General features: G+C 45.1%; 62 protein-coding genes, 2 tRNA genes and 2 pseudogenes (1 of these 66 running past the window's edge). 13 read left to right on the forward strand and 53 right to left on the reverse strand.

Annotated elements, in window-relative coordinates; genetic code table 11:
- Positions 1-385 precede the first annotated feature (385 nt).
- Positions 386-461, reverse strand: a tRNA-Trp gene (locus DEH07_08705).
- A 342-nt stretch (positions 462-803) separates the two neighbouring features.
- Between DEH07_08705 and DEH07_08710 the strand changes: the two genes are divergently transcribed.
- The 4 genes from DEH07_08710 (at position 804) to DEH07_08725 (ending at position 6,487) form a co-directional block, all read left to right on the forward strand.
- Positions 804-3,548, forward strand: coding sequence for a UPF0182 family protein (locus tag DEH07_08710; protein ID HBY04581.1), 2,745 nt, complete (start codon positions 804-806; stop codon positions 3,546-3,548).
- 46 nt (positions 3,549-3,594) lie between these two features.
- Positions 3,595-4,686 (forward strand): 6-phosphofructokinase, encoded by a 1,092-nt coding sequence (locus DEH07_08715; GenBank protein HBY04582.1) that lies wholly within the window; start codon positions 3,595-3,597, stop codon positions 4,684-4,686.
- A 101-nt stretch (positions 4,687-4,787) separates the two neighbouring features.
- Positions 4,788-5,315, forward strand: coding sequence for a hypothetical protein (locus DEH07_08720; GenBank protein ID HBY04583.1), 528 nt, complete (start codon positions 4,788-4,790; stop codon positions 5,313-5,315).
- Positions 5,312-6,487, forward strand: coding sequence for a glycosyltransferase family 4 protein (locus tag DEH07_08725; protein ID HBY04584.1), 1,176 nt, complete (start codon positions 5,312-5,314; stop codon positions 6,485-6,487). The genes DEH07_08720 and DEH07_08725 overlap by 4 nt, the downstream gene beginning before the upstream one ends.
- A 79-nt stretch (positions 6,488-6,566) precedes the next feature.
- On the opposite strand, the gene DEH07_08730 is transcribed toward DEH07_08725, so the two are convergent.
- The 7 genes and pseudogenes from DEH07_08730 to DEH07_08760 all read right to left on the reverse strand — a co-directional run bounded on the left by DEH07_08730 (position 6,567) and on the right by DEH07_08760 (position 12,073).
- On the reverse strand, positions 6,567-6,767 hold the full coding sequence (locus tag DEH07_08730) for a hypothetical protein (GenBank protein ID HBY04585.1): 201 nt from the start codon (positions 6,765-6,767) through the stop codon (positions 6,567-6,569).
- A 131-nt stretch (positions 6,768-6,898) separates the two neighbouring features.
- Positions 6,899-7,747: a phosphate ABC transporter permease PtsA gene (gene pstA, locus DEH07_08735; protein HBY04586.1), complete on the reverse strand. Its 849-nt coding sequence runs from the start codon at positions 7,745-7,747 to the stop codon at positions 6,899-6,901.
- Complete coding sequence (pstC, locus tag DEH07_08740) at positions 7,744-8,601, reverse strand: phosphate ABC transporter permease subunit PstC (GenBank protein HBY04587.1); 858 nt, start codon at positions 8,599-8,601, stop codon at positions 7,744-7,746. The genes pstA and pstC overlap by 4 nt, the downstream gene beginning before the upstream one ends.
- 166 nt (positions 8,602-8,767) lie before the next feature.
- A pseudogene (locus DEH07_08745) lies at positions 8,768-9,800 on the reverse strand (oxaloacetate decarboxylase subunit alpha).
- Positions 9,801-9,909: 109 nt separating this feature from the next.
- The gene (locus DEH07_08750; GenBank protein HBY04588.1) at positions 9,910-10,293 is read right to left on the reverse strand and encodes an acetyl-CoA carboxylase biotin carboxyl carrier protein subunit; all 384 of its coding nucleotides are present in this window, start codon (positions 10,291-10,293) and stop codon (positions 9,910-9,912) included.
- A gap of 29 nt (positions 10,294-10,322) precedes the next feature.
- On the reverse strand, positions 10,323-10,529 hold the full coding sequence (locus tag DEH07_08755; GenBank protein HBY04589.1) for a hypothetical protein: 207 nt from the start codon (positions 10,527-10,529) through the stop codon (positions 10,323-10,325).
- A 14-nt stretch (positions 10,530-10,543) separates the two neighbouring features.
- Entirely contained in the window at positions 10,544-12,073 is a 1,530-nt protein-coding gene (locus tag DEH07_08760) for a methylmalonyl-CoA carboxyltransferase (GenBank protein HBY04590.1), read from the reverse strand.
- Between the two features lie 226 nt (positions 12,074-12,299).
- On the opposite strand from DEH07_08760, the gene DEH07_08765 reads away from it, so the two are divergent.
- On the forward strand, positions 12,300-12,911 hold the full coding sequence (locus DEH07_08765) for a repressor LexA (protein ID HBY04591.1): 612 nt from the start codon (positions 12,300-12,302) through the stop codon (positions 12,909-12,911).
- Between the two features lie 21 nt (positions 12,912-12,932).
- Here DEH07_08765 and DEH07_08770 read toward each other — a convergent pair whose 3' ends face one another.
- The 20 genes from DEH07_08770 to DEH07_08865 all read right to left on the reverse strand — a co-directional run bounded on the left by DEH07_08770 (position 12,933) and on the right by DEH07_08865 (position 29,166).
- The gene (locus DEH07_08770; GenBank protein ID HBY04592.1) at positions 12,933-14,180 is read right to left on the reverse strand and encodes a hypothetical protein; all 1,248 of its coding nucleotides are present in this window, start codon (positions 14,178-14,180) and stop codon (positions 12,933-12,935) included.
- Between the two features lie 58 nt (positions 14,181-14,238).
- A complete protein-coding gene (locus tag DEH07_08775; GenBank protein ID HBY04593.1) occupies positions 14,239-15,033 on the reverse strand; it encodes an S-methyl-5'-thioadenosine phosphorylase in 795 nt (264 codons plus the stop codon).
- 137 nt (positions 15,034-15,170) lie between these two features.
- Entirely contained in the window at positions 15,171-15,713 is a 543-nt protein-coding gene (locus DEH07_08780) for an adenine phosphoribosyltransferase (protein HBY04594.1), read from the reverse strand.
- Between the two features lie 24 nt (positions 15,714-15,737).
- A complete protein-coding gene (locus tag DEH07_08785; GenBank protein ID HBY04595.1) occupies positions 15,738-16,985 on the reverse strand; it encodes an adenosylhomocysteinase in 1,248 nt (415 codons plus the stop codon).
- Positions 16,982-17,545 carry a fuculose phosphate aldolase gene (locus DEH07_08790; GenBank protein ID HBY04596.1) on the reverse strand — a complete coding sequence of 188 codons (564 nt, stop codon included), beginning with the start codon at positions 17,543-17,545 and terminating at the stop codon, positions 16,982-16,984. Before DEH07_08790 ends, DEH07_08785 begins: the two co-directional genes overlap by 4 nt.
- Positions 17,546-17,626: 81 nt before the next feature.
- Entirely contained in the window at positions 17,627-18,664 is a 1,038-nt protein-coding gene (gene mtnA, locus DEH07_08795) for an S-methyl-5-thioribose-1-phosphate isomerase (protein ID HBY04597.1), read from the reverse strand.
- Positions 18,664-19,449 (reverse strand): S-methyl-5'-thioadenosine phosphorylase, encoded by a 786-nt coding sequence (locus tag DEH07_08800; GenBank protein ID HBY04598.1) that lies wholly within the window; start codon positions 19,447-19,449, stop codon positions 18,664-18,666. The genes mtnA and DEH07_08800 overlap by 1 nt, the downstream gene beginning before the upstream one ends.
- Before the next feature lie 24 nt (positions 19,450-19,473).
- Positions 19,474-20,382, reverse strand: coding sequence for a signal recognition particle-docking protein FtsY (locus tag DEH07_08805; protein ID HBY04599.1), 909 nt, complete (start codon positions 20,380-20,382; stop codon positions 19,474-19,476).
- An 8-nt stretch (positions 20,383-20,390) separates the two neighbouring features.
- Entirely contained in the window at positions 20,391-21,107 is a 717-nt protein-coding gene (locus DEH07_08810; GenBank protein ID HBY04600.1) for a ribonuclease III, read from the reverse strand.
- 4 nt (positions 21,108-21,111) lie between these two features.
- Positions 21,112-22,353 carry a beta-ketoacyl-[acyl-carrier-protein] synthase II gene (fabF, locus tag DEH07_08815; GenBank protein ID HBY04601.1) on the reverse strand — a complete coding sequence of 414 codons (1,242 nt, stop codon included), beginning with the start codon at positions 22,351-22,353 and terminating at the stop codon, positions 21,112-21,114.
- Between the two features lie 62 nt (positions 22,354-22,415).
- Entirely contained in the window at positions 22,416-22,658 is a 243-nt protein-coding gene (locus DEH07_08820; protein HBY04602.1) for an acyl carrier protein, read from the reverse strand.
- Positions 22,659-22,694: 36 nt separating this feature from the next.
- Positions 22,695-23,438 carry a 3-oxoacyl-[acyl-carrier-protein] reductase gene (gene fabG / locus DEH07_08825; GenBank protein HBY04603.1) on the reverse strand — a complete coding sequence of 248 codons (744 nt, stop codon included), beginning with the start codon at positions 23,436-23,438 and terminating at the stop codon, positions 22,695-22,697.
- 1 nt (position 23,439) lies between these two features.
- Positions 23,440-24,378 carry a [acyl-carrier-protein] S-malonyltransferase gene (fabD, locus tag DEH07_08830; GenBank protein ID HBY04604.1) on the reverse strand — a complete coding sequence of 313 codons (939 nt, stop codon included), beginning with the start codon at positions 24,376-24,378 and terminating at the stop codon, positions 23,440-23,442.
- Positions 24,375-25,370, reverse strand: coding sequence for an enoyl-[acyl-carrier-protein] reductase FabK (gene fabK, locus DEH07_08835; protein HBY04605.1), 996 nt, complete (start codon positions 25,368-25,370; stop codon positions 24,375-24,377). The genes fabD and fabK overlap by 4 nt, the downstream gene beginning before the upstream one ends.
- Positions 25,342-26,358 carry a 3-oxoacyl-ACP synthase gene (locus tag DEH07_08840; protein HBY04606.1) on the reverse strand — a complete coding sequence of 339 codons (1,017 nt, stop codon included), beginning with the start codon at positions 26,356-26,358 and terminating at the stop codon, positions 25,342-25,344. Before DEH07_08840 ends, fabK begins: the two co-directional genes overlap by 29 nt.
- Entirely contained in the window at positions 26,348-27,361 is a 1,014-nt protein-coding gene (locus tag DEH07_08845; GenBank protein HBY04607.1) for a phosphate acyltransferase PlsX, read from the reverse strand. Before DEH07_08845 ends, DEH07_08840 begins: the two co-directional genes overlap by 11 nt.
- A gap of 14 nt (positions 27,362-27,375) precedes the next feature.
- Positions 27,376-27,930, reverse strand: coding sequence for a transcription factor FapR (locus tag DEH07_08850; protein HBY04608.1), 555 nt, complete (start codon positions 27,928-27,930; stop codon positions 27,376-27,378).
- A 200-nt stretch (positions 27,931-28,130) separates the two neighbouring features.
- Positions 28,131-28,304, reverse strand: coding sequence for a 50S ribosomal protein L32 (locus DEH07_08855; protein HBY04609.1), 174 nt, complete (start codon positions 28,302-28,304; stop codon positions 28,131-28,133).
- A gap of 49 nt (positions 28,305-28,353) precedes the next feature.
- Positions 28,354-28,875: a hypothetical protein gene (locus tag DEH07_08860; GenBank protein HBY04610.1), complete on the reverse strand. Its 522-nt coding sequence runs from the start codon at positions 28,873-28,875 to the stop codon at positions 28,354-28,356.
- Between the two features lie 105 nt (positions 28,876-28,980).
- On the reverse strand, positions 28,981-29,166 hold the full coding sequence (locus DEH07_08865) for a small, acid-soluble spore protein, alpha/beta type (GenBank protein HBY04611.1): 186 nt from the start codon (positions 29,164-29,166) through the stop codon (positions 28,981-28,983).
- 224 nt (positions 29,167-29,390) lie between these two features.
- Here DEH07_08865 and DEH07_08870 point away from each other — a divergent pair.
- Together DEH07_08870 and DEH07_08875 are read left to right on the forward strand one after the other, a co-directional pair.
- Positions 29,391-29,468 (forward strand) — tRNA-Pro (locus tag DEH07_08870).
- A 432-nt stretch (positions 29,469-29,900) separates the two neighbouring features.
- Positions 29,901-30,986, forward strand: a complete 1,086-nt coding sequence (locus DEH07_08875) for a hypothetical protein (protein HBY04612.1) — start codon at positions 29,901-29,903, stop codon at positions 30,984-30,986.
- On the opposite strand, the gene DEH07_08880 is transcribed toward DEH07_08875, so the two are convergent.
- Complete coding sequence (locus DEH07_08880) at positions 30,912-32,222, reverse strand: hypothetical protein (protein HBY04613.1); 1,311 nt, start codon at positions 32,220-32,222, stop codon at positions 30,912-30,914. The two genes, DEH07_08875 and DEH07_08880, sit on opposite strands and share 75 nt — an antisense overlap.
- A 167-nt stretch (positions 32,223-32,389) precedes the next feature.
- Here DEH07_08880 and DEH07_08885 point away from each other — a divergent pair, with 167 nt between their 5' ends.
- The 5 genes and pseudogenes from DEH07_08885 (at position 32,390) to DEH07_08905 (ending at position 37,658) form a co-directional block, all read left to right on the forward strand.
- Complete coding sequence (locus DEH07_08885; protein HBY04614.1) at positions 32,390-34,039, forward strand: long-chain fatty acid--CoA ligase; 1,650 nt, start codon at positions 32,390-32,392, stop codon at positions 34,037-34,039.
- A 154-nt stretch (positions 34,040-34,193) separates the two neighbouring features.
- Positions 34,194-35,323, forward strand: a pseudogene (locus tag DEH07_08890) (hypothetical protein).
- 488 nt (positions 35,324-35,811) lie between these two features.
- Positions 35,812-37,023 (forward strand): acetyl-CoA C-acetyltransferase, encoded by a 1,212-nt coding sequence (locus DEH07_08895; protein ID HBY04615.1) that lies wholly within the window; start codon positions 35,812-35,814, stop codon positions 37,021-37,023.
- A gap of 30 nt (positions 37,024-37,053) precedes the next feature.
- Positions 37,054-37,479: a hypothetical protein gene (locus DEH07_08900; GenBank protein ID HBY04616.1), complete on the forward strand. Its 426-nt coding sequence runs from the start codon at positions 37,054-37,056 to the stop codon at positions 37,477-37,479.
- Complete coding sequence (locus DEH07_08905; protein ID HBY04617.1) at positions 37,476-37,658, forward strand: hypothetical protein; 183 nt, start codon at positions 37,476-37,478, stop codon at positions 37,656-37,658. The genes DEH07_08900 and DEH07_08905 overlap by 4 nt, the downstream gene beginning before the upstream one ends.
- A gap of 86 nt (positions 37,659-37,744) precedes the next feature.
- Here the strand turns inward: DEH07_08905 and DEH07_08910 are convergent, their stop codons facing one another.
- The 23 genes from DEH07_08910 to DEH07_09020 all read right to left on the reverse strand — a co-directional run bounded on the left by DEH07_08910 (position 37,745) and on the right by DEH07_09020 (position 56,853).
- The gene (locus DEH07_08910; GenBank protein ID HBY04618.1) at positions 37,745-38,998 is read right to left on the reverse strand and encodes an Mn transporter; all 1,254 of its coding nucleotides are present in this window, start codon (positions 38,996-38,998) and stop codon (positions 37,745-37,747) included.
- 4 nt (positions 38,999-39,002) lie between these two features.
- Positions 39,003-40,292: a magnesium transporter MgtE gene (locus DEH07_08915; GenBank protein HBY04619.1), complete on the reverse strand. Its 1,290-nt coding sequence runs from the start codon at positions 40,290-40,292 to the stop codon at positions 39,003-39,005.
- A 397-nt stretch (positions 40,293-40,689) separates the two neighbouring features.
- The gene (locus DEH07_08920; GenBank protein ID HBY04620.1) at positions 40,690-41,583 is read right to left on the reverse strand and encodes a bifunctional 5,10-methylene-tetrahydrofolate dehydrogenase/5,10-methylene-tetrahydrofolate cyclohydrolase; all 894 of its coding nucleotides are present in this window, start codon (positions 41,581-41,583) and stop codon (positions 40,690-40,692) included.
- Between the two features lie 585 nt (positions 41,584-42,168).
- A complete protein-coding gene (locus tag DEH07_08925) occupies positions 42,169-43,374 on the reverse strand; it encodes an exodeoxyribonuclease VII large subunit (GenBank protein HBY04621.1) in 1,206 nt (401 codons plus the stop codon).
- Between the two features lie 25 nt (positions 43,375-43,399).
- Entirely contained in the window at positions 43,400-44,827 is a 1,428-nt protein-coding gene (gltA, locus tag DEH07_08930; protein ID HBY04622.1) for a glutamate synthase (NADPH), homotetrameric, read from the reverse strand.
- On the reverse strand, positions 44,827-45,678 hold the full coding sequence (locus DEH07_08935; protein HBY04623.1) for a sulfide/dihydroorotate dehydrogenase-like FAD/NAD-binding protein: 852 nt from the start codon (positions 45,676-45,678) through the stop codon (positions 44,827-44,829). Before DEH07_08935 ends, gltA begins: the two co-directional genes overlap by 1 nt.
- A 54-nt stretch (positions 45,679-45,732) precedes the next feature.
- Positions 45,733-46,152, reverse strand: coding sequence for a transcription antitermination factor NusB (locus DEH07_08940; GenBank protein HBY04624.1), 420 nt, complete (start codon positions 46,150-46,152; stop codon positions 45,733-45,735).
- A 15-nt stretch (positions 46,153-46,167) separates the two neighbouring features.
- Positions 46,168-46,386: a hypothetical protein gene (locus DEH07_08945; GenBank protein HBY04625.1), complete on the reverse strand. Its 219-nt coding sequence runs from the start codon at positions 46,384-46,386 to the stop codon at positions 46,168-46,170.
- A 31-nt stretch (positions 46,387-46,417) separates the two neighbouring features.
- Entirely contained in the window at positions 46,418-46,966 is a 549-nt protein-coding gene (gene amaP, locus DEH07_08950; protein ID HBY04626.1) for an alkaline shock response membrane anchor protein AmaP, read from the reverse strand.
- A complete protein-coding gene (locus DEH07_08955) occupies positions 46,963-47,358 on the reverse strand; it encodes an Asp23/Gls24 family envelope stress response protein (protein HBY04627.1) in 396 nt (131 codons plus the stop codon). The genes amaP and DEH07_08955 overlap by 4 nt, the downstream gene beginning before the upstream one ends.
- A 101-nt stretch (positions 47,359-47,459) precedes the next feature.
- Complete coding sequence (locus DEH07_08960; GenBank protein HBY04628.1) at positions 47,460-48,041, reverse strand: hypothetical protein; 582 nt, start codon at positions 48,039-48,041, stop codon at positions 47,460-47,462.
- 17 nt (positions 48,042-48,058) lie between these two features.
- Positions 48,059-48,679 carry a hypothetical protein gene (locus DEH07_08965; protein HBY04629.1) on the reverse strand — a complete coding sequence of 207 codons (621 nt, stop codon included), beginning with the start codon at positions 48,677-48,679 and terminating at the stop codon, positions 48,059-48,061.
- A gap of 84 nt (positions 48,680-48,763) precedes the next feature.
- Positions 48,764-49,414 (reverse strand): stage III sporulation protein AF, encoded by a 651-nt coding sequence (gene spoIIIAF, locus DEH07_08970; GenBank protein HBY04630.1) that lies wholly within the window; start codon positions 49,412-49,414, stop codon positions 48,764-48,766.
- Between the two features lie 28 nt (positions 49,415-49,442).
- Positions 49,443-50,612 carry a stage III sporulation protein AE gene (spoIIIAE, locus tag DEH07_08975; GenBank protein HBY04631.1) on the reverse strand — a complete coding sequence of 390 codons (1,170 nt, stop codon included), beginning with the start codon at positions 50,610-50,612 and terminating at the stop codon, positions 49,443-49,445.
- A 63-nt stretch (positions 50,613-50,675) separates the two neighbouring features.
- Positions 50,676-51,062 carry a stage III sporulation protein AD gene (gene spoIIIAD, locus DEH07_08980; protein HBY04632.1) on the reverse strand — a complete coding sequence of 129 codons (387 nt, stop codon included), beginning with the start codon at positions 51,060-51,062 and terminating at the stop codon, positions 50,676-50,678.
- Between the two features lie 19 nt (positions 51,063-51,081).
- Entirely contained in the window at positions 51,082-51,288 is a 207-nt protein-coding gene (gene spoIIIAC, locus DEH07_08985) for a stage III sporulation protein AC (GenBank protein ID HBY04633.1), read from the reverse strand.
- A gap of 12 nt (positions 51,289-51,300) precedes the next feature.
- A complete protein-coding gene (locus tag DEH07_08990; protein HBY04634.1) occupies positions 51,301-51,819 on the reverse strand; it encodes a stage III sporulation protein AB in 519 nt (172 codons plus the stop codon).
- A complete protein-coding gene (gene spoIIIAA, locus DEH07_08995; protein ID HBY04635.1) occupies positions 51,792-52,745 on the reverse strand; it encodes a stage III sporulation protein AA in 954 nt (317 codons plus the stop codon). The genes DEH07_08990 and spoIIIAA overlap by 28 nt, the downstream gene beginning before the upstream one ends.
- A gap of 279 nt (positions 52,746-53,024) precedes the next feature.
- Positions 53,025-53,582, reverse strand: coding sequence for an elongation factor P (gene efp / locus DEH07_09000; protein ID HBY04636.1), 558 nt, complete (start codon positions 53,580-53,582; stop codon positions 53,025-53,027).
- A 64-nt stretch (positions 53,583-53,646) separates the two neighbouring features.
- Positions 53,647-54,717, reverse strand: a complete 1,071-nt coding sequence (locus DEH07_09005) for a Xaa-Pro dipeptidase (protein ID HBY04637.1) — start codon at positions 54,715-54,717, stop codon at positions 53,647-53,649.
- A complete protein-coding gene (gene aroQ / locus DEH07_09010) occupies positions 54,714-55,157 on the reverse strand; it encodes a type II 3-dehydroquinate dehydratase (protein HBY04638.1) in 444 nt (147 codons plus the stop codon). The genes DEH07_09005 and aroQ overlap by 4 nt, the downstream gene beginning before the upstream one ends.
- Before the next feature lie 26 nt (positions 55,158-55,183).
- Positions 55,184-56,530, reverse strand: a complete 1,347-nt coding sequence (locus DEH07_09015) for a TldD/PmbA family protein (protein ID HBY04639.1) — start codon at positions 56,528-56,530, stop codon at positions 55,184-55,186.
- Positions 56,531-56,640: 110 nt separating this feature from the next.
- Positions 56,641-56,853, reverse strand: a complete 213-nt coding sequence (locus DEH07_09020) for a hypothetical protein (GenBank protein HBY04640.1) — start codon at positions 56,851-56,853, stop codon at positions 56,641-56,643.
- 209 nt (positions 56,854-57,062) lie between these two features.
- On the opposite strand from DEH07_09020, the gene DEH07_09025 reads away from it, so the two are divergent.
- The gene (locus DEH07_09025) at positions 57,063-57,329 is read left to right on the forward strand and encodes a DUF3243 domain-containing protein (GenBank protein HBY04641.1); all 267 of its coding nucleotides are present in this window, start codon (positions 57,063-57,065) and stop codon (positions 57,327-57,329) included.
- A gap of 57 nt (positions 57,330-57,386) precedes the next feature.
- Here DEH07_09025 and DEH07_09030 read toward each other — a convergent pair whose 3' ends face one another.
- A protein-coding gene (locus DEH07_09030; protein HBY04642.1) for a peptidase C69 crosses the window boundary here: on the reverse strand, positions 57,387-57,671 show its 3' portion. The gene runs 1,134 nt beyond the window's last position; 285 of the gene's 1,419 nt are visible here — the last part of the coding sequence; its start codon lies off the right edge, out of view — the gene reads right to left on this strand; the stop codon is at positions 57,387-57,389.

The following is a 57,671-nucleotide window of genomic DNA, read 5'->3' on the forward strand; positions in this document are numbered from 1 at the left end:
GGAAAAGATGTGTCTGAGCTATACTATTCTGACCGGGAAACGCGCACTGAAGTAGATTTCAGCTTAGAACCCTTGTTTTTAGAAGAAGGACAAGCCTCTTAATGATCACCTGGCTTTACAGGGTGCCTATATTTGGCACTAGATTAAAGCGGCAAGCATGAATGCCTTACCAGTGAAATAGACCCTGTAAATATCGCAATTGTGAAGGTATTTTATAAGCAATGAGGGCGCTCCGGAAAGGGGCGCTTTTTTGTATTCAATGATCCCGCTGGGGAGTGCTTTATTATTGTGTTCCACTTATGTTCCACAAAAACGAAATGTTCCAAATTTGTTCCACTTTTTTATTTCAAATAAAATTCCCAAGAGCTAAAACCCTTGGGAAATCTGGCAGGGGAGACAGGGATCGAACCCGCAACCTACGGTTTTGGAGACCGTTGCTCTACCAATTGAGCTACTCCCCTATTGTTTTGCTATTTAATTATAGGATAAATTTTATGAGCGTGTCAAGTAGACTGCCCGCCTATGAAAAATAAGAAAAGTGCAGGAATTCGGCCTCCTTATGAAGAATATATACGTTAAAATGCATTATCATTTCAGGGGGTAATTTTTTGGATAAGCGGTGTATGTTATGCGGACGTCTTTTTGTAGTTGAGGAAGCGGCGCCTGATCCATATGATGACGAGGAAGATATCCCAAAGAAATCTGTAAGCGTTTGCCTGCTCTGTCAGGCCAAGCTGCGTCATGAGGCGGATGAGTCGCAGAAATCACCCAAACCCATGTAACAAATTATATATAAGGAGGCAATTTCATTGCGTTCATTTCGACCGCTGGCAATAGGGATCTTGGTAGCCCTTTTTTTGTTTTTTTTGCTTGCCAAATGGGGCGGGCATCTGTATGTGGATTGGCTGTGGTTTAAAAGCTTAAATTATCAATTTGTCTTTACCACTCGTTATCTTTCTGAAATACTCCTTCGCACGGCTGTATTTATTTTAACTTTTTTATTGCTGTTTTTAAGCCTTATGCTGACACGCAGGACAATTACTTCGGCGGCACAATCGTCCAGGGAGATTGAAGAGGGGGGCGTAGTAACATTACAGCGTTCTCCTGTGCTTAAGTTTATAAACAATAAAACGGTTACTACCGTGTTTGTTGTGGTGAGCATTTTAATGGGTTTGATGGTAAGTTCGTCAGTAACAGGGGACTGGGTAATCTTGCAAAAATTTCTTCACCCCAGCACATTTGGTTTAAAGGAACCAATTTTCAATAAGGATATCAGTTTTTATGTTTTTCAAGTGCCATTTTATCAGTTTCTCTATAAATTGTCAGTCTCTCTAATAATTCTTATTGCTGTCTGGACTGTGCTGGCTTATTTTCTGGCCAGCGTTGCAAGCGGGAACCTCAGCGTGAGAAAATTCTTTGATATTACAGCAGCCCGCTATCATCTTTCTATTTTACTGGCTATTTATTTCCTTTTGATGGCATGGGGATACAAACTGCAGCAGTATACCCTTCTGCATTCCGCAAAAGGTGTTGTCTTCGGCCCGGGGTATACAGATGTTCACGCAAACCTACTGGCTTATAAAGTCATGTTTTTTCTTGCCGCAATTACAGGTATTATAGTTTTGGTTAATATTTTCATGCGGCGCTTCCGTTTTATTGTATATGCAATAGGATTCATGATTGTTGCCTCAATTATTTTAAACGGGATTTATCCCGCATTAGTCCAAAAACTTGTTGTTCTGCCTAGCGAAATGGACAAGGAAAAACCCTATATTGAAAACAGCATTAAATACACGCGTATTGCTTATAACCTTGATACTATCGACAAGAAACTGTTCCCTGCAGGAAAGACATTAGATGTTGCTGATGTCAAGGGAAATCAGGATACGATAAAAAACATTCGTTTATGGGATTACAGGCCTTTGCAGCAGACGTACAGTCAACTTCAGGAAATGCGCACCTATTATGAATTTAAGGACATCGATATTGATCGTTATAATATCGACGGCCAATACCGTCAGGTGATGCTGGCGGCCAGGGAATTAAATCAGGAACTTCTTCCCGATCAGGCCAAAACATGGGTTAATCAGCATTTGAAATACACACACGGATATGGAATTGCCATGAGTCCGGTAACTGAAATCACAGGTGAAGGACTCCCGAACCTGCTTATAAAAGACATTCCACCAACAACAAGTACGAATTTAAAAGTGAACAGGCCTGAGATTTACTTTGGCGAACTGACCAATAATTATGTCATAGTTAATACTCGCAGCCAGGAGTTTAATTATCCTATGGGTGATGATAACGCCTGGTCGACATATCAAGGCAAAGATGGTGTTAAAATTGGTTCTATAGTCCGTCGTTTGATTCTTACCCTTACTTTTAATGATTATAAACTTTTACTTTCGGGCGATATAAGTAGCGAAAGCCAGGCGCTATACTACCGTAGTTTATACCAGCGTGTTCCTAAAATAGCTCCTTTTCTTCTTTATGATAAAGATCCGTATCTTGTGCTTGATAACGGCAAACTATACTGGATGTGGGACGCTTATACAACCACCGATATGTTTCCATATTCCGAACCGTTTTCAAATAAGATGAATTATATCCGGAATTCGGTAAAAGTTGTGGTTGACGCTTACACCGGTAAAGTTACGTTTTATATTGCGGATTCTGCGGATCCTGTACTGAAGACTTATCAGAAAATATTTCCCGGACTTTTTGCTTCTGAAATGCCTTCCGGATTGAAGGAGCATATCCGTTATCCGGAAGATCTGTTTACAATTCAGGCTAATAAATATATGGTTTACCACATGCAGAATTACCGTGTTTTTTATAATAAGGAAGACAAGTGGGATTTGCCGACCGAAATCTTTGGCAGTGAGGAACAGACTATGGAGTCTTACTATACCATTGCCAGACTGCCCGGGGAAGAAAAGCCCGAATATATACAGATTATACCTTTCACGCCACATAATAAAAAGAATATGATTGCCTGGTTCGCCGGCCGCTCAGACGGTAAAAATTACGGCAAACTGCTCGTTTATGAATTTCCGAAGCAGGAACTGGTCTACGGTCCCATGCAGGTGGAGGCCAGGATAAATCAGGATACAACTATTTCACAGCAGCTTTCCCTGTGGGACCAAAGGGGTTCTCAGGTTATACGCGGCAATTTGATGGTCATTCCGGTAAAGGACTCACTGATTTATGTTGAACCTTTATACCTCCAGGCGGCACAGGGGAAAATGCCCGAACTCAGCCGTGTGATTGTAGCGCATGGCGACCATGTAGTTATGGAGAGAACACTTGAGGAGTCCCTGCAAAAAATCTTCGGCGGGCAAGATATTATTGAACCGTCCAGCCAACAACCTGCGGGTGAGCAAGGGGCCAACGCGGCAGAAACAGTTTCCAGCCTTTCTCAAAAGGCGAGCCGGCTTTTTGATGAGGCGCAAAAGAAAATTGCCGGCGGGGACTGGGCAGGTTATGGAAATTTGATGGGGCAGTTGAAAGATACTTTAAATGAACTGGCTGATAAAGCCAAGTGAGGGGAAGAATAAAACAATTACCTTAGATAAAAAGGGGGTTACTTTAATGGGCAAGATAAGAAATATAGGAGTGCTTACCGGAGGCGGGGATGCGCCGGGTCTTAATGCCGTTATCCGGGCGGTCGTTAAGACGGCCGTCAAACAATATAGTCTTGGTGTTGTTGGGTTTTTAAACGGGTTCGGGGGATTGATCAAAAACCAGGTACGCCAGTTGAGTGAGCGGGATGTGGCGGGGATACTTCCACGTGGTGGGACCATTCTTGGGACAACAAACCGGGACAATCCTTTTTATTATCCCATAGTAAAGGATGGTAAAAAGATTTACGCGGATGTATCCGATCGGATTTTTGAGAACATTAGCATTCAAGAGGTAGATGCGCTGATCATAATAGGCGGTGACGGGAGTCTAGCCATCGGCAGAGATCTGTATGAAAAAGGATTACAGGTTGTTGGTGTCCCGAAAACAATAGATAATGATCTTTGGGCGACAGAACAGACTTTCGGTTTTGACAGCGCAATGGCTACGGCAACAGATGCCTTGGATAAACTGCATACAACTGCAGAATCTCATCATCGCATTATGGTTTTGGAAGTTATGGGGCGTTATGCGGGCTGGATTGCGCTTACTTCAGGAATTGCCGGTGGCGCGGACGCCATTCTTATTCCTGAAATACCATATAAAATAGATAGTATAGTCAAAAAGGTCAACGAGCGCAGTCAGCAAAACAAGCAGTTCAGTATTATAGTGGTGGCAGAGGGCGCCAAACCGGTGGGTGGTGAAATGGTTGTACAAAAAACTATTGATGACAGCTTTGAGACGATACGTCTCGGGGGCATTGGCAATATATTGGCCAAGCAGCTTGAAGATTTAACAGGCAAAGAATCAAGAGTAACAGTTTTAGGGCACCTCCAGCGGGGGGGATCGCCAACACCTTACGATCGTATCCTGGCCACCCGTTATGGTACAGGCGCCGTAAAATTGATCATGGACGGACGTTTTGGGGAAATGGTTTGTTTAACCAGCGCAACAATTTCATCTGTGCCTTTGAAGGAAGCCGCGGGCAAAATCCGCCAGGTCCCTCTGGACAGCGATTTGATATATTCAGCACGTATGTTGGGAATTTCTATGGGCGATTAAGACAAAACAAAAATCGTCAAAACAATACCATATATTAACAAGGTAATATCTGCCACGCCGTCGAATATATTTGGTGTGTAAAGATAGCGGGGTAGATGTTCTTGAATAAAATACCCAGATTCCTTGATTATGTTGGAAACCTGTTTAATAAAAGAATGCTGTTCTGGTTTCCGGCAATATTAATCTGCAGTTTTTTTATATCAGGGCTCTGTACAAGCAGGGGGCCTGACGAAAAAGCTTCCAGCTTAAAGAACGATTTAACGGAAGTAATCCAGGGAGGAATAAGTGACAATAACTGGTGGCATGCTAATAGCCTTGATGAGGTAAGGATAATATTATCCCGTTATTACACAGGAATTTTGTTAGATCAGTTAAGTCAGGATTGCTGGGTATTTATTCAACAACCAACCGATTGGTACTGTCAAGATTCTTTAACGGACATCGAAATAATACGTCAAGATAAATCCCAGGCAGAAGTGATTGCCCTCTTGAAAGATTATAATTTATTGACAGGTGAGAGCAGGGCAGGGGATGCCAAATATGTTTTAATAAAAACGGAACAGGGCTGGCGGATCTGTTCCGCCCGGTATAATTGGCCGCAAGAAAGTGAAGGGGAATTGTCCCGTTGAAAATAGGTTTTTTTACAGATAGTTATTTTCCATATACCAGTGGGGTTGTCCATTCAATAGATACATTTAATCAGGAATTAGTCGCCCTGGGCCATGAAGTATTCATTTTTGCCCCAAGCTACTCCAACATTCAGGATGAACAGAAAAACGTATTCCGCTTCAGTTCACTCCCTGCTCCAACCAACCGTGATTTTGCGCTGGCATTCCCTTTTTCGGTCCATTTAGGAAATATTCTTGAAAAATGGCAGCCAGAAATAATTCACGCTCATTCCCCTTTTATTCTTGGTCATGTCGGGTCAAGCTGCGCCCGCCGGTTACAAATTCCGCTTGTTTTTACATTCCATACCCTCTACGATGAATATGTTCATTATTTTCCCATTGCCCAGAAGATAACCAAAAATATTGTCAGGAGTATTTCAAGGAATTTCTGCAATCAAAGCAATGTTGTCATAGTTCCCACCGAAGTTGTCCGTGAACATTTATTACAAATGGGTGTTTCCACACGGATTAAAAAGATTCCTACAGGTATTAAGTTAAGTGAGTTCTCAAATCCGGACAGGTTCTGGCTGAAAGAACACTACGGCATTCCGGATGCAAGTAAAGTCCTTCTTTTTGCCGGCCGGTTGGGGCAGGAGAAAAATATATATTTTCTGCTTGAATGTTTCGAGAAAGTCTATGCTGAATTCCCCGGGACTTTTCTTGTGCTGGTCGGCAGTGGTCCCGAGGAGGATGAGTTAAAGAACTGGACGACTGCCCGTGGGATTAGCAATAACGTTATTTTTACAGGAAAAAAGGATAAGAGCGAAATGGCCCGTCATTATGCGGGCTCAGATCTCTTTGTTTTTACTTCATTGACGGAAACTCAGGGTTTGGTAATTGCCGAGGCTAAAGCCGCCGGTATACCATCCGTTGCTGTTAAAGCAAACGGTGTATGCGAGATGGTGAACAATGGTGAAGACGGATACCTTACCGATTTGGATCAGAATTCTTTCATCGAAAAGGTTGTCCTGCTTTTGAAGGATAATGAGCTGCGAAAGAAGTTTTCTGAAAAGGCAAAGGAAAATGTGAAAAAAATCTCCTCCAGGCGGTGCGCCCTGGATTTGATTAATAGCTACCAGGAAGTGCTGCAGGCGGGAGGGGTAAAGAAATACATGGTTAATGGTGAAAAGTAGAAAGTAAGGTTTTTAATTATTAGTTTACATAATATCTATTATGGGAACTATTGTATGAAAGCACTTCTACTTATGTTTTCTATTTTTTGGTCTCTTCTGTAATTGGAGAAACTCCTGTAAAGAAAATGCCGTAGTCGGGAGCTTCGAGGCACAGGCCGCAATTATCGCATACTTTCTGATCATCCAAGCAGCAAATAAAACACTCACAACAATTGTCACAAAGCTTATATCTTTCCAGTATACACATTTTAAGAATAAGCTTATGCCTTTTATTACTCATTGCCTGCTTCCTTACATAAGGAATCTCTATTTAAGCTTATCCTCTTTTTCGAAAAAATGCATTCTATTTTACTTCAATTAACTAAAATTAAAGGTGAATTGATTACTTGATATGTTTAAAAGAAGTTTATTTTAATTTCCCCCTTTCATTCTATCAAGGAAGTAACCGGATAAAAATCGTGTTAAAAAATTAATCATGATTACAATAATTATAAGAATTATGCTTGTTCCCATAGCCTGGCCAATAAGCAGTTCCCTATCCCCAGGCATTTCAGTTACCAGAAGATATAAATGAAGCGCCAGAGTCCTTCCACCATGGAATAAAGAACCAGGCGTAAGCATGCTTAAACCAAGGGTTGCGTATAGACATGCTGTTTCCTCAATCACACGGCCGACACAGAGTATGATTGCAGTTATAATTCCGGGTAAAGCTGTAGGCAAAATAACTTTCGTAATTGTCTGCCACTTTGTTGCTCCCAGGGCAAGGCTTGCCTCTATATGAAAGATAGGTACGGCTCTGATTGCTTCTTCCGATGCCAGGATCATAGTTGGCAGAACAAGGCAAGCCATAGTTAGCGCGCCCGCCAGCAGGCATTGCGTGCCGAGCAATACAATTACAAAAAGGGCCATGCCGAAAAGGCCGAAAATAATTGATGGTACACCAGCCAAAGTTTCTATACTATAACGGACAATGTCGCTGAACTTGCCTTTTGGAGCGTATAAAGAAAGGTAAATAGAAGTGCCCAGGCCAAGGGGGACCGCTATGGCCAGAGTTAAAAGAACAATGTAAATAGTGCAGATTATTGCTGGAAATATCCCTCCTTCAGGGATTGAATTATTTATAAAGCCCCATGAGATTGATGATAAACCGTGGTAAAAGATAAAGCCGATCAAGATTGCGAGAATTAAAAAGACAATTAAACCGGATATCCAGGTTATAATCCAGGCAATTTCTTGAGTCTTCTTAGGGGAAATAATCATAAGGTTTTTCTCCTTATTAAGAAGGCAATGCTGTTAAAGACCAGGATGAACACAACAAGGACAATTCCAACAGCAAACAAAGCGCTTAAGTGTAAGCTTCCTGCTGCGGATTCAAGAATTTGTCCGACTATATGGGAAGTTAAGGTTCGGGAAGGATCCAGAAGGGTTCTGGGAATAGCGAATGCATTACCGATCACCATATAAACGGCCATTGTTTCACCTATAGCCCTTGCCATTCCAAGAATAAAGGCAGCTGTAATACCGGACCTTGCGGCAGGAAGAAGGACCATCCAAATAGCCTGCCATTGTGTTGCGCCAAGGGCAAGGGCGGCTTCCTTATAAGAAACTGGAACGGCGCGGAGGCTGTCTTCTGTAATAGTTACCATTGTAGGTAAAACCATGATTGTTAGTACGACTATGCCTGCTAATAGGCTGTAACCGCTGCCTCCAAGCTGCCTTATTATGGGTACAAGCATAATCATTCCAACAAGTCCGTAAACTACAGAAGGGATGCCGGCAAGAACTTCTATAGCCTGTCTGAGTAAAGAACTTATTCTTCGCGGGGCTACTTCAGAAAGGAAGACTGCACAGGCAATGCTCAATGGCGTGGCCATAACAACAGTGCCCAAAGTTGCCAGGATAGAACCGATGATCAACGGAAGGATGCTGAATTCTTCCTCTTTTAAACTCCATTCAGTTCCAAAAAGGAATTTTGCTAGACCTATATTTGTAAAAGCGGGGAATCCTTCTTTTAAGATAAAAATAACAATAAGGAAAAGAATAAGAAGAGAGATGGTAGCACAAACAAAAACTATTTGTTTGGAGACGTTATCCACAAAATAACGATTAAACATGGATGTTCCTTTTGTATGTTGATATTAGTGGAAAATAGGTCCCTGGTTTGGCGTATTGATACGGACGCTTACTTAAGTATAAGCAAACAGATTAAAATAAAGTTATAGTAATGTTAAGTTAATGTTAAGTTTTTAACAAAAAAGGTCATATTGCCGAATGTTTAGTCTAAGCGGGATAGTAGTTCATGTTTTCATCGGCAAGCTGAAAATCAATCATAGTCATCCTGGAAAGACGTTCCTGTAAAAAATCAATTGCTATTTCAGGGAACAGGGCCACTGAAAGAATATCCTCCTCTTTTTCCATGTATGGTCCAGCTTCAAGGCGCGCAGCCGGCAGGCCGGGTTCCAATAAGTCAGCGGGGCGGCAGGAGATTATTTCCCCTTGGCCTATTATTAGTTTTCGAACATTTTCGTTTATCGGCGCAGGTGGTTGTCCATAGTATCCAAGCATATATCTTTTAACTTCGTTTGTAACAAGCAGATAACGGCCAAAAAGGACATTGGAAACGGCCTGAGCCCCCAGTATTTGGCTTGTTGGTGTGACCAGAGGCGGGTAGCCAAAATCTTTCCTTACCTGCTGAAGTTCAACAAGTACTTCCGGGAGCCTGTTCAGAGCATCCAGCCCGGAAAGCTGAGTTATGAAATTAGAAATCATTCCCCCTGGTATTTGATAAACCATTACATTGATATCAGAGCTTTTAGGGGAAACGTCATATTCTGAATATTTCTTGCGGACTTCCTTGAAGTACTCGGATATCTCATAGAGAAGTTTCAAGTTAAAAGTCGTTTCATATGGAGTATCTTTTAAAGAAACAGCAATTGTTTCTACAGATGGGAGGGAACTTTGCATTGCCATTGTTGATATTGCGCAGTCTACTACATCTACACCCGCTTCAATAGCACGTAAATAGGCCATCGGGGCAAGCCCGCTGGAATAATGGCAGTGCAACTGAAGAGGTATCTTTATTTTGGATTTCAAGACACTGACTAAATCGTAGGCTGACTGGGGTGTCAGAAGACCGGCCATATCTTTTATGCAAATACTGTCCGCGCCCATATTTTCCAGGGTTTTCGCTATTTTAACGTAGTATTCGTTATTGCAGACAAGAATCAAAAGTTGCCCCTCCCCAAACTTCCAGGGAGTGGAATCCTGCCTGATCTAATTTTTCACAGATAGGCAGCATGTCTTCAAGACGCATTCTTGTTGCAAGTAATGATTGCTGCCCGTCGCGTAAAGTCGTATCTGTTATTCCTAAGCGGTGCATTTTCTTTACCAAGAATTAAGCTCCTTCGGTTAATTATTCATGTCTATTCAATGATTGCCAGTATATCACCACCAGAAACCTTCTGTCCCTTTTTAACAAGGATTTCTTTTACTTTGCCGTCGTCCGTGGCGTTAATTTCATTCTCCATTTTCATAGCTTCCAGGACTAAAAGAATATCTCCTTTTTTAACCTGATCGCCTACATTAACTTTTATCTTGCTTATACTGCCAGGCATAGGAGATATGACAATCCCACGTTTTAAATTGCCAGGTATTCTTTTTGACGAAAAAACACTATGTGGAAGTTCAGTACTGAGAGGCTGCTGCAAAACAGGCTGCAGGCTGACAAGTTGACTTTTAGACGGGCTTATTTCTTCAACTTCCACTTCAAAGACTTCACCGTTAACAGTTACTTTAAACTTTTTCATATAATCCCCCTAGGGAAATACTTTGCTTTTTAAAAATACCTCGGTCCGGATAACCTGCTTCGCATTAATTCACTTAAGCCTGCCATTTTCCAGGTTGCAGGAACTGTCTGTTTCCGCTTTCCAGGATTATAATTATAATCTTCGTTTTTAAGAAGACCGCCTGCAATCAAGGCCGCTGTTACGGCTGCAGCAATTTCAGGTCTTATTTCTTTTGTTATTCCCTTCAGTTGATTCATTTCTTTCTCCCTCTTTACAGTGTAATATTTCCGTGTTTCTTCTGAGGCCTTGTTTCTCTTTTGTTCGAGAAAGCCTTTAGGGAAGCAATGATTTTACTCCTGGTCTGTCTGGGGTTGATTACGTCGTCCACATATCCCTTGGCGCAAGAAATGTAAGGGTTGGCGAATTTGGCGCGATACTCCCCCTCAAGTTTTGTGCGCGTTTCCTGCGGGTTTTCGGATTTAGAAATTTCATTGTTGTAGAGGATATTAACTGCACCCTCGGGGCCCATTACAGCAACTTCTGCGGTTGGCCAGGCAAATATTGCGTCAGCCCGTAAGGAACTGCTGCCCATGGCTATATATGCTCCGCCATAGGCTTTTCGTAAAATTACAGTAATTTTAGGCACAGTGGCTTCCGAATAAGCATATAGTAATTTTGCCCCATGCCGTATAATACCGCCATATTCCTGCGCAAATCCGGGCAAATAACCCGGCACATCTATTAGAGTTACAACAGGTATGTTAAAACAATCACAAAAACGGACGAATCTGGCTGTCTTATTTGACGCGTTTATATCCAGGCAGCCGGCAAGATAAGTAGGCTGATTGGCAACAATACCTGCTGTACGCCCCTCAAAACGGGCAAAACCTATTAAAGCGTTTGGCGCATATAAGGCTTGTACTTCAAGAAGTTCTCCGGCATCAACAATTAGTTTAATTACTTTCCGTACATCATAAGACAAATGTGGTTCTTCCGGTATAATATTAAGCAATTCCTCCTGGTTTCCAATAGGTTCCCTGGAATCATACAGTGGAGGTTCTTCCAAATTATTAGACGGCAAATAGCTTAATAATTGGCTGAGGAGGACCATGCATTCCTCTTCTGATTCTGCAACAAAGTGAGCGACCCCGCTAATTTGGTTATGAGTTAATGCGCCGCCCAAATCTTCCATGCTCACTTCGGCCCCCGTAACGGCTTTAATAACCTGTGGACCTGTAATAAACATCCTGCCGATATCTTTCACCATAAAAATAAAGTCAGTCAGGGCCGGCGAGTATACCGCACCGCCGGCGCAGGGACCCATGATCACTGATATTTGTGGTATTACACCCGAAGCTATTGTATTGCGATAAAAAATCTGTCCGTATCCGTCAAGGGCGTCGATTCCTTCCTGTATACGCGCTCCACCGGAATCATTAAAGCCAATTACTGGCGCTCCTGTTTTTGTGGCCAGGTCCAGGACCTTACTTATCTTTGCAGCATGGACCTTACCAAGTGAACCGCCGGTAACTGTAAAATCCTGAGCGAAGATAAATATTTTTTGGCCATTGACTGTACCGTAGCCTGTTACCACACCTTCTCCCGGGTGTTCCAGATTCGGTATGTCTTCGTTCCCTGCAAAAGTATTGATTTCAACAAATGATCCGGGTTCCAACAGAAGATCAATACGCTCGCGTGCAGTTTTTTTGCCGGCTTCATGTTGTTTATCTATACGGGCCTTACCGCCTCCAGCTTCTATTTGTTCACGATAGCTTTTTAGCTGATCAAGTTTTTTCTGCACGTTTAGGACTTAACCTCCTTCATGTAAGCAAAGACACTTTTGTAACATACTATCGCTCATTATGTGGGTTGGCAAAAACTGTATCTAAAATGTTCACCATTTGTAACATAAATCCTTCCTGGCTGCACAAAATTTCTTTTTTTAATTTTAAAATGCTATCTTATGTATTATAATCAAAATAATTACCAAATAAAAGCTATTACTAAGAGAAAGAGGTATTTGTGCCTTGTTATCCCAACTTACATCTCGTGAGCAGCAGATACTCGACGCTATAAAAAAGGTGGTTCAAATTAAGGGGTATCCCCCTTCCGTTAGGGAAATCGGCCAGCTTGTCGGCCTGAACTCAAGTTCTACAGTACACGGCTACCTGCAGCGCCTTGAGCAAAAAGGTTTTTTGCATCGTGATCCAAGCAAACCCCGTGCTCTGGAACTTATGGGGGACCCATCCGGGTTTCGGAACATTAATGTTCATTATATACCGGTTTTGGGCAGGGTTCCTGCCGGTGATCCTTTACTGGCTATTGAAAACCCGGAGGAAGTCATGCCTGTTCCGGTTGATCTAACAGGTCAGGGCGAATTCTTTCTCCTTAGGATCCATGGAGAAAGTATGATCAAATCGGGTATCCTGGATGGTGATCTGGTAGTCGTTCGCCGCCAGCAGACAGCTGATAATGGTGATATAATTGTTGCCTTGCTTGGTGAAGAAGTTACCGTAAAACGCTTCTTTCTGGAGGAAGATCATGTCCGCCTTCAACCCGAAAACGATTTGCTCTCCCCTATCATTGTGAAAAATATTAATATATTGGGTAAAGTAACCGCCCTGCTGAGGAAACTATAATTTTACTTTTTACTAAATATTTTATTTCCTGCTTGCGTTAAGCACTTTCCTGGCTGCGTTTAAAACTGCTATCTTAACATATTCTTTCGATAAACCGCCTTGAACGTAGACAATATACGGTTCCCTAAGAGGCGCGTCAGCGCTTAATTCTGATGATGCCCCCTGGACAAATGTCCCGGCGGCCATAATTACTTTATCCTGATAACCGGGCAGATTTGATGGCTCCGGGCGAACATATGAATCCACCGGCGAAGCTTCCTGAATACCAATGCAGAACGCTTGTACATTTTCCGGTGACCCAAGAAAGATACGCTGCACTATATCAGCACGGTGTTCATTGTAAGACGGAGAAACGGCAAAGCCTAATTTTTCAAAGAAACGGGCGGTAAAGATTACGCCTTTCAACGATTCCGCCACAACATGCGGCGCCAGGTACAGTCCCTGATAAAACAATCGTTGAAAATCAGGCGACGGGCCGACTTCTTTGCCTATACCAGGCGCAGACCACCTTCCTGCAGCCATTTCCACGAGGTCCCTGCGTCCGGCAATATACCCCCCGCTGGGAGCCAATCCTCCGCCGGGATTTTTAATTAGCGAACCCGCTGTTAAATCAGCGCCTGCCTCAGGCGGTTCAATTTCTTCAACAAATTCTCCGTAACAATTGTCAACGCATGTAATTATATCCGGGCGCCGGTTTTTAAGGAACAAAATCAGCTTTTTTAGATCTTCAATTTTTAAGGAACGACGGTTTGAATATCCTGAGGAACGCTGTATTAAAACCACCTTTGTTCGCGGATTAACAGTACTGGTAATAGAGTCCCAATCAAATTCGCCATCAGCGGCAAGTTCCACCTGCCGGTAAACAACACCGAGATCCTTGAGGCTTCCTGCAGCGCCGCCTTTAATCCCGATAATTTCCTGAAGAGTGTCATAAAGAGAGCCCTGAACAGACATAAGTTCATCGCCAGGGCGCAGAACTCCAAAAAGACAAATCGCTAACGCATGAGTGCCGCTTATTATTTGCCCTCTGACCAGAGCATCTTCCGAACCAAAGATTATGGCATAAAGCTTTTCTAGAGTTTCGCGTCCCTGATCACCGTAACCATAACCTGTTGTGCCGCGCAAATGAAAGTCACTTACCCTCAAAGATCGAAAAGCTTCCAATACGCGGGAATGATTGATGGCCGCTTTTCTGTCAACCTCACGGTATAATAGTTGAATCTCTTCTTCAACTTCTTTGGCAAGGTTTGTCAGATTTCTACTTCCCATAAACTATTTCTCCCGGTTTCACCTAAAAACTTGCCTGACCTTAAATGTTTAAGATGGATTAAAACCTGGCTGTAAGCAGCGATTCCTCACATGAGCAGTTTCTCCTGCTTGTTATTGCTTCGATGACTGCGTACAACAAAGATCTAAGCCGGTCATTATTTTCATTAAAAACTTTAAAGACCTCTTCGTGGCTTACCGGATTGATAAATTCTTCCCCTTCGAGACCTACGTCATAATCGGTGATTAAAGATATGTTTACATAACATATTCCCAGTTCACGGGCCAGGATTGTTTCGGGATACTGGGTCATATTAATTACTTCCCAGCCCATTTTTGTAAACCACCGGCTTTCCGACCGCGTTGAAAAGCGAGGTCCCTGGATAACGACTACGGTTCCCTGTTCGTGCATGGAGAAACCGAGTTCCTTGCACTTACTGATGATAAGTTTGCGCATTTCCGGGCAATAGGGGTCAGCTGCGCTGATATGTGTTGCAATGGGACCATCGTAAAAGGTATCCCCCCTGCCCCATGTCCTGTCCACGAACTGGTCGCAGATTACAAAATCCCCTCTTCTGACGTGAGCCTGAAGGCTTCCCGCCGCACAGGGCCCGAATATCCTGGTTACGCCCAGTTTGGACATCGCATAGACATTTGCCCTGTAATTGATCATGTGGGGCGGTATGCTGTGCTCTTTTCCATGCCGGGGTAAAAAGGCAATCCGTTTACCTTTAAAATCAGCGATGGCTATCTTATCACTCGGCGGTCCATAAGGGGTTTCAATCTTGTATTCCTTTACGTTATCAAGAAAACGGTAAAAACCAGAACCCCCAAAAATACCTATTTCGGCCTCCATGGTTTCACCTCGCAAAAATATTTTTAAAGTAACACAGGGGGACGGTTCTTGTGTGTTTTAGCAAACAAAAAGAACGTCCCTTTATTTTCCCTTTATTTTCCTTTATTTTATTTTATTTTTTAATTTTATTTATTTTATTACTCTTTGTAATGAAGCAGTGAAAAAACATCGTACTGCTGAAGCTTATCTCTTCCGTTCAGCAGGTCCAGTTCGATTAAAAAAGCAAATCCGTTTACCTTTCCTCCGCATTTCTCAACAAGCTCGGCTGCTGCTGCGGCTGTTCCGCCTGTGGCCAGAAGGTCGTCAATTATAACTACTCCTTCTTTCTTGTTGAAGACATCCATATGCATTTCCACGGATTCTTGTCCATATTCCAGGAAATAGCTTGCCTTAACCGTTGCGGCAGGCAACTTCCCCTTTTTACGGACGGGAAGAAAAGGAATTTTAAGACGGTCGGCAATCGCTCCGCCAAAAATAAAGCCGCGGGATTCAATAGCTACAACGGCCTCTGCTTTTTTTTGAATGCAATATTCGGCAAGCAGATCGTTTATCTGGTTAAAAGCAGGTCCATCCTGTAAAAGGGTTGTTATATCCCGAAAGAGGATCCCTGCCTTTGGAAAATCGGGAATCGTCCTTATTTTATTTTTTAGATTTGTTTCTTGTTCAGAAGTTAGATTCACAATTTACACCTCACCTTTTATTTCTTAGGTTCCGGATTGCCAGGAGCCAAGATATTCCACTTGTTCTGGAGTCAGCGATTCGATTTTCACACCGAGGCTTTCCAGCTTTAACCGGGCTACCAGGGAATCAATTTCTTTCGGGACCGGGTAGACCTTCTTTTTCAGCTTTTTTTGATTTTTGACAAGCCAGGCTGAAACCAGGGCCTGGTTCGCAAAGCTCATGTCCATAACCTGCGCAGGGTGCCCTTCCGCCGCAGCAAGGTTAATCAGTCGTCCCTCGGCCAGCAGAAAGAGCTTTCTGCCGTCCGCCATCTGATACTGGACGACATCTTCCTTAACAGTTTTTTGCTCAACCGCTACCTGGGCCAAAGCTTCAATGTTGATTTCCACATTGAAATGGCCGGAATTGGCCAGGATGGCTCCGTCTTTCATAACTTCAAAATGCTTGCGGTCAATAACGCTTTTATTGCCGGTTACAGTAAGAAAAATATCTCCTGCGGCTGCCGCGTCTGTCATATTTTTTACTTGAAAACCATCCATCAAAGCTTCGAGGGCTCTTAAGGGATCTACTTCAACAACTGAAACATTTGCTCCCATTCCTCTTGCTTTGGAGGCGACACCCTTTCCGCACCATCCATAACCTACAACAACAAAATTTGTTCCGGCAATAAGGTAGTTGGTAGCGCGCAATATTCCGTCAAGCGATGACTGTCCGGTCCCGTACCGGTTATCAAAAAGATGCTTGGTAAGAGCATCATTTACAGCGACAATCGGATATGCCAATGCGCCGCTTTTCTCCATAGAACGCAGCCTGATCACTCCCGTGGTCGTTTCTTCAGTTCCGGCCAGGATTTCCTTGAGGAGTTCTTTTTTCTGAGTATGGATTGTGCTTACAAGATCGGCTCCGTCGTCCATAGTGATTTGAGGCGCTGTGTCCAAAACGTTCAGTATGTGCTGGTAATATGTATTTGTATCTTCCCCCCGTTTGGCGTAGGTGGGAATTCCATAAGCGCTGTTAAGAGCGGCCGCAACATCGTCCTGTGTGCTCAAGGGATTTGAAGCACACAGCGAAACTGAAGCTCCCCCTTCTTTTAACGCTATGACCAGATTTGCGGTTTCGGTTGTAACATGCAGGCATGCCCCAATCCTGATACCATTTAATGGTTTTTCTTCTTTCCATTTTTCCGCTATTGCGCTTACGACAGGCATCTTTGCACGAGCCCAATTGATTCTGGAGACACCTTTTTGTACAAGCTCTTTTTTAGTCATCATCTAACTCCTTTTAATAAGAAAGTCTTTAAATCACAGAAGTACTTCAGCTGGCAGATATGCTCAACTGAACAAGTGTAAATGTACGCCTGTTCAAGTGATGCGCCGGCGGCAAAAATACCATGCCCTTTTGTTATTGCCGCCTTATGATCAACAAGAGCATTTGCCACTTCCTCAGCTAATTCCTGAGATCCCGCCTCTCCGGCAATAATTGGGATTTCCCGCATAAAACTTTTGCTTTCCGTATCGTCAGAAAAAATTACCCTGCTGTTGGTTAGCATAGACTCTATTGTTGCAAAAGGAGAATGAACATGTACTACTGCCTGCGCCGGTGTTTTAATATAGATCTGGCGGTGAACTATTGTTTCAGAGGAAGCATTTGCAGCGTTTCCTTTTTGAATATTTACTTCGACCAGCATTTGTTCATTAATCTCATCCAAAAGACATCCGCTTCTGGTGATCAGCAGAGTATCTCCTCTACGGATACTAATATTTCCAAAATGTGAGTGATTCAGGCCATAAGCCACTAACTTTTTTCCGTACTTTTCTATTTCCTGCCACACGTAAATTTCACCACGCCCTCAACGCTGACAATCAATGGCAGCATTTAAGCAATATCGCTCACCTGTGAACAACGATGCGCTTTATCCCACAATCAAAGCTAAATTTTTATCGTATGGTGGCGTGACCACCCCTCGTTCTGTTATAATGGCGGCGATTAAAACGTTTGGTGTAACATCGAAGGCGGGGTTCCATACTTTTACCCCTTCAGGGGCAATCATCTGGCCTGAAATATATGTTACCTCAAGATAATTTCTTTCTTCTATCGGGATATCTTTCCCCTGTTTTAGTTTTAAATCTATTGTTGAAACAGGCGCAGCGACATAAAAAGGTATTTTGTGTTCTCTGGCCAGCAGGGCAACTCCATATGTTCCGATCTTATTGGCCGTATCGCCGTTTGCCGCTATTCTGTCAGCTCCTACGATAACCAGGTCAACCATTTGCTGAGCCATCAGGCTTGCCGCCATATTATCAGTAATCAGTGTGACAGGTATCTTTTCCTGGACCATTTCCCATGCGGTAAGACGGGCGCCCTGTAAAAGAGGTCTTGTTTCATCCGCAAAAACACTTACTTCTTTTCCAGCTTCCTTGGCAGCCCTGATTACACCCAGCGCGGTTCCGTAACCTGCTGTTGCAAGAGCGCCTGCGTTGCAATGGGTTAAAATCCTTGCTTTATCCGGAATCAGTTTTTCTCCATAATTTCCGATGGATTTATTAGCATTTATATCTTCTGATAAAATTGCGTGAGCTTCTTGGAGAAGCACACTTTTCAGATACTCCGGGGTAAGCGAAGATGCAGCTGCCTCGTTCATTTTTTGCAGCATGCGTTCCAAAGCCCAACGCAGGTTTACTGCGGTTGGGCGGGTGAGCCACAATTCTTGAGCTATCCTTTTCGCTTCCGCTATCAAATCCTCGCCGGTGATAAATTGTTTTTCTAATAAACCCAGGACAAGTCCATAAGCCGCGGCTACACCTATAGCCGGCGCTCCCCTGACGCTTAAATCCCTGATTGCTTGGGCAACTGTTTCGTAGTCTTTACATCTTATGTATTCCACTTTTTGCGGAAGCCTGGTCTGATCAAGAAGTAATAGTGAATCTTTTTCCCAGCGCATTGTATCCATTAAATCATCTGCCCCTTGATTAGGGATTCCTGACATGAACATGCCCGTGAAAGATCCAGAACTTCAATTGTTTTTTGCAAAAGGGCATTTATGTTTACGGCATTCTGGGTCATTGTGTCAACAACTTCATTATGTGAAAGCGCACGCAATGATGAAATACCGGCCGCAAAATTTGTGATCAAAGCAATTGCCGCGTAACAGATACCTGCTTCCCTGGCCAGGACTGCTTCCGGGACACCTGTCATACCTATGACGTCTCCGCCTAAAGAATTGTACATCCGTGTTTCAGCAGGCGTTTCAAACCTCGGGCCTTCAGTGCAGACATATGTTCCTCCATAATGGCAAGCCAGACCAAGTTGTTTGGTAGTTACGGCAAGCAGTCTGCGCAGGTATGTACAATACGGAGTTGTCATGTCCAGGTGGAGGACTTCTTTTTCCTGGAAGGTTTGCTGCCGGGACCTGGTGAAATCCAGAAACTGATTTACAAGAACAATTTCTCCAGGTTTTAAGTCTGTGCTTAGAGAACCAACAGCGGCCAGGGCTAAAATGACTTTTACGCCCAAAGTTTTTAAGCCCCATATATTTGCCCTGTAATTGATCAGATGAGGAGGCACTGTATGACCTTCACCGTGGCGCGCAATAAAAACAACTTCCTTGTCATGCAAACGCCCGCAATTAATATTTACTTGCCCATAGGGAGTATCCAGTACTTCCTTCCGGGGATTTTCAAGCATTCCGGCATTATAAATTCCAGTGCCGCCGATAATGCCAGCAAGTTTTGCCATATCCGGCCACTCCGAATCAATGCTCTAGGCAAACAAAGCATCGACAAACTCTTCAGCATTAAAGGGCTGCAGGTCGTCAATCTTTTCTCCGACGCCGACAAATTTTACCGGCGTGCCCAGAGCGCCTTTTATTCCGATTATTATGCCTCCCTTGGCAGTGCTGTCCAGTTTTGTCAGCACTATTCCCGTTACTCCCATGATGGCGCCGAATGCTTTGGCCTGAGTTAAAGCGTTCTGACCGTTTGTAGCATCCAGGACAAGCAGCACCTCTTGAGGCGCTCCCTGTGTTTCCCGGGATAAAACGCGCGCGATCTTTTTAAGTTCTTCCATAAGGTTGCTTTTTATGTGCAGCCTTCCTGCCGTATCTACAATAAGGATATCCGCTTTGCGTGCCTTGGCAGCCTGCAGGGCGTCGAAAGCAACTGCGGCAGGATCTGATCTTTCCTGGTGTTTGATAACCTCGGCGCCGGCCCTGCTGCTTAGAATCTCCAGTTGATCTATGGCCGCTGCCCTGAAAGTGTCTGCGGCTGCGATAATAACCTTCCTGCCGTCCTGTACAAACCGGTGAGCCAGTTTGCCGGTTGTTGTTGTCTTTCCGGTACCGTTTACGCCTATGACCAGAATAACGGTAGGCGGTTCCCCTATATTCAGAGTGTTTGTTCCTTTTTCAAGGGTATCTCTAATTATTTCTTTAAGCAAAGGTTTTAAACCGGCAGGATCTTTTATTTTTCGCTCCTTTACTGTTTGGCGAAGCTTGTCTACGAGTTCGGCGGAAACTTCAGCGCCGACATCAGCCTGGATTAAAATATCTTCAAGTTCGTCGTAGATATCTTCATCAATGGCTTTTTTCCCGGTTACTAATTCTTCTACTTTGCCGACCAGGTTCTGTCTGGTTTTAGACAGTCCTTTTTTTAGCTTATCAAAAAAAGACATTTTTCCCCCTATGGTGTTTCGCTCCTGATCTTTTCCAATGCCTGGCGGGCAGCCTGCTGTTCCGCTTCTTTCTTGGAGCGCCCTTTTCCCCGTCCAATTTCTTTTCCGCAGCTATAGACTCCTGAGGTGAATAACTTGTTATGATCAGGACCTTCTTCATTGATTATTGCATAATTAACAGGTTCGGGACCTCTCTGCTGAAGAAATTCCTGAAGTTCGGTCTTGTAATCCTTTCCGGCGCGTCCTTCCATAAGATCGTTAATTACTGCTGTTAGACTGTCAATTGCTACCAGTGCTGCCCGATCCAACCCCTGGTCTAAAAAAATTGCCCCCAGTAATGCCTCGAAAGCATCTGCAAGAATAGACGGCCGGTTTCTACCTCCGGAATATTCTTCACCTCTTCCGATAAAAAGACAATCTCCAAGATTTAGTTCTTTAGCTGCCCTGGCCAGAGACGGCTCACAGACAAGAGTTGACCTGATTTTGGTTAACTCTCCTTCGGCGCTGCCGGGGTATGTTTTAAAAAGATAATTGCTAATCGAAAGTTCTAATACGGCATCGCCTAGAAATTCAAGACGCTGGTTGTCTTCAAGATCCTGTGTCTTGTTTTCGTATGCATGTGAACCATGAGTCAAAGCTGTTTGTAAAAGTATTTCATTGTTCCAGGCAAATCCAAGCGCATCTTTCAAACTGCCGATATTCTGCCTGATGTTGGATTCGTGCATTTTCTTATCCTTCGAACTCCCTGAACAGCAAAGATACGTTATGACCGCCAAATCCGAGTGAATTGTTCAGAGCGATCTTGACGGGCATTGGACGCGCCTTATTCGGAACATAATCAAGATCACATTCCGGATCGGGATGATCATAATTTATAGTTGGGGGAACTACCTTCTTGCAAATAGTCATTACACATGTGACCGCTTCAACTCCTCCTGCTGCTCCTAGAAGATGACCGGTCATGGACTTGGTGGAACTTACGGCGAGGCGCCCTGTTGAACCATTAAAGAGATGTTTTATGGCCATTGTTTCAACCTTATCGCCAAGAGGTGTGGATGTGCCGTGAGCATTTATATAATCTATATCGCTGGTTGAAACACCGGCATCCAACATCGCCAGTTCCATGGCTTTTGCGGCTCCTTTGCCGTCGGGTTCAGGGGCTGTAATGTGATATGCGTCACAAGTACACCCGTAACCGGCAATTTCGGCATATATTTTAGCGCCGCGTACAAGCGCATGTTCCAACTTTTCTAAAACCAACATGGCGGCTCCCTCGCCAATTACAAAACCGTCGCGGTTTGAATCGAAGGGCCTGCTGGCTTTTTTGGGTTCCTCGTTGTAAGTGGACATTGCCTTCATGGAGCAGAAACCTGCAATAGCTAACGGGGTTATGGGAGCTTCCGCGCCGCCGGCAATCATCACATCGGTGTAACCTTGCTTAATAAGACTGTATGCGTCTCCAAGAGCGTTGTTGCCGGATGCGCAGGCACTGACCGTAGCCATATTATACCCTCTTAAACCATATGCAATAGCTATTTGGCCGGCGCCCATATTGGGAATCAGCATGGTTATGAAAAATGGGCTTATCCTGTCAGGTCCGCGGTTTATTAGAATGTTATGCTGTTCTTCAAGCGTCCCTATCCCGCCGATACCCGAGCCAAGAATCACTCCAATGCGTTCCCTGTTCAATGTTTCCAGCTTTAATTCTGCGTCTTTAATTGCTTGACCAGCAGCCGCCATGGCAAAATGGGTAAAGCGGTCCATTCGCCTGGCTTCTTTTTTCTCAAGAAAATCTGTCGGATTGAAGTCCTTTATTTCGGCAGCAATCCGCGTGGCGTAATTTTCAGTATCAAAAAAGGTAATATAATCTACACCGGAAATCCCTGATGTTAGATTTGCCCAAAAATTTTCCACATCTAATCCTAAAGGAGAAATAACTCCCATGCCTGTAATTACCACACGGTTTTGCAAACCTTAAACCTCCCTGCAATAAAAAATTAAGCCTGTTTTTAAAACCTGTACTTAGACACGGTCTACCTGTGATCTTGAATATATTTGACTGCCTGACCGACTGTTCTAATTTTTTCTGCGTTTTCATCTGGAATAACTATATCAAATTCTTCTTCAAAAGCCATGACAAGTTCGACTATATCCAAAGAATCCGCCCCAAGGTCTTCGATGAAAGAAGAATCTAAGTTTACTTCTTCTTCCTCAACACCAAGCTGTTCTACTATTATTGCTTTTACTTTTTCTGCGATAGATTCCTGACTGGACATTTTTTCACCTCCTTTTCTTTTTTTATAGCATTATATTTATACTGCGATACCGCCATCCACTATAATGGTCTGGCCGGTTATATAGCTTGCCGCATCGCTGGCCAGGAAAACTGCCACCGAACCTATTTCCTCCGGTCTTCCCAGGCGTCTCAGGGCGATGCGGGAGAGCATTTTCTCCCTGAATGCTTCCGGAAGGCTTTGCGTCATGTCAGTTTCAATGTATCCCGGAGCAATTGCATTTACAGTAATCTTTCTCGAACCCAGTTCCTGCGCGACCGATTTTGTAAATGCAATTAGTCCGCCTTTACTGGCTGCATAATTTGCCTGACCGACGTTTCCTGTATAAGCAATAATGGAACTAATGTTAATTATTCGTCCCCATTTCGCTTTGAGCATAGGTCGTGTTACAGCTCTTACACAGTTGAAGGCGCCTTTGAGATTGATCGAAAGAACGCTGTCCCAGTCTTCATCACGAAGCGATACAACCAGATTGTCCCGGGTAACGCCGGCGTTGTTAACCAGGATATCTACACGTCCCAACTGTTTTACGGCGAATTGGATCATTGACGAGGCCTGCTCCGGATCAGCGACATTTGCCCGGTAGGCGATTGCCTGACGGCCAAATTTTTCAATATCGCTGCATACCTTTTCCGCAGCCTCTGCGTCATTAGTAAAATTTACCAGTACATCCGCTCCCGATTCAGCCAGGGACATGGCGATTGCGCGTCCTATGCCCCTGGAGGCCCCCGTAACAACAGCCTTTTTGCCGTTAAGGACCATTTTAGCCAGCCTCCCCGGGTTGCATAAGAAATTTTTCAATTGACTCCGGGTTTTCGGTATTTGCTATGGATACTTTCCTGCTTATTTTTTTTAGAAGGCCGGTTAAAACATTTCCGGGGCCTGCTTCTATAAAAGACTCAAAATCATTTACCAGGCGTACCATGCTTTCTTCCCAGCGAACAGGGCTGTATACCTGTTCAACAAGAAACCTGCGGACATCGTCCCCTTTTGTAACGTAATCCGCTGAAACGTTAGCTACAACCGGTATCCGGGGGTCTTTAATCTCTACGGCGGCCAGCTCGGCGGCCATTTTATCCCCTGCCGGCCGCAAAAGAGTGGAGTGGAAGGGTGCGCTTACGGCCAGAGGAATACATCTTTTTGCCCCTGCTTCTTTAGCCAGGATTTTGGCCCTTTCCAAAGCCTCATTCTCACCTGCGATAACCACCTGTCCGGGACAGTTAAAATTAGCCACGTCAACAATTTTACCCTCAGATCTTACCTCGCTGCAGACCCTTGTAATCTCCGGCGCATCGAGGCCCAGAACAGCCACCATGCCGCCCGTGCCCAGCGGTACCGTCTCCTGCATATATTGACCCCTTTTGCGTACAAGCATTAAGCCGTCCGCAAAGGAAATTGACCCCGCTGTTGCAAGGGCGCTGTATTCTCCAAGACTGTGGCCGGCAGCCGCAGAAGGTTCGATACCCCTTTCCAGCAGTACCCTGGCGCAGGCTACACTGAAAGTATAGATTGCCGGTTGTGCGTTAATAGTTTTTTGAAGTTCCTCTTCAGGGCCTTCAAAACACAGTTTGCTCAAGGAAAAACCTAAAATCTCATCTGCTGATTCAAAAATCTCTCTCACCGCGGGATACTGATCATATAATTTTTTGCCCATACCGGCATATTGCGCACCCTGTCCGGGAAAGAGAAAAACTGCTTTCATCTGTTGAATTCACCACCTATAGGAGCAAGATTTTGAAGTATTTTGGCAGCGCCCTGGACAACATCCAGAATTATTTCACGGGCGGTTTGGATCTCTTTGACCATTGCCGACACCTGCCCGGCCATAACTGATCCATGTTCTGTGTCCCCTTCCACCATTGCGGCATGAAGTCGTCCCACACCCAGATTTTCTATTTCTTCTGCTGGCGCCCGGCGGTTTTCCAAATCCTCGTATTTCCTGGTTAGTTTATTCCGGATCACACGCACAGGATGGCCTATACTGTGGCCTGTAACAATAGTGTCCCTATCCTTTGCTTTAATGATCATCTGCTTGACATTGGGATGAATAGTACATTCCTTTGCGCACATGAAACGGGTGCCCATCTGGACCCCGACAGCTCCCAGGCATAATGCCGCTGCCAAACCGCGGCCGTCAAAGATTCCACCGGCGGCAATTACAGGTTCCTGAACTGCCTCCACTATCTGGGGAACAAGAGCCATCGTCCCAAGGTCGCCCACGTGTCCACCGCTTTCCATGCCTTCGGCAATAACAGCATTAACCCCGTTGCGGACCAGACGTTTGGCAAGGGCTACGGACGACACTACAGGAATTACCTTGACGCCGGCGCCTTGTAAATCGGGAAGATACTTGCCGGGGTTGCCTGCCCCGGTGGTAATTACATGTACTCTTTCCTCAATAATTACCCTGAGGACATCCTCAACATACGGGGAAAGCAGCAGAACATTAACACCGAAAGGTTTGTTTGTCAACTCTTTGGCCAATCGGACCTGTTCCCGCACCCAACTTGCTTCGGCGGTCCCGGAACCAATTATTCCAAGGCCACCGGCTTCACTTACAGCTGCAGCCAGATGTGCTGTTGATACCCAGGCCATTCCTCCCTGGATAACAGGGTATTCAATTCCTAAAAGTTCGCACAACCTTGTATGGATTGGACACGCCTCCTTAAAAGCTAGTGTGGTTCCGGTAATCATACCATTTCATTGCCAGAGCGCCCCAGGTAAGTCCGGCGCCAAAACTAGCCATAACTATATGTTGACCGTCGTTTATCTTATTTTCCTGTAAAGATTCGTATAGTGCCAGCGGGAGTGTCGCCGAGGAAGTATTCCCATAACGATCAACATTGACTGCTACCTTATCAAGAGGTACGTTTAAACGTTTGGCGGCTGTTTCTATAATGCGCAGGTTTGCCTGATGAGGAATCAGATAATCTATATCACTGCGGGTCAATCCTGCCTCGTTCAGGACATCCAGGCAGCATTCTTCAATGTTCCTGACGGCAAATTTAAAGACCTCCCTGCCGTGCATATGTAAAAAATGAAGCTTTTTATCTAATGTTTCTTTTGACGCCGGAAACTGGGTCAGCCCACCGGGAAAGGTTAACAAGTGGGCGCCTGAACCGTCCGATCTTATGCTGCTGGAGAGAATCCCGTACCCATCCGGGACCGGACCCATTATCACAGCGCCGGCTGCATCGCCGAAGAGGATGCATGTATTGCGGTCCTCCCAGTTAACAACCCTTGACATGCACTCGGCGCCGATTAAAAGGATCCTGCTGCAAAAGCCGCTGACAATAAATTGGCTTGCAATTACCATCCCGTATAGAAAAGATGTGCATCCGGCCTGCAAATCAAACGCTCCCACTTTACGCGCTCCCAGTTTGTCCTGCACAATACAGGCAGTAGCGGGAAACAACATGTCGGGAGTGTTGGTGGCTACGATGATTAGATCTATCTCGTCCACTTTTACTCCAGCATCAGCAATAGCTTTCTTTGCCGCTTCAGTCGCCATATCAGAAGTTAACTGATCTGGTTCGGCGATGCGCCTTTCCCTGATACCCGTCCGTGTTACTATCCATTCGTCCCCGGTGTCCACTATTTTCTCCAGGTCCTGGTTAGTCAATTTGCGTTCTGGTGTATAAATGCCAATTCCCAGAATACCTGCTTGTCGATCATTGTACATTAATATTCCTACCTTTGTATTGAATTCTGTGAATGCTGTTTTGTATGGCCGATGTTAAATTTTTTTGCACAGATTCACGTGCAAAACGGATGGCATTCTTTATAGCCCGGGAAGTGGAACTCCCGTGACAAACAATAATCAGCCCGTTCAAGCCCAGTAATGGGACTCCGCCGTACTCTGCATAATCCAGCCTTCTTTCAAAATTGCGGAGAGCTGACATTGACATGGTGAACCCCGCCCTGCTAATCCAATCTTTATTTGTTTCATCTTTCAACATTTGCATAAAAGCGGCGCCGATTCCTTCAAGAGCTTTTAGGACTACATTTCCGATAAAACCGTCACAGACAACAACGTCAACTGTGCCCTGACAAATGTCTCTTCCTTCAACATTGCCGATAAAATTAAGATCAGCCTTTTGGAGCAGCGGGAAAGCGGCTAAAGTAAGCTCGTTGCCTTTCGTAACTTCTGTTCCGATATTTAACAATCCCACCCGCGGGTTTTCTATACCCATTACTTCCTGAGCATAAAGGCGCCCCATGATAGCAAACTGGAGAATATGAACAGGTTTGCAGTCGACATTGGCGCCGGCGTCCAGGATCATGGCGCACCCGCCTTTACTGGGCACCACTGCGGCAAGAGCAGGCCGGTCAATGCCCTCCATTAGACGGATCATTAATACGCCTGCAGCCATTAAAGCTCCTGTATTTCCCGCTGAGACAACAGCCGAGGCCGCGCCTTCCTTGAGCAGTTTAATGACCTGGACTATTGAAGAATCCTTTTTCCTTCGTACAGCAACTGCGGGAGACTCGGACATAGAAATGACTTCGGGCGCATGATGGATAGCCACAAGCTTGCCCGGATATCCATCAAGTTCTTTTTGCAGCCTCTCTTGGTCACCTACCAGAATAATTTCCTGGTTATACTCCTGAGCGGCTTGTACTGCGCCTTTGACAATCTCTCCGGGAGCATTGTCGCCACCCATGGCGTCAACGGCAATTTTCAAAATCGGCCTACCTCCTAGGCTATCGCGAAAATAAGAAATTTTCCTTGAAAAATTGTTTCATCCTGCACTTTTGAAGTGACCCTAACAATAAATTTGTTGTCTTTTTTACGGCTTATAAAAGCCCTGGCGATCACCTTCTCTCCGCAATAAACCGGCCGTTTGAAACTTATTTTTGCTGTGCCTGTTAGAGCAACCTTGGCGTTGATCAGGGAAACGGCAAGGCAGTTTGCCTGGGCGAATATGTAATGGCCCCTTGCTACTTTTGTGCTGCTCAAGGTCATCTCTTCAGAGACTTCCAGTACAGAAACACCTTGTCTGCCGGGTTCCAGGTCGACGAGATCGCCTACCCATTCTTCTTTTTGTAAAGTGGATACCTGTCCGTAGCTTCCTTTGGCAACTTCCCTTAACCTCTTGCGGAGTTCGGGAATACTCAAACCCCACCGGTCCAGTCTGACTGTCTGGATACTTACACCAAGCATATGAGCAAGTTCGCTGTCCGTAAGGAATGGATTTCCCTCAATGTATCTGCAGAGAAGTTCCTGACGTTTGCTTTTCCCCGGACTTTTCATGGTAATAGATGCCACCTATGTAAAAATTACTTTAATACCAGATACTAAAATAGAGTATATCCTTTATCCCAGAAAAAAGCAACAGAACCAAAATATTTTGATTCAAAAAATTTTTAAATAAAAAACGCCTGGTAAATTTCCAGGCGGCGCTAGTCAGGTATATTAATCTCGAAGGAGGTTTTTTAAAACCCAAACACAAACTATATCTTGATTACTTCCCGGGCTTTATAATAGCCGCAGGATGGACAGACTCTATGCGATAAAGTCAGTTTATGACAATGTGGGCAACTGATCAGGTTGGGAGATTGTATCTTCCAGTTAGCCTGCCGCTGACGCCCGCGTTGTTTTGAAGATCTTCTTTTAGGGACACCCAATTTCCATACACCCCCTCTTAGTTTTTCTTAATGTTACTAAAACTTTATCCTAAAATTTTTCACCATGTCTGTCTTTGATGAATTCCCGAAGTTCAGCAAGCCTCGGGTCTATTTCTTCCTGGTTGCAGGCGCATTTTCCTATATTAAGGTTTTGACCGCAGGACGGGCATAATCCCTGGCAGTTCTGGTCACAAAGGATTTTCATGGGCAGGGCCATGAAAAGTGATTTTAATACTTCGGGCTCTATATCAATAACCTCGTTTTTAAAGGGAATCCACTCATCCTGTAAAATTTCCTGAATTGTGACGACAGGGAAATATGTCTCTTTGAAAGGCGCTTCAACAAAAAACTCAGCCTGACTCAGGCAACGGTCACAGGGACGCTGGATAACAGCTTCAACGGAACCTTCCGCCTGAATATTTTTTCCGGAGCTTGTGAATTCAATTTTTATATTCACCGGCACGGAGAAAGAAATTTCTTCTGTGCCGGTATTTGATAAATCCGCCTCTTTCTGAAAAAGAAAGGCTTTCCCCTCGTTGTCTTTTATTGTTTCTATGTTCACCTGAATCATTTTATTACACTCCGTTGTTTTGGCGAAACCAATTATATAGAAAAAAAGCCTATTCTGTCAAGGCAATTATAATAGGGGCGCTTTTAAAAGCGCCCCTATATGCCGCTAGTATCCTCTTGCCATGCTGCGTTCAGCTCGCTCGATAGCCAGGCGGACTAAGTTTCCACAGTTCTTTGAGGAAACGTTGCCGAAATAGCCGCCATCCCTCTGTACAACATCGGCTACACCAAGCTCTTCAGCCAACTCGTACTTCAGCCTGTCGGACATTACGCTTCTGCGCCTATTACCCATGAGCACGCCTCCTTTTGTTTTAAGGACATCGCGGCAAGGGCAAAAATTTGATTAAAATCTTTTCATTAATAATATCGCCGGATTGGAAATAAAAAATGAGAGGTAATAATTTCGATAAAAGGCAATAAAATATTTTATGTCAAGAAAGCTGATTGGATAGTGTTTCAAGATAGTGCTTTCAATTCTTGACAATTACATTTAAATAGACTAAAATTTTTATATAACGGGGCGTAGCTCAGTTTGGCTAGAGCGCTACCTTGGGGTGGTAGAGGTCGCACGTTCAAGTCGTGTCGCTCCGACCAACAGAGAGTATATTGTCAAAGCTTTAGAAGAAAACCTATCTTTTTACAAGATGGGTTTTTCTTTTAAGGACCGTGTAAAACGCCGGTTTTCTTACGTTTAAGTGACACACTTTTTTTATGTGTTGGTAACATAGCCATATACACCCTCATACTCTGGTAATAAATAATTAAGGGGGGTTTTATCATGGGTTTTGGATGCGGCATCGGTTGTGACACGGGTTCCGGAAGCGGAGCGTTTATTATTTTCTTAATCTTAATTCTTCTGGTTTCCCCTTGAAAAAAAATGGCAAATATATAAATTTACTGCCATGTAGAGATAATCGGACTCAGTGTCAACGGTTCGGGAAGGCAGATTGCCGGGCTTCATGCCCTAACTAAGAGTGTTTACAAAGAAAAGCTGCCGTAAAAAAAGATTTTTGTTATCCTGTCAACCTGGCATATGAATATTTCAAGGAATTAACAAGGATTAATCCGGATTACTGCAAGAGAATAGGAGACAAGTTTCTTGAGGAATTAGGAGAGACCGGAGAAAAGGCGATTGTTCTATTTGGAAGGCCCTATGATGCCTTGGTTGAAGATGGAAACATGGGCATACCTGAGAAACTGGCTTCCAGAGGGTATAAGGTGATCCCGTACGATTTTCTGCCGCTCGAAGAGGAACCCCCGCAGCAGAAGATGTACTGGTCAATGGGACAGATGATCCTGAAGGCTGCAAAGCTGGTCAGCAGGCGCCCGCAGCTCTTTGGCACGTTCGTCACCAACTTCAGCTGCGGACCCGATTCGTTCATTATGAGTTACTTCAGGGACATTATGGGGAGCAAGCCGTCGTTGACTCTGGAGTTGGACAGCCATACAGCGGACGCCGGCATCGATACCCGAATAGATGCTTTTATAGACGTGATCAGAAACTATGAACCTGAAAGAAGAGCCGTCATCAGTGACGAAGGGATTATGGCTGTGTTTGATGAAAGGAGAAAAAAGATCAGGAGTGTTTCCGGTGATCATATTCCTCTCAGAGATCCCAGGATCAAGATCCTGATTCCATCAATGGGATATTCGGCAACCAGGTGCTTTGAGGCAGCCTTCAGGCACATCGGTATTGATGCCGTTGCTTTGAAACCGCCGGCGGAGGAAGAGCTTCAGTTGGGCAGAGCCAATTCCAACTGCAAGGAATGTCTGCCGTTGGCCCTTACTGTGGAAAGCCTGCTCAACTATCTGAAGAAAAACGGCAATGAAATCAAAGATGGAATATATGCGTACTTCATGCCTGAAGCCCCGGACCCGTGCCGGTTCAGCCAGTACCATGTATACACTGAGAACCTGTTACTACAGAAAGTTACTTCAGAAGAAAAATTGAACAAGAGGTCAAGTCGATCTTGTCGAAATCCAAATGCTTTTGCATACTATTTAATCTGCTCCAAATACCGGCAGATGCACAGCAGATTATTCGGTTTCTTGATTTGCCGGCACAGCATGGCTTACATCAGGGGCTTTAAATGGCTTGCCGAAATCAAATAAATACATTTCACCTTGCATATACATATCCATTGTCATTTCTTGGGGAATTTCTTTATCAGGATTTTCTTCTATTTGAACGCTTTCAGAATCAATTCCCAGTTCGGCAATATCAGCATAAGTAAGGCTGATGTTTATATGAGCGTCATAGTCAACGAAATCGCTGATCAGTGTCTTTTTATTTATAAAGGTTGTCAGATAATAATCTATATCCATTTTGTTCTTTAGTATTTCTATAATGCTGCTTAACTGTTCAGGATCTGCTTCATCTTCTGGAGAAGCCAGGTCTTTTATTAGAGGATCAATCATCTCTTGAAAAATCCGGCGTAAATTGTCCATATCAAGTGTGGTATTGACGACGAAATATTCCTGACCATCAATTGTCAGGTCATTTCCAAAGTTAGGCAACATGCCCATTTCCTTCATCTGGGATACGGCTTTTATCGGGTTGGACTGGATATTTTGCTGCTGTTGGATAAAATCCTTCATAAAAGTCATTTCCATTACGGACCATTCTTCTCCTTGTACTTTCATATAAATTTTATTTTCCGTCATGTATGTCTCTGTAACTATCACGTCCTCATTATCAGAATCATCGGCTGGCGTAATACTTATCTTTGCATAGCATTGAATTGGCTTTGTTTTAATCTGCCCTTCCATTGTGTATGCAATTTCAGGCGAAATACCTTCAATTTGCCCATCAAGTGACATGCCCATGATCATATCCATATCCCCTGTCAGCGAATAAGTTTCAATACCATTAACAGCCTGGTCTGATTTGGCTAATAAATCCGCAGGCGTCATACCTTCCCTCGTTTCACTTCTCTTCAGGGCGATAAGATGTTCTGCTTCTACCCATTTAACTTCGAATCCGAACGTTTTGCACACAAAACGCAGCGGCAATAACAGCCCCTCTTCCGTATCAATAGGGGCTGCGGGTAATAAAACCGGCTTGCTGTTGAGGGTAGCTTCTTTTTTCCCTGTCGTAACGATCAGGGTATCGCTGTTTTCTGAAAGTTTAAATTCCTGGTCAGAAAGCCACTCATAATCGGCGCCGGCAAATTTATCATAATCCTGCGCAAGCACAAATATGGTTCCGTTTTCTGATATAAGGTCGGCAAACGGTACAGGATCGCCGTTCAGCTTTAACTCTACTATGTCCTCCGCAAGGGCTGCTGAAGTCATTATTAAAAACAACAGCAGTGCAATCGACACAATTATTACCGGATTTCTTTTCAAGTACAAGCACCTCCAAAATATGTTATACTTTGATTATTTCGCCACTTTATACCAAATGCCTCTTTTAGAAATATATTTAGACAATTGTGTTAAAAATGTCAAAAAAGGATTTTTTATATAAGGTATAGAAAAGTAAGGATAACTAGCTAAGGGAGGTTATATTACCTGTGCCGGACAAATATTATGAAGCGGGAGAAAACTATAAGTATCCTTTAATAGTTAAAAAGCTTCTTGTGAATCCCCTTCTTTACTCACCTGAACAAGAAATCATCTACCGGGACGAAACCCGGTATTCGTACCGTTTTTTAAACGAACGGATCAACAGGTTGGCTGACGGGCTGAGGAGAATAGGAGTCTGTCCCGGTGATACAGTCTGCATTTTTGACTATGATAGCCATCGCTACCTGGAATGTTTCTTTGCCGTACCTATGATGGGGGCGGTGCTTCATACTATGAACTGGCGCTTATCCCCCGATCAGATTCTTTATACGATGAACCACGCCGGGGATGATGCCGTTATAATCCACGCAGACTTCCTTCCTTTATTTGAATCTATCCAGAACGAACTCACTACAGTAAAAAGAATTATTCTGATCCGGAACGGGGAAAATGTTCCTGAATGCAGCGTTAAGGTGGATATTGAATATGAGAATATGCTCCGGCAGGCTTCCCCTGTCTATGGCTTTCCGGATCTGGACGAGAATACGAAGGCAACCACATTTTATACGACCGGAACGACAGGACTTCCCAAGGGTGTTTACTTTTCTCACCGGCAGGTTATTCTACACACCTTTTCCCTTGCTGTAACCTTGGGCTGCTTTGTATCCTCCGTATTTCGCTCCACAGACGTGTATATGCCGCTCACACCAATGTTTCACGCCCATGCCTGGGGCATTCCCTATCTGGCTACCCTGCTTGGAGTAAAGCAGGTCTACCCGGGGAAGTATGAACCGGGGTATATTTTAAACCTGGTAGAAAATGAGAAAGTAACCTTTTCGCACTGCGTCCCGACAGTAATGCATATGTTGATTAACAATCAGGAGGCAAAAGACAAGGATTTATCAAAGTGGAAGGTTGTCATTGGCGGCGCAGCGCTGCCCAAGGGTCTTGCCAAAGAAATCGCTTCCCTGGGAATAAAAATTTTCGCCAGTTTCGGCATGTCGGAAGCTTTTCCGGTGGTTACTATATCGAACCTTAAAGAACATATGCAGCAATGGAATGAAGATGAGCAACTGGATGTCCTAATTAAACCCGGCCTCCCGCTTCCCTTGTATGAATTGGAAATAGCAGATGTTTCGGGAAATATTTTGTCCAAAGACGGGGTAACGTCGGGAGAGTTGATTATGAGGGCGCCCTGGCTTACGGAAAGCTATTTTAAAGAACCTGATCGAACAAAAGAACTTTGGCGGGACGGCTGGATGCACGGCGGCGATGTAGCCGCGATTGATCAGGAGGGATATGTACAGATTACCGACAGGCTTAAAGATGTTATCAAGTCTGGCGGTGAATGGGTTTCTTCCCTTGAGCTGGAGAATTACACAAGTCAGCATGAATCTGTTTCGGAGGCTGCGGCAGTCGGAATTCCTGATGAAAAATGGGGAGAGCGCCCCCTGGTCCTGGTGGTTTTGAAGCCGGAGTACAAAGGGAAAGTAAAGGAAGAGGATTTGAAATCTCATTTAAAAGGGTTTGTGGACAGCGGCATGCTTCCCAGGTACGGACTGCCTGATCGTGTTGAATTTATCGAAGCAATTCCTAAAACAAGCGTAGGCAAAATAAACAAAGTTGCCATAAGAGAGCTGTACACGAAATGGTCGTAAGCGCCACTGCTCAGATAAAGAAAAATCCGCCTGTTTTGTGTGGTAGGTCTGGCAAAAGGCGTGTCCCGAACTTTGTGTAAAGTCCAAATTGATGTAGAATAAGGAAGTATATTCAGGAGTTAATTGGCCAAGAAAGACAAGAAAAGCCTAGCCCATCTTTTTTATAAGCGAATATGTAACCGTTAACAAGAAGACACAGACACGCTACGTCACTCATCGTTTGGTCGAATCCTTTCAGACGGAAAAATGGCCGCGTCAAAGGATTATCATGCATCTGGGCACACTTTGTCTGCCTCGATCGGAATGGCGCAAACTTGCTGCTTTATTGGAATCCCGGCTGGCCGGCCAGATCTCTATGTTCGAAGAAGAATACCCGGTGGTTGCGGATGCGGCAGACAAGGCGTTCGAACACTACAAGTTTGTTCAAGCCCATACAAAAGAAAGGATTACAAAAAAGGATAAACGCGAAATTATTCCTGTTGATCTGCAAAGTATTACAACTGGTTACTCCAGATCACTGGGGCCGGAGCTTGTAGCAAATACATTCTGGGAGCACTTGGACTTCGATCAAATTCTGAAATCCGGTGGTTTTGATCAAAAACAGATCTCTTTAGCCAAAGCCGTAATTATCGGCAGACTTATAGCCCCTGCCAGTGAACTCCGGACCAGGCAGTGGCTGAGCCAGGGGACAGCCCTGGCGGAAATGCTGCCGGTTGATTTGACAAATGCCGGCAAAGACGCTTTTTATGAGATTGCCGACTTGCTCTATACAAAGAACGGACCATCAGTACACTCCAGGAAAATCGTTTTTTAGAAGCGCTCACCAGTCTCCAAAAATCAGTTGCTGATTTAAACGGGTGTTACGTGATTGAAACCAGCCACCAGGAGCTAACGGCAAAAGAAATATGGGAATCTCACATGACCCTGTCCAGGGTAGAAGGAGCATTCCGGTTTCTAAAAACAGATCTCGGAGTGCGTCCGGTTTATCATCAAATTGCTGAACGGACAAAAGCGAATTTACTTATTTCGGTTTTGGCTTACCACCTCCTGGTCAGTATTGAGCACGCTTTGCGCAGCCATAATGATCACCGCCGCTGGTCAACGCTTAGAGAACAATTGTCAACCCATCAGCGAAACACAGTGATCTTTACCGACGCGGACAATAAAATTCATCATCTCCGGGTTTCCGGTATGCCGGAAAAGGAGCACTTGAAAATCTATCGTCTTCTTGGGGTAAAAGACCCCCTTAAAAGGAGGCATCAATTAGCCGGATCAAGGTTGTAGTGACCAAAATAAATTAAGGAATGCTGGAGTAACAAGGATTCTGGGATTATAAATCGAAAGTTGGACTAAGGAAGTTATTGAGAGAATTGTTGACGGGGCACAAGAGATAGGCTTAAAAATGGCTTCAGCAGGTATTTTTAAGATAAATTGTACTGTTTTACTAAAGGCGAACATGAGCACGCAGGCAGTTGACCTCCCTAATGCAAGTATATTTCCAAAGCAGTAACAAATAAATATTGCATCAATTCTGCATTTACTCCTTGTTCCTGTAAATATTGCTATTATAGTCCATTTTTTGGCTTAAGTTATGAAAAATCTTAAAAATCTAAAGAATAAGCCTCTTTGTCCAGCTATTGCTTTTGATGCGGCTATTAGAGCAGGTTAGCCTGTTTAAGGCTGGACTGATATAATATCTTCTAGTGAGCTTATAGAAAAGTTTACCAAATAAAATTCTGACAGGGGTCATATAATTTAAGGAAAAAAATGAGGTGATTAAGTTTAACGAAGTTGTAATCGTAAGCGCTTGCAGAACGCCGATCGGCAAGTTCGGGGGCGCTCTTAAACAGCTTACAGCGACTGAACTCGGAGCCCTGGTCATTAAAGAGGCTTTAGCCAGAGCAGGTGTAGAGCCTGAGAAAGTCGACTATGTTTTTATGGGGCAGGTTCTTACAGCAGGCTGCGGCCAGGCACCCAGCCGGCAGGCGTCAATTAAGGCCGGCATACCTGCGTTAACGCCATCAATAACCATAAACAAGGTATGCTCCTCAGGTATTAAAGCCATTGACCTGGCAGTTCAAATGATCCAGACCGGCAGGGCCGACATATGTGTTGCCGGGGGAATGGAAAGCATGTCCAGCGTGCCCTATGGCCTTCCCGACATGCGGTGGGGAGTGAAAATGGGCGTTCCCAGCAAGGATGTTATCGATCTGATGATTGTGGACGGTTTATGGTGCTCTTTTTACGACCGGCATATGGCTGTCCACGGTTCAGTTGTTTCCCGGGAGTTTGGAATTACCCGCGAGGAACAGGATGAGTGGGCTTTTTATTCCCAGACAATGGCCAATAGGGCTATTGCAAACGGTGCTTTAAAAGATGAAATTAAGCCCGTGGAGTTAAACGGGAAAAAGGGTAAGGCAGTTTTATTTGATACAGATGAGGGGCCAAGGGCTGATACAACCTTGGAAGCGCTTGCCAAGCTTCCTCCTGTTTTTGATCCCGAAGGGACAGTTACAGCCGGCAACGCGCCGGGGATTAACGATGGAGCAGGCGTCGCTGTGCTCATGACCCGTGAAAAGGCTGCTCAGTTGGGGATTAAACCCCTGTGTACAATTTTGGGATATGCTGAGGTCTCTCAGGACCCTAAATATATTGCCACTGTCCCCGGACTTTCTATAAAGAAGCTTTTGAACCGGACAGGATATTCCCTTAACGATATGAAGCTTATTGAGATTAACGAAGCTTTTGCGGCCGTAGCTATGGTGAGCGGCAAAAAAATCTTGGGGATGTCGGATTCGGATATGCGAAACCGTGTAAATGTAAATGGGGGAGCTATAGCATTCGGCCACCCGATAGGGGCAACCGGGGCGCGGATAGCCATGACGATGGCTTACGAGTTAAGACGGCGCGGCGGCGGAATCGGAATCTGCGGGATATGCAGCGGCGCAGCCCAGGGTGACGCCATGTTAATAAAAGTAGACTAAAAAAATAAACGGGGTAAACAGAACATGGAGATAAAAAAAATCATGGTTATAGGAGCCGGACAGATGGGCGGCGGAATTGCCCAGGTGGCGGCCCAGGCAGGATTTGATGTAATTGTAAACGATCTAACGGCTGAACTGTTGGAAAAAGGTCTTTCTGTAATTGCTAAAAATTTAGACCGGAATGTAAAAAAAGGCAAGATGAAAGAAGAAGAGGCGCAGGCTGTTTTAAAACGGCTGAGACCCTCCATATCTTTTGAGGATGCGGCCAGTTTTACGATCGCGGCCAATCATACCGGACCGCTATTTTTTATCACAGCGAGGAACAAAGGAAAAAGGCTGAAGAATTTAAAAAGGCACTTGCTGAAAGCGGCAGGTTCGATGGTCCAATCGCAACAAATATCATTTCCGCAGCTGATTTCTACAAGGCTGAAGAATGGTACCAGGACTACTATTTGAAGGAACCCCTAAAATATGCTTCTTACCATATCGCCTCCGGGCGGGACAGGTTTATCAAAGAACACTGGAAAGAAGAGACAAAAAAGGAGTTTCTAAAAAGAAAGTTAACTGATTTGCAGTATGAAGTTACGCAAAACAGCGCCACTGAAATAAGCACGCTTAAGAAGATTTATCATTAAAAATTTCAGGTAGAAAAATGGATGGAGTTTAATGGTTTCCCAATAAGTCAATTTTTATAATAAGTCAAGCCTGACCCCATTTCCTATTAGGAGAGCATATTTGGGAAAACGGAAGTCAGCGCTAGAAGAACCGTAAGGCCGATCATAACTGCTATTGTCGCCCAGGCAATAATGTTATAGATCCGGGAATTAACATATTTGCCCATTAAATCAGTGTTATTGACCAGCTGCAGCATGAAAATCAAGATAAAGGGCAGCAGAATCCCGTTGATTATCTGAGACCACAGCATTACCAGGATAAGTGAGATTTTCGGAATTAAAATTATGCTGGCGCCGATGACTATAAAAATAGTATACAATGAATAAAAAACAGGCGCTTCAGACCACGATTTATCAATTCCGGCTTCAAATCCGAAAGCTTCGCAAACATAATACGAGGTTGATAACGGCAGTATTGAAGCAGCAAAAAGCGAGGCGTTTAAAAGCCCGAGCGCAAATAGTATTGAAGCCCATTTCCCTGCCAGGGGGGCAAGGGCCTGTGCCGCGTCTTTGGCCGTTTCGACATGAACACCGTGTGTAAAAAGTGTGGCTGAACAAGCAACTACGATGAAAATTGCGACTAAAACAGCCATAAAACTGCCTACTATAACATCCAGTCTGGAATAGGCGTATCTTTGTGCTGTTATGCCCTTTTCAACGACCGTTGATTGGATGTAAAACTGCATCCAGGGGGCTATTGTTGTTCCGACCAGTCCGATTATCATGCTTAGGTAGCCGCTTTGCAGGCTAAAAGTTGGTTTCACTGCTCCTTCGAGTACGGCGCCCCAGTCTGGTTTCGCCAATGCTCCAGATATAATATAGCTTAGAAATAAGACAGAAGCGAACAGAAAAACCCTCTCAACAGTTTTGTATGATCCTTTCAGAACAATACCCCAGACTAATAGCGCTCCAATGGGTATGGAAATGTATTTGCTCAGACCGAAGAGCTCCGTACTGGCCGCTATTCCGGCAAATTCAGCGACTGTGTTGCCGAGGTTGGTAAAAATAAGGCCAATCATGACGAATAAGATGATCCGTATACCATAGCGTTCCCTGATTAGATCGGCAAGCCCTTTGCCTGTAACTGCTCCCATCCGGGCGCACATCTCCTGAACAACAATCAGGGCAATGGTTATAGGGATAAAAACCCACAGCAGACTGTATCCAAAATCAGCCCCGGCTATCGAATAAGTAGTAATTCCGCCTGCGTCGTTATCAACATTGGATGTGACAATCCCGGGTCCAAGTACTGCAATAAATATAAACAGATTGCGTAAAAAGCTGCTTCGTTTTAGTTTCATCAACTTACCCCCGGCCGGGTCTCCTCGGCGGCATGAACCACGAGAATGTTTTTAAGTCACTGCGGTTTGGTATCAGAGTTTCGATTACATCATCCACTGTAATTATGCCCTGCAGTATATTTTGATCATCTACAACCGGAACCGCTAAGAGGTTGTATTTGCTCACAACCTCAAGAACTTTTCTATTGTCGTCATGATGGTTGACTGATATTATCCTTGTGTTCATCAGATCCCCGATAACTGCGTTCGGCTGTGCAACAATCAGGTCTCTCAAAGAGAGTACTCCAAGCAGTGACTCATTTTCTTCACCAATAACGTACAGGTAATAGATTGTTTCAGCAGACGGCGCCAGTTCACGTAAACGGTTGATTGTTTCTTCTGCAGTCATTCCAATCGGGAAGGCGATATATTCTGTAGTCATCAGGGCGCCTGCCGTATCCTCCGGATAACTCATCAGTTCGCGTACGTCCCTGGCTTCTTCAGGTTCCATCAGGTTTAAAAGCTCGCTGGACTTTTGTTCGGTCAATTCGCCAAGTATATCAGCCGCTTCATCCGGAGGCATTTCTTCAAGAATGTCGGAAGCTCTCTCGATGTCCATTTGTTCAATGATTTTCACCTGGGTTTCGAGATCAACTTCCGCTAAAGCTTCAGCCGCTGTCTGGTTATCCAGGTTATCCAGGAAGTCGGTGCGTTCATGATGGTCAAGATCCTCTATAATATCCGCGATGTCGGCAGGGTGCATTCTTTTTAGGTGATCTTGTTCCTGACTTAGTCTTAAGCTGGCTGTCTTGCTTTCCAGGGGTTTGACGAACTGCCAGCCGATAAAGTTGCTTTCCTTTTCTTTTGCAATAAACTCCATGCCAACTCTGCGCAGCAAGCCCCGTAAACCAATGTCAAAAGACACCAGAATTATATCTACAGTCTCCCCGTGTTTCACCCAGGAAATCTTAATGTCGTTTACGCGTACGAGCTTGGATCCTTTTAAATCGATGACCTGCTTATCCATCAGCCACTTGCTGACGTATATTTCGTCATTCTTAAGCAAAGTAAGGTTTTCTGCGCTGAATTTACTCTTTAATTTGAGGCCGCTTTCGTCCCAGCTTTCAATCTGGTTTATATCAATATGGCTCTGGACACCCTTTGCATACTTGATTCCTGTTACACGCGGGCAGATACTGTCCCAACGGATAGCCATATCTTTTATGCGGCCTACTTTTTTCCCTTCAGCGTCGATAATCGGCATTCCAACCACACGGCTGAAAAAGAATTCGCCCAAAACGTCTACCTGTGCCATCTTGATTCCCCCGGACCAATCAATATAAAAATAAACTTCCCAATAACGGGAAGTTTATTTGAAAACAAAAAATAATTGTTTTTAGTTTGTCTTCCCCGTCGTTTGAGTTTTGGCACATACACAGCTAGGGGTAAATTACCCCAGCCACACTAGGTAAAGCCTTAATCCGACAAAACCTGTTATCCCATTGGTGTCTCTCGACATTTCCGGGCAGTGGCGTATGTTCTATGTAGAAGCCTCACCTAACAAGGATTCTTTTTTTAAGTATAAACCTTTCTTTAACTTATGGTCAAGTCAGAAAGGAAGAAATAGCGATAAAAAATGAAAACCCGCCCGGTTCTGTGGGTGGGTTTAACCTTCAAAGTCTGTAGTTGCCGTTTAATAGACAAAACGGCTGTTAAAGGGAGTTTTTATCTGTATTGACTTTTGCCGCCTTAATTACGTTTAACATGAGCATCATTCTTGTCATCGGACCGACACCGCCTGGAACCGGTGTGATCAGGCCGGCTTTTCCCTTGACAGTTTCAAAATCAACATCTCCGCAAAGGATCGCTTTTCCCTGAGGGGTCATGCCTATCCTGTTTACCCCGACATCGATGATTACGGATCCCTCTTTAACCATATCTGCAGTAACAGTTTTGGGGCGGCCTGCGGCAACGATTAGAATATCAGCCCTTTTTGTATGTCCGGCGAGGTTTTTCGTGCCCGTATGGCACATGGTGACTGTCGCGTTGGCATTGCTTTGTTTCTGGACCAGGATCATGGAAATTGGTTTGCCGACAAGGTTGCTTCTGCCCAATACAACTACTTCGGCTCCGTCTAAACTAATGCCGGATCTGATCAGCATTTGGTGGATGCCGTAAGGTGTGCAGGGATAAAAGTAAGCTTCTCCAACCATCAGCCTGCCGGCATTTACCGGGTGAAGAGCGTCTACGTCTTTATCAGGGTCGATAGCATAAATTACCCTATTTTCGTTGAGCTGTCCCGGCAGGGGCAACTGTACCAGTATGCCATGAATCAGCGGGTCCCTATTGTACTTGTCGATCAGAGAAATAAGCTGTTCCTCGCTTATATCAGACGGTTGATTGTCTTGAATGGAATGAAAACCAAGTTCTTTGGCGTTAGTCTGTTTTCCCTTGACATAACTTACAGATGCGGGATCGTTGCCCACAAGAATGGTTACCAAGCCAGGTGTGATCCCATGGCGCTCCTTCAGGAATTTAACTTCCTCCTTGAGTTCCTCGCCGATAGTCAAAGCCATCTCGGTTCCGTTAATAATTTTTGCAGTCATTATAATTCTTCCTTCATCTTATTAACACAGGGGAACACAGGGGGACGGTTCTTCTGTGTCTATCCTGGGATTAACATAGGGGGACGGTTCGAGACCACTGTTCTGTGTCTATCCTGAAAATTAACCTATCTCTTAGGCAGGTCAACTGCCTACGTACTCATATCGCCTCTTATACTTGTACGAACTCGTTCACCCTCGGGCTCGGTTAAACTCGGCGCTATGCGCCTCAAACAGTAACCTCGCTTATCATCGGGTTCTCTCGTTCTTTGAATAAAGGCTCAAAAATCGCACTTAAGGCATTGACCTCCCGTTGTTGATGATTCTTCATCTTTCTGATGGCGCTGCATTAGCAGCATGGGTGTCTATTTATATTCTTTTTATCTATGTTTCCCTTTTTTAAAAATCAATAGATGATACTATCTCTTCAATGCGCTTGCTGATTGACACAGGAGAACCGTCCCCCTGTGTTTCACGCAGGAGAACCGTCCCCCTGTGTTTCGTCCTGTGTTTCATGCGTCCCCTGTGTTTCACACCCTGTGTTTCACACTGATTGACACAGGAGAACCGTCCCCCTGTGTTTTGCTTTTATTCAGGTATTGTATCTTCTACCAGGCAGAGCAGCCTTCCTTTAAAAAGTTCCACCCGGACAAGCTCTCCTTCCGCTGTTTCTTCTGCGTTGTGGATTATCTGGTGTGAATCTGCCCGGCTGCAAATACTGTAACCCCTTGCCAGGGTTGCCAGAGGGCTTAATGTTTCCAGGCAGTTTACCTGAACAGCGAGCCTGTTCCGGTTTTGTTCAAGTAAACGGTCTGCAGCCTGCAGCAACTTTTGTGAAATAAAATCCAGCTGCTGCTCCTTGCTGGTACATATTTCATGTACGGGCCGGCGTAAAACCGGACGATCCAGGCAGGCTTCCAGGCGCTGCATACACCTGTTTAAATGGGTTTGCGTCTCCTGGAAAAGCCTGTCTTTTAAATTCCGGGTTAATTTCAGCATTTCCTGTTTTACCGGCACTACGAGTTCTGCTGCAGCGGACGGCGTAGCAGCGCGTACATCGGCAACAAAGTCAGCTATTGTGAAATCAGTTTCATGTCCAACGGCGGAAACAACAGGTATCCTTGAATTAAAAATACTGCGGGCCACTATTTCCGTATTAAATGCCCACAATTCTTCAATTGACCCCCCGCCCCTGCCGATTATGATTACGTCTATTAAATCAATTTTGTTTAAAAGCTCAATTGATCTCGCTATTTCATAGCCGGCAGTATCTCCCTGGACTGCTGCAGGTGCAAATACAATACACATTCCAGGCCAGCGCCGCCCGATAATGTCAACCATGTCGCGGATTACAGCGCCGGTTGGAGAAGTGACAATCCCAATCCTCTTGGGTAAAAGAGGGAGTCTTTTCTTTTTTTCGCTGTCAAAAAAGCCTTCTGCCTGTAATCTCTTTTTCAGAAGTTCGAAAGCCTGATAGAGGGAGCCTGTCCCGTCAGGTTCCATTTCTTCAACATATAATTGGTAAATCCCATCACGCTCGTATACTGTCACATAACCGCGGGCCCTTACGGAAAACCCGTTCTCAAGCCGGAAAGGAAGGTTTTTAGATCTGGATCGAAACATGACGGACCTGATTGTGCTTTGTTCGTCCTTGAGTGTAAAGTAAAGATGTCCGCTGCCTGCCTGCTTGCAGTTCGATATTTCTCCTTTTACCCAAAAGTTTAGGAGTAAAAGGTCATTATCCATAATTTCTTTAATATGTGCGTTTACTTCCGAAACTGAAAGTATTTTCATTCTGGCGGCCTCTTCAAGCCTGGTACTAATTTTTATTAGTTAAAAATTCATGGATGGATCTGGCTGCGACGCGGCCTGCGCCCATCGCAAGAATAACTGTTGCGGCGCCGGTGACTACATCACCGCCTGCGTAAACACCCTGTTTTGATGTGGCGCCTGTCTGCAGCTCAGCTACAATGTTGCCCCTTTTGGTAACTTCCAGTCCCTTGGTAGTCCTTGGGACAAGCGGGTTTGGCCCCTGACCTATGGCTACAACAACAGTATCCACGTCCATGATAAATTCTGAACCCGGGATGGGGACAGGGCTTCGTCTGCCTGAAGCGTCAGGTTCTCCAAGCTCATACCTCAAGCATTCCATGCTTTTAACAATGCCTTTTTCATCAGCTATTATTTTAACCGGACTGGTTAGGAAGGCAAATTTGACGCCCTCTTCAATTGCGTGTTCTACTTCTTCATGCCGGGCAGGAAGTTCTTTCTCAGACCGCCTGTATACTATCCAGGATTCTTCCGCACCAAGGCGAAGTGCTGTACGGGCCGAGTCCATGGCAACGTTTCCGCCGCCTAAAACGGCAACCTTCTTGCCTATCTTAACAGGTGTGTCCCAATCGGGGAACAGGTATGCTTTCATCAGGTTTACCCTGGTAAGAAATTCGTTGGCCGAGTACACCCCACAGGAATTTTCACCCGGGATGTCCATGAAGTACGGTAGCCCTGCTCCTGTACCGATGTATATCGCATTAAAACCTCCTTCGTCGAGAAGCTCATCTATGGTGGCGAACTTGCCGACGACGGAGTTGACTTTTACATCTACACCAATCTTTTTAAGGTTTTGAATTTCTGTCTGAACGACTTTCTTGGGCAGCCTGAACTCGGGGATGCCGTACATAAGCACCCCGCCGGGTACGTGCAGGGCTTCGAAAATAGTAACCTGATGCCCTAGTTTGGCAAGATCCGCGGCGCAGGTCAGACCTCCCGGGCCGGAACCCACAACAGCTACCTTAAATCCGGTGGGCTGTTCAACTTTGGGTGGAGTTACTTCCCCGGCAAGTTCCCAATCGGCGCAGAATCTTTCCAGTCTGCCAATTGCCACCGGCTCGTGTTTCTTACCCATTGTACAGACTTGTTCGCACTGGTTTTCCTGGGGGCAGACACGCCCGCAGATTGCCGGCAGGGCGTTTTTTTCCTTGATTACTCTGATTCCCCCGGCAAAGTCTCCTTCGGAGACGAGCTTTATGAAACCGGGTATGTCCACGTCTACCGGGCAGCCTTCCCGGCAGAAAGGTTTTTTGCACTGGATGCACCTTTTTGCTTCGGCAATGGCCATTTCTGTTGTATATCCGGTTGCTACTTCACTGAAATTTTTTACGCGGGCGGCGGCGTCCTGTGAGGGCATAGGATGCTTTTTAGGGACGATCTCTTTTTTCTGTTTGACTGCTTTCTGTTCGGAATCCATTATTGAGCACCTCCGCAATTACAATGTGCTGAAAAACGTTCCATTGCTGCCCGTTCTTCGTTTTGGAAGAAAGCGGACCTGAGGGCAAGTTCGTTAAAATCAACCTGGTGACCGTCGAATTCCGGGCCGTCCACGCAGACAAACTTTGTTTTTCCGCCGACGGTTACCCTGCAGCAACCGCACATGCCTGTACCGTCAACCATGAGAGAATTCAGGCTAACGATGGTTTTAATCCCGTATTCCTCGGTTAAACGGCAGCATACTCTCATCATCGGCTGCGGCCCTATAGCAAGGACCATGGCTATATTGTCTTTTCCCCTGTCTTCGATGATCTCCTTTAAAACATCGGAAACAAAACCTTTCCTTACATAGGAGCCGTCATCAGTAGTAATGTAAAGCTCTGATGACGCTTCCCGCATCTTGTCCTCCCAGAATAAGAGCTCCTTGTTCCTTGCTCCGATAATTCCTATGACATGGTTTCCAGCTTCTTTGAGGGCGCGGGTAATTGGAAATACAGGGGCCACGCCTACTCCTCCACCGACACATACTACGGCGCCGAAATTCTCCACATGCGAGGGTAATCCCAGAGGTCCTGCAAGGTCCCTGATCGGATCCCCTATTTCGAGCATACCCATTTGCTTTGTAGTCTTCCCCACTTCCTGAAAGACAAGCGTGATGGTCCCGTTTTCACGGCTGAAATCGGCAATAGTTAAAGGAATACGTTCACTCTCTTCGCCGATACGCAGGATAATGAACTGTCCTGGCAGGCATTTTTTGGCTATTTCAGGCGCTTCGACTACCATAAGTTTAATAACTGGTGAAAGAACCCGCTTGTCCAGTATCTTGGACATAAATTTCTTCTCTCCATTCCCTTTTATTTTTTATTATAATTTATGCCAAGTTATTTATGTACAGGTTAAATATTCGCACGGGGATTCGACTATCTTGCCCAGGACTCCGTTTACAAACCTGCCGGAGTCGTCCGTACCAAAAATTTTGGCCAGTTCAATTGCCTCGTTAAGGGATACGCTTCCGGGGATATCTTCGCAGTAGAATATTTCAAAAAGGGCCATGCGCATTATATTGCGATCCACTGTGGCCATACGCCCTAAATCCCAATCGCGGCTGACACTGGCTATTGCTTTATCGAGGTTTTTTATGTTTTGAAGTGTTCCGAAGACAATTCTGCGGATGAATTCTATGCTTTCCTGATTAAGATTCTTCCCCTGGATAGTGTATTGAAAAGCTGTTTCGGGAGACGCCTGGCCCAGGTCAATTTGAAATAGGATCTGTAAAGCGAGTTCTCTGGCCTGCCTTCTCTTCATCTGCAGCTCCCTTGTTTAATCTTTACGGAATATACTGTAAAAGATATCTCTTATTCCCAGGTTTTCATCAAGGCGCTTTCCTACATAGTAGCCAATCCCCATGCAGATTGCCACAAAAATAGACTTTATAATTCCGTATTTGATTACCAGCCAGCCAAAGATCAGTCCTATAACAATCCCTGTTGCCTTGCCGCGGTGTCTGCTTAGGAAATCAATAATATCGGCCAGATTCATTATCGGCGCCCCTTAAATAAAAATAAATCAATCACTCTACACGCAGTTTACCGGCTGAAATACTGTGAACTAGAAATTCGACCTGCTGTACAGTGATTCCTGTTACAGAAAGAACCCTTTCCTTTACCTGTTCCTGGACGGTGTCGGACACTTCCGGAATACTTATGTCAGGTGTCACTGCAGCTTTAATCCGTATTCCAATTCCCTGAGGCCGGTTAAAAACCTGTGCTTTAACCTCGCGGATGCCGTTGTTCTGTGAGACAACTTTTTCTGCGAGACTCTCTATCGCACCCAGTGCAATATGTACATTTCCAAGTTTGCTTTCATAGACGACAGCCTGTTCCCGGGCTGGTTTTATATTAACCCACAGGAGGCGAATTCCGGCAATGATAAACAAGCCCAGCAGTAAAATGATTACTGCCGGCTGTTGAACTGACTGCAATAACCGGGGCTGATTTTGGCTAATCTGCAGCCAACCGGCAAAGAAAGGAACCGCAGCCAAAAATATAGCTGTCAGAATAAAAGTATACAAAAACAGCAGAAAGCGGTCGAAAGGCCGCAATTTAATAAGCCTCCCTATTTTGTCCGCAGTTCGTCTTCCTTGTCCGAATTGCTGAACGAAACTCCCTGTATATGAACATTCACTTCTATTACATTCAAGCCGGTCATATCGTTAACTGCTTTTTTTACTTTTTGCTGAATTTCTGATGCAATGTCCGGTATCTTTGCGCCATAATCAACTATGACATAAATATCTACCGCCGCTTCCTTCTCTCCGACTTCAACCTTTACACCTTTAGAAAGGTTTTTGCGTCCCAGGATTTCGGCAATACCGCCGGCCAAGCCCCCGCTCATACCGGCAACTCCCTGCACTTCAGTTGCGGCAAGGCCGGCAATTATTCTAACAACTTCGTCGGCGATCCGGATAGAACCGATGCTTGTCTGTTCCTCCCTGACAACAATATCTTCCATTATTTTTGCCTCCTTAGAAAAAATTTAGCCCAATCCTCCCAAAAAAGGACATATTAATTATAACAAAGATAGCAGATCCGCGCAACCATTTGTGTCAGGGTTTAATCTTTGGCAAGGATGATAATATTCTGTCCCTCCACTCCGGTACCCCAGGTAACTAACTGACGGATTCCCTCTTCGTCCTGAGGTGATAGCGAAGCAGCCTGTACTATTATAGTAATCTTATTATTTCCTTTAAGACAGACTGTGCTGTCACGGAATCCGCGGGCGCTGATCAGGTGCTCAAGTTCGCTTTCTCTGGCCAGTTTTTCACTTAAAAAGAGGAGTTTTTCCTGAGCCTCCTGCCGTGTCTGGGAACTTGACGAAGGGTTGTCGATAATATCATGCAGCAGTTCAATCTGTCTGCCGTTTGTGCGTTCTCTGTCCAAACGATACTCAATAAAAAACTCCGAACTGCTGTCGTTTGAGGTGGCTTGAAATTGGTCAGCGTTTAAGACTAATGGCTCGCCTGCAACGTTTGTTTCCTTACTGGCAACGTCGGCCTGAGGAACTGTATTTTCAGGCTGTCCCATTTTAGCAAGTTTACCCGGCAGGTTAAGACAGCATGCCGCCAGCAGGCATATCCCTAATATAAGCGCTGCGATTATGTAGATTGTTTTCTTGTTAATCACCAGTGAGTACATTTTTTTCGCCTCCTTGATTATGATTTGGGCAGCACAAGCACTTTCTGCGGTTCTATTCCCAGGGCAACCTGGACGGCTTCGAATAGCCGGGCTTTTATTTCGGAATTTTTTGCGCCCTGGGCAACTACCAGGACGCCCGCCACTTTTGATGAGCCTGTTTGTTCAACTACTGCAGTTTCTTCCTGGCCGTTTCTGGTAAAGACGAGCTGTCCGCTATCGGTATATTCGGTTATAGACCTGACACCTCCAACCTGATCTTTCTCTTCGGTCGTTTTTTTACTACTGTTTGTGTTGACTGCATATTTGTCATGCTCAGAGGAGGCTAATCTTACAGTTACGTCAAGGTCCCCAACTCCTTCAATTTCTTTTAAGATATTTTTCAAATCGGCGGCCAGTGTTTTCTCTTCACTTTCTATAACAGAACGGTCATTGGTTTGAAGAACCTGATGATCAGTGTTTTCAGCTGCTTTTCCGGGTGTTTTGTCTGTCTTGCCGTTATTTCCGATAATTAAAAGAAGGATTGCAAAAGCAATTATTAAAGTCAGCCAAATAATTTTTTGTTTCTGTAATTTAGGAGGGTAGTCCCCGCTTTTTAATGATCCGAAAATGTTGTTCAGGTATTCTTTAAAACCTGTCATAGCTTAAATCCTCCTCCTCCTCCTCTGAAAACTACTTTACATTAGGGAGGTCACTGTCTGCGTGTGTTCATGTTCGCTTGTTTTTCATTCTTCCAAAATAATTATCTGCTCAGGTGAAAGGCTGTAGAAGTCTGTCAGTATTTTTACCAGCTTGTCTTTTGTCTGGATTGAAATTTGCGATCCTTTTTTTTGATCATTTGTATCATCAGTTCCTGAATCAGGGGCATTTTCCCCGGTTTTTATTTCAACAGGCCTGACAATAGATTTATTTTTGACTTCCGTAGAGGAGTCATTGTTCTTAAGTCGCAGGATTATCTTTTTTATCTGCCCTAGTTTTGGGCTGTCAGGTTCATCATATATTTGGACCTGTGCAGAAACAACTTCAATGTCCGATCTGATACCAACCAGTGCGCTTACCTGGCGGGCAAGCGACTTACGGTATCTCTCCTGGGCTTGTTCGCTTTGATCTTTGTTAAGATTCTCACCCGCCGCCGTAATTTCTCCTAAGCTGGGGAATTCCAGATTCTCCGCATCGATGGCTTGTTCGGGCAGCGACTGCTGCCAATTGCTATTGGCCAGGCTGCTAACCGCCTGAAGCACAGCCACGATAATCAGAAGGCCCATGACGAGCCTGATATATCGTCTAAGATCGCTTTGGGGGAGAAACATTTCTAGGAAAACAGCAAGCATAATTATCACGATTAAATTTTGAACAAGCAAACGGATAGATTCCATTATTTCATCCCTGGCTTAAGATTATTTTTCAGCGCAGCATAACCGTCATGTTGCCGACGCCGATAAGTATGGTAATAGAGAAAAAGAACAGCAGGCCAACGACGCCGACAGCGGCAAAAACCAGGAGCAGGCTTGAACCCATCTCATTTAGGCAGTTCACCACCTGCCCCTCCGCTACGGGTTGCACCAGCGCCCCGGCCAGCTTGTAGATGAAGGACAGGCTGATGATTTTAAGCATCGGCAGGCCCATAATCAGGAAGATTGAGATCATCCCGGCTATTCCTGCAGCATTTTTAATCAATAGCGAGGAACTTACGACGGACTCCAGGGCGTCTGAGAACATACCCCCGACAACAGGTATGAAAGCATCTATAGCAAATTTGGCCGTTCTTAAGGTTACCCCGTCGCCAACTGCTCCGGCTACGCCCTGTATGGCCAGAACTCCCAGAAAAATCGTGCTGAATATCCCCAACAGGCCCATGGCCACAGTTTTTAAAAGGCTGGCCAGCCGGGAGACTTTAAAATTAGCGGAAAGATTATCCACAATTCCCAAAACTGCGCTGAAAAAAATCAAAGGCAGCACAACATTCTTGGTCAAGGTCCCAATGACGGTCAGGCTGATTAGAATTACCGGGTGGAAAATTGCCGCTGAAGCTACTCCTCCCATAGCAACAAGCAGCGTAAGCAGAAGAGGCATAATTGCCTGCATAAAGGAAACCATCCGGTCGATCAGTTCCCTGCCTGTGTTTATAGCCAGGGCGAAGGAGCCGATTGCAATAGTTGACAGCACCAGATAAACAACAAGGTAGCTTAACTGCCCGGTAGTTCCCCTGTCGAAAGCGCTGGTCAGGTTATGCAGCACGGCGCAGATCATTGTTAAGACAATCAGCCTGCCGAGCAATGAAGTATTGGCTACGATTTCTTTAAACAGGTATTTCAACAGATTGTTGAAAACCTCAGCAGGTTTCCACGAAACATCGCCTCTGATAATTTTAAAAAACATGTCTTTAAAGCTTAAACCCGGAACAGCAGACTTTATATCCGTATCAACCCGGTCAATATATTTTTCTACCTCACGAAGGTTAAGCTCGGATTCCTGCTGATTGCTTTCAGCAATATTGGCCGGTCCTTGAAGAATGCTTCCTTCTTGACCAACTGTGGCAGTCTGGTCGAACGCATAAGCTAACGGAACGGGCAGCAGATAGAAAAAGAATAAAAGCAAGAGCGCTGAAAGCTTTGTAAAGTTCAACCGTCTTCACCTCTAAGGGACTAATTTTAATAATGCCTGTAAAACTGCCGCTACAATAGGCACGGCTAAAATGAGCACAAGTATTTTGGCGGCGAACTCTATTTTAACCGCAAGCGCTCCCTCGCCGGCGTCCCTGCAAATCTGCGAGCCAAAATCCGCTATATAGGCAATCGCGATGATCTTTAAAATGGTTGCCAGATAAACTGTGCTTAAATTTGCCCGGTTGGATAGTTCCCTGAGAACGTCAATGACGGACCCAATCTTTCCGATAACCGTCAGAAAGATGATGATTCCGGTGGCGATGCTCAAGCCGATGGCAATCTCCGGCTTGCTCTGACGGATGGTAACCGCCAGAACTGCCGCAACTATTCCAATCCCCACAATCTGCATAATTTCCAAGGTGTTCCTCTCCTTGAGGCTAAAAAAGTTTAAAAACCGATTTTACCTGTTCGAAGAAAACTCCCAGGAGCTGAACTACCCAGAACAGGACGATGCCCAGGCCTGCAAGCGTTGCAATTAAGGCGTATTCTTCCTTGTTAGAACATTTGAGGACATACTGGGCTGCAGCGACCAAGATTCCTATGCCAACGATTTTAAAAACGATGTTGATATCAAACCCTGTCATTTAAATCCCCTCCTAATAAAAGATAAGTACTATCACCAGGCCTCCCAGGAAGCCAATGTAATTCCATAATTTAACATGCTGCAGGGCGCTGATTTCGGCCTTTTTCAGCTCTGCTTCAATTTGTTCCATGGCCAGACTGAGGTGTTTGCTCTGCCCGGAACTGTCTGAAATTCCGAGGGCTCCGCCAAGGCTGCGCAGGATGGCCATATCACAGCCAATCAGAGACGAATGGGGATAAAATTCCAAAAGCGCCTTTTCCCATGCCTCCCTTGCCGTACATCCCGACATGGATAATAATTCCTTGCGGGTTTCCTCAAATAAAGGCGCCAGCCGGTAATCCGTCCTGGACGCAACCAGGCCGAGCGCTTCGGCTAAAGGCGTAGCGGCATAGGTAATCTCTGTTTCCAGCATCTGCAGGGCTGATTTTAAAGAACGCAGTTCGACCGGTCTTAAGGAATAACTCCTGGCAACCAACATTCCGCAGATGCCGCCGGCCGAAACAATTACAAGGCAGGCAATAGTTTTAAGCATTGTTCCACCTCTTTTGCGGGCAGCGGAAGCATCGTTCTGCCGTCGATAATTTCCTCTATAGTTCCAACATTTTTTGAACGGCCCAATAAGACAAAACGTGCGATTACTTTCATATTCAGGAGATTGCGCAGGGCCGGCCTCTGGTTGAGTTCCGCAAAAGAAGCCGCGTGAACGGTTGTAAGCACTTTTACTCCGGCGTTAAAGACTCCTTCCAAAGCGGCAAAGTCCTCGTCCGTACCAATCTCATCCGTAGCAATTACACGCGGCGCCATGGAGCGCAGGAGCATGAACATTCCTTCCGCCTTGCGGCATCCGTCCAGGATATCCGTGCGGATTCCCACTTCCCGCTGGGGCACACCCTGGAAGCAGCCCGCCAGTTCGGATCGTTCATCAACCACGCCGATTACTGCTCCCCTGAAATTCAGTTCGGGGATGCCGTTGCTTAATTGCCTGATGACATCCCTTAATATGGTGGTTTTCCCGCAGCGGGGCGGGGAAAAAATAAGGGTGTTGAGGACGCTTCCGGATTTCTGATCAATTATAAAAGGAAGCAGAGGAGAGGCGGCGCCCTTGACCTCCCGGGAGATCCTTATATTAAGTCCGGAGATGTATTTGAGTGTCCTGACCCGTCCGTTTTCAAGGACTGTTTTTCCTGTTAAACCAACCCTGTGTCCACCGGGCAAAGTTATAAAACCGTTCTTCAGTTCTTCCTCAAAAGCATATAAAGAACAGCCGCTGATTAACTGGGTAACCCGCTGTATATCATCAGCCGTAACTAAATAACAATCACGGGGGGCAGCTGCGGGCTTTCCGCTATTATCAAGGAGAATATCCCCATCAGCCAAACCCAGGATTAAAGGCCTGTTCTGCCGGAGGCGTATTTCTTCAAGTTTTTCAAGAATATTCAAAGGCAGGCCGGTAATCATGCTGCGTATACTGGCCGGCAGTACCGGTATGATTTCCTGCCAGGGGGAGGGGTTTATAAAAACCCGGCAACTGTCTGAAGAGTAAAATACGCGGCTCACCTGTTTGTCCCCCCTTCTTATATTTCATAAATATGGGATCGGAGGGTATTTTAGACCTATATGTTTTTAACGCAAAAAAAAGGACCAAATCTGAATTGGTCCTTGACAGGGATTTATTTCGGTTAGCGAGTCTTTATATGAAATTTACTTGTCTGGGGGTCTTAAACATCTTAAGCCGCTTTATGCTCTTTTCAGGTACTGCCCTGTTCTTGTATCAATTTGAAGAATGTCCCCGGCATTAATGAAAAAGGGAACCTGAACAGTGTAGCCGGTTTCCAGGACAGCCGGCTTGGATCCGCCGGAAGCTGTATCGCCTTTTATGCCGGGTGTTGTTTCGACAACTTCCAGCTCGACAAAATTGGGCAAATCGATGCCGATTGAAGTACCCTGAAACATCAATACGTTTATCGTCATATTTTCCTTGATAAACTTAACTGCCTCACCCAGTTCCTCTTTGCTCAATGAAATCTGTTCAAAAGTCTCCATGTCCATAAAAAAATAATTATTATCGTCATTGTACAGATACTGAGCCGAGCGCCTTTCCACGTGTGCACGCGGTATTTTTTCCCCCGCGTTAAAAGTTCTTTCAACAGTCGATCCGGTGCGCAGGTTCTTGATCTTGCAACGAACAAAAGCTGCTCCCTTTCCGGGCTTTACATGCTGAAAGTCAATCACCTGATAAACGTCGCCGTCAATATTGATCGTCAGGCCTGTCCGAAAATCATTGGTGGAAATCAAGGTTTTCGCCTCCTTTCACTTCTGCTGCAAAATACCTGTTTGTTCTAAGAATTTTATAAGATTATTATAATGCCATCAGGTGATCCCTCGGCGCATTGGTAAGCAGCCGCGCTCCTTTTTCCTCAACCAGGACCATATCTTCAATACGCACCCCGCCCCAGCCGGGAAGATAAATCCCCGGTTCAACAGTTATTACCATGCCCGCCTGAAGTATAGTCCCGTCTTTTGCTGAAATCACAGGGTTTTCATGTACGATCAGCCCTACACCGTGCCCTGTGCTGTGACGAAAATTTTCGCCGAAATGATATTTTTCAATAATGCTGCGGGTTGCCTGATCAACATCGGAAGCCTTCACTCCCTGCCTGATTGAATTAACACCCGCATCATGGGCCTCAAGAACGGTTTGGTAAATACGTTCCTGCATTTCCGTGGGAGCACCCAGGCAAACAGTTCTGGTAATATCTGAACAATAATCATTGAACTCGCATCCAAAATCCATTGTTACAAGATCACCGGCTTGCAATTGTTTGTTCGAGGCCACTCCATGAGGCATTGCCCCGCGTACCCCGGAGGCAACTATTATATCAAAGGAGCTCTTTTTTGCACCCCCTTTGCGCATAAAATACTCCATTTCCAGAGATATTTCAATCTCTGTGCAGCCTGGTTTAAGATAATTAAGAATATGTGTAAAAGCCTCATCGGCCAGTCTGGCGGAATCAATAATCTGCGTGATCTCATCCTGGCCTTTGATCATCCTTAAATCTTCAACCATACCGGCGGCGGGGACTAAGACACCGTCAGGGATCTTTTCGCTTAACTCGAGGAACTGCTTATGTGTCAGAAAATCCTCTTCGTAACCAAGACGCGATATTTTCCAGTCCTGCAAACAAGTTTTTATCAGATCAAAAGTGGAAGTTTTTATTTCAATAACTTGCCACTGCCTGCACTCCTGCCGCGCCTGTTCTATGTAGCGGAAATCGGTCAGCAGAAAAAGCTGTTCCCGGGTAACCACCAGGGAGCCGGCGGTTCCGGAAAAGCCGCTCAGGTATTTCCGGTTTTCTGGCTTCGTTACAAGCAGGCCGTCAATTGCCTTCATGTGCAGCTTGTCTCTTAAAAGACCAGCTCTTCTTTTCATCTTTCCTCTTTCTTAACAAGGCTTACCGCAGCCCTTAAACCCAGCAGGTAGCTTTCCGCTCCGAATCCGCTGATCTGTCCTGCGGCTGCAGGGGAAATTACGGATTGACGGCGAAACTGTTCGCGGGCATAAATGTTAGACAGGTGAACCTCGACTACCGGAATTGATATTGCCGCTGCGGCGTCTGCCAAAGCGTAGCTGTAATGCGTAAAGGCGCCGGGGTTAAAAACTACTGCGTCTGTTTCGGGCGCGGCATTGTGAAGCCAGTTGATCAGCTCGCTTTCGGAATTTGACTGGCGGCATTCCAGTTCAACATTTAATTCAGCCGCCAGCCGCTGCAGGAGCGAGTTAATTGATTCCAGGGATAAAGACCCGTAAATCCCCGGTTCACGCTTTCCAAGCAGGTTAAGGTTTGGCCCGTGAAGGACTAGAATTCTCAAGAAAATAACTTCCCTTCCTCTAATGTCTAATGTCCGCTGACGATCATCCGGGCTATTCGCAATGTGGGTGAACCCTGACTGCCAAAAAAGATCAGGTCGCTGCCTATTCCATCAACCTGCTGAAGGACTTCCTGAATATTTCCGGCAATGGCAATTCCCCTGACAGGTTTGGTCAGCTGCCCGTTTTCAATTAAAATCCCGGCTGCTCCAACCGAAAAGTCGCCTGAAATAGGGTTCGCCGTATGCATACCGATAACTTCAGTTATATAAATACCGTTCCCGGTAGAATTAATCAGTTCATCCGGGGCATAAACGCCGGGCTGGATGTAGAAGTTTGTAGTTCCGACATCCGGTGCGCTTTTATATGAAGACCGCATGCAATTTCCGGTAGAGGCGCCGTTTTCTTTGGCGGCTGTATAAGTGTTGTGCAGATACCCTTTGAGAACTCCCCCTTCTATCAACGTCTTCCTGGACATCTGTACTCCTTCACCGTCAAAGGGAGCGGAAGCGATGCCGCCCGGCATAATTCCGTCGTCAATAATATTTAACGTCAGCGCTGCAACAGGCTGGTTAACCTTTCCAATGAAAAAGGAACGTCCTTTTTGGACCGCTTCGGCGGTAAGCGCAGGACCGAGCAAATCCAGAAATCCGGCTGCTACATAGGGATCAAACAATACGGCGGTTTCCCGTGTTGAAACTGGTTTTGCGCCCAACATCCGGACGGCGCGAAAAGCCGCCTCACGGCCGATTTTTTCTGCGTTGAGATCATCAAACCGCAGGCGGTAATCCATAGCAAAACCTGTTTGTTGATCTTCCCCTTCTCCGGCTACCAGGGAGAGGTTAACTCCGCAGTATGTCGCACGGTAAGAATTTTTTATTCCTTTGCTGTTGACGAGTATTACGCAGGCATCTATGTCCTGGTAGTTCGAACTTTCGATTATCTTTATCCGTGGATCAAAAGCACGCGCTGCCTCCTCCATCGCCTTGGCAAGGTCGATTTTTGTCTCGACAGGAGTTTTGATGACAGCAGAATCATACAGGTCCAGCTCGGGGTACAGGGGAGAAGGGGATGGAAATATCCGGTATGGATCAGCGGCCGTTTCACGGGCATTTGCTATTGCCTGATCAGCGATATTTTTCAGAGAAGCCTTTTCCAAATCGGAAGTATAGGCGAACCCGACCTTTCCATTTTTTACGACGCGCAGACCCAAGCCCTGATCCAGGGCTACTTTTATTGTCTCGGTTTTGCCCTCACGGACTTCGGCAGAAAATTCCTTGTTGTAACTAAGGTAAGCTTCGGCTTCGCCTGCTCCCGCCAGCTTGGCGTTATTACACGCAGATTCGGCCAAGTTTAATAATGCTTGCTCATCCAACACTACTTTTTCGCTCCTTTCCTCAAAGTAGTATTATTCAATAAAATCAGTCGTATTCCTTTTTTGGCCGGAGAAAACTGCGGTATTTTTCCAGTTGGATGTTTTTCCTCCTAATGAGTGTAAATATTGGTGGTCAAAGCAAAAATATTTCTAAGAGAAGCAGGCGATAATTCCTCAACTCGCGCCTCTATAACCGAGGAAGGATCAAGCATAGCAAGAATAGCCACACGCTCGCCGGAATCCTGTTTGGTATAAAAACCGAGAATACAAAACTGCATGTCGGAACCGAAAACCCTCCGTGTTACTATGTCACCGATCCTCATTTTATGAAAACCTCCCTGAATTTCTTTGCAGAAATTGTGTTTAAAAAGTCAGTCCTTCTAGATAAAAAATATGCTCCAATTAAAAATGTGTGTATCTTTGACAAGAATATCTTGCTGCATATTTAAGGAAGAAAATAAACAAAATAAAAAAGTCAGGTAGTTGATCTTCTAATGCAAGTTAAATTTCAAGTTTACGAGGAGAAAAGAATATGGATAATGAGGATATCAAACAAGTAATGTCAGAATGGGGAAGCTGGAAGAACTTTTTAGGCCAGGCAGTAGAGTTTGCCGATGAATTGGGGATTGGCAGGGAGCGTATTTTTTCTTTAGCCCAGCAGGCGGGAGATATACTTGCTGATAATGTTGATCCCAGCAATCCTGAACAAAAGACCGTTAAAGAACTCTGGTCAGTCGCCGATAAAGGGGAAAAGCAAGTTCTGGCTTCCCTGATGGTCAGACTGGTGTCGAAAAAGTAGGCCGCCCGAGCACAAGGGTTTAAAGGGCGTTGTTGTTCACAGGTGAGCGATTTAGTTTTAGATGCGTCTAATCTGGCCGTTTGCAGAAACCTGTGTTCCTCCGACAATAAGTTCACGGATTAAGAGTGTCGGCTGAGCATCGCTGACCGGCACTCCCTGGCCATCTTTTCCACAGGTACCGATCGTAAAACCTAAATCACGGCCGACCATTTCCACTATTTTGAGCACTTCAGGGCCGTTGCCGGTAAGGGTTGCCCCTCTTACCATAGGACCGACCTGGCCGTCAACGATCAGGTAACCTTCTGCAACATCAAAAACAAAATCGCCTGTTGTTGTGTTTAC

The sequence above is a fragment of the Desulfotomaculum sp. genome (assembly GCA_003513005.1).
Taxonomy (GTDB): Bacteria; Bacillota; Desulfotomaculia; order Desulfotomaculales; family Nap2-2B; genus 46-80.

Coding starts and splice junctions, on each gene's coding strand:
- DEH07_08715 (HBY04582.1), top strand. CDS start 3,595: ATGGGCAAGATAAGAAATATAGGAGTGCTTACCGGAGGCGGGGATGCG.
- DEH07_08730 (HBY04585.1), bottom strand. CDS start 6,767: ATGAGTAATAAAAGGCATAAGCTTATTCTTAAAATGTGTATACTGGAA.
- pstA (HBY04586.1), bottom strand. CDS start 7,747: ATGATTATTTCCCCTAAGAAGACTCAAGAAATTGCCTGGATTATAACC.
- pstC (HBY04587.1), bottom strand. CDS start 8,601: ATGTTTAATCGTTATTTTGTGGATAACGTCTCCAAACAAATAGTTTTT.
- DEH07_08750 (HBY04588.1), bottom strand. CDS start 10,293: ATGAAAAAGTTTAAAGTAACTGTTAACGGTGAAGTCTTTGAAGTGGAA.
- DEH07_08755 (HBY04589.1), bottom strand. CDS start 10,529: ATGAATCAACTGAAGGGAATAACAAAAGAAATAAGACCTGAAATTGCT.
- DEH07_08770 (HBY04592.1), bottom strand. CDS start 14,180: ATGGGAAGTAGAAATCTGACAAACCTTGCCAAAGAAGTTGAAGAAGAG.
- DEH07_08775 (HBY04593.1), bottom strand. CDS start 15,033: ATGGAGGCCGAAATAGGTATTTTTGGGGGTTCTGGTTTTTACCGTTTT.
- DEH07_08785 (HBY04595.1), bottom strand. CDS start 16,985: ATGATGACTAAAAAAGAGCTTGTACAAAAAGGTGTCTCCAGAATCAAT.
- mtnA (HBY04597.1), bottom strand. CDS start 18,664: ATGGATACAATGCGCTGGGAAAAAGATTCACTATTACTTCTTGATCAG.
- DEH07_08800 (HBY04598.1), bottom strand. CDS start 19,449: ATGGCAAAACTTGCTGGCATTATCGGCGGCACTGGAATTTATAATGCC.
- DEH07_08805 (HBY04599.1), bottom strand. CDS start 20,382: ATGTCTTTTTTTGATAAGCTAAAAAAAGGACTGTCTAAAACCAGACAG.
- DEH07_08810 (HBY04600.1), bottom strand. CDS start 21,107: ATGCACGAATCCAACATCAGGCAGAATATCGGCAGTTTGAAAGATGCG.
- DEH07_08820 (HBY04602.1), bottom strand. CDS start 22,658: ATGTCCAGTCAGGAATCTATCGCAGAAAAAGTAAAAGCAATAATAGTA.
- fabG (HBY04603.1), bottom strand. CDS start 23,438: ATGGTCCTTAACGGCAAAAAGGCTGTTGTTACGGGGGCCTCCAGGGGC.
- fabD (HBY04604.1), bottom strand. CDS start 24,378: ATGAAAGCAGTTTTTCTCTTTCCCGGACAGGGTGCGCAATATGCCGGT.
- fabK (HBY04605.1), bottom strand. CDS start 25,370: ATGATTACCGGAACCACACTAGCTTTTAAGGAGGCGTGTCCAATCCAT.
- DEH07_08840 (HBY04606.1), bottom strand. CDS start 26,358: ATGTACAATGATCGACAAGCAGGTATTCTGGGAATTGGCATTTATACA.
- DEH07_08850 (HBY04608.1), bottom strand. CDS start 27,930: ATGAAAAGTCCGGGGAAAAGCAAACGTCAGGAACTTCTCTGCAGATAC.
- DEH07_08860 (HBY04610.1), bottom strand. CDS start 28,875: ATGATTCAGGTGAACATAGAAACAATAAAAGACAACGAGGGGAAAGCC.
- DEH07_08865 (HBY04611.1), bottom strand. CDS start 29,166: ATGGGTAATAGGCGCAGAAGCGTAATGTCCGACAGGCTGAAGTACGAG.
- DEH07_08910 (HBY04618.1), bottom strand. CDS start 38,998: ATGAAACTAAAACGAAGCAGCTTTTTACGCAATCTGTTTATATTTATT.
- DEH07_08915 (HBY04619.1), bottom strand. CDS start 40,292: ATGGCACAGGTAGACGTTTTGGGCGAATTCTTTTTCAGCCGTGTGGTT.
- DEH07_08920 (HBY04620.1), bottom strand. CDS start 41,583: ATGACTGCAAAAATTATTAACGGAACCGAGATGGCTTTGACTATCGGC.
- DEH07_08925 (HBY04621.1), bottom strand. CDS start 43,374: ATGAAAATACTTTCAGTTTCGGAAGTAAACGCACATATTAAAGAAATT.
- gltA (HBY04622.1), bottom strand. CDS start 44,827: ATGGATTCCGAACAGAAAGCAGTCAAACAGAAAAAAGAGATCGTCCCT.
- DEH07_08935 (HBY04623.1), bottom strand. CDS start 45,678: ATGTCCAAGATACTGGACAAGCGGGTTCTTTCACCAGTTATTAAACTT.
- DEH07_08940 (HBY04624.1), bottom strand. CDS start 46,152: ATGAAGAGAAGGCAGGCCAGAGAACTCGCTTTACAGATCCTATTTCAA.
- DEH07_08945 (HBY04625.1), bottom strand. CDS start 46,386: ATGAATCTGGCCGATATTATTGATTTCCTAAGCAGACACCGCGGCAAG.
- DEH07_08955 (HBY04627.1), bottom strand. CDS start 47,358: ATGGAAGATATTGTTGTCAGGGAGGAACAGACAAGCATCGGTTCTATC.
- DEH07_08960 (HBY04628.1), bottom strand. CDS start 48,041: ATGTACTCACTGGTGATTAACAAGAAAACAATCTACATAATCGCAGCG.
- DEH07_08965 (HBY04629.1), bottom strand. CDS start 48,679: ATGACAGGTTTTAAAGAATACCTGAACAACATTTTCGGATCATTAAAA.
- spoIIIAF (HBY04630.1), bottom strand. CDS start 49,414: ATGGAATCTATCCGTTTGCTTGTTCAAAATTTAATCGTGATAATTATG.
- spoIIIAC (HBY04633.1), bottom strand. CDS start 51,288: ATGACAGGGTTTGATATCAACATCGTTTTTAAAATCGTTGGCATAGGA.
- DEH07_08990 (HBY04634.1), bottom strand. CDS start 51,819: ATGCTTAAAACTATTGCCTGCCTTGTAATTGTTTCGGCCGGCGGCATC.
- spoIIIAA (HBY04635.1), bottom strand. CDS start 52,745: ATGATTACCGGCCTGCCTTTGAATATTCTTGAAAAACTTGAAGAAATA.
- DEH07_09005 (HBY04637.1), bottom strand. CDS start 54,717: ATGAAAAGAAGAGCTGGTCTTTTAAGAGACAAGCTGCACATGAAGGCA.
- DEH07_09020 (HBY04640.1), bottom strand. CDS start 56,853: ATGAGGATCGGTGACATAGTAACACGGAGGGTTTTCGGTTCCGACATG.
- DEH07_09025 (HBY04641.1), top strand. CDS start 57,063: ATGGATAATGAGGATATCAAACAAGTAATGTCAGAATGGGGAAGCTGG.